The organism is Kocuria sp. CPCC 205263, assembly GCF_040981075.1.
GTDB lineage: Bacteria > Actinomycetota > Actinomycetes > Actinomycetales > Micrococcaceae > Kocuria > Kocuria rosea.
This window is the reverse complement of record NZ_JAVKPV010000013.1, coordinates 1-55,823: the sequence shown is the minus strand read 5'-3', so window position 1 is coordinate 55,823 and position 55,823 is coordinate 1. Positions and strand designations below refer to the sequence as shown.

The following is a 55,823-nucleotide window of genomic DNA, read 5'->3' as shown; positions in this document are numbered from 1 at the left end:
GCTCGTCCTGGCAGCGGGTGATCACGTCGATCGCGAAGTCGATGGCCCGGTCCCCGATCGCGTGGGCGGCCACCGACCAGCCCGCACGGTACGCCGCGTGGATCGCCTCGGCCATCTGCTCGGGGTTCTCCTGGAAGTAGCCCGTCGAGTGGCCTCCGCAGAACGCCTCGGTCACGGCGGCGGTCTCCCCGAGCAGCGAGCCGTCCACGAACACCTTGACCGGTCCGAGCCTGAGCTCGTCGTCGCCGAAGCCGGTGCGCAGCCCGAGGTCGAGCCCGCGCTCGGAGCCGTCCCCGAGCCCTCCGATCCCGTGCAGGACGTCCAGCACGGGCATCACCTGGGCCCGGGCGTGCAGGACGCCGGCGTCCCTGGCCAGCTGATAGGCCTGCAGCTCGGAGGGGTTGTGCCCGATCCACCCGGCGCCCACCCCCGCCTCGGCGAACGTGGTGATGCCCTCGGCGGCGTAGCGGGCGGTGGCGCGGTCGAGCGCCGCCACGATCCGGTCCACCGGGTAGGGGCGGAACAGCTCCTGCACCACGGCCTGCGCGGTCTCCTCGACGAGGCCCGTGGCACGGCCGGTGTCGTCCCGCACCACCCGTCCGCCCACCGGGTCCGGGGTCCCCGGGGTGAAGATCTCCGCCCGCCGCAGCGCCTCGGAGTTCACCACCGCCGCGTGGCCGGACGTGTGCCGGACGAACAGCGGCGTGCTGCCCGTGATGCGGTCGAGGACGTCGATGTCGGGCAGCGTCCCGCCCACGGTGGCCGGCAGGAAGCCGGTGGCCATGAGCCACTCCTCGTCCCGCGGCTTCGCGGCCATGCCGCGCTCCAGGGCCGCGTACAGCTCGTCCAGGGACGTGCAGCCGGAGAGGTCCACCTCCGCCAGGCCGAGCCCGAACCACGCGGTGTGGCAGTGCGCGTCCACGAACCCCGGCAGCACGGTGGCGCCGCCGAGGTCCACGGTCTCGGCCGCCGGCACGTCCGGGTCGTCGAGGACCACGATCCGCCCGCCGTGCACGCCGAGGCTCGACGCCGTCGGGCGGTCCGGGTCCATGGTCAGGACCGTGGCGTTGACGAGCAGGAGGTCGAGCTGCATGGGGATCCTTTCCGCGGGAGTGACCCCATCGTGGCACCCGGGGCCCGGCCCCGCACATCGCCGCACGGCGCGGGCCGCACCCGGCCCGGCCCCGCCCGGGCCGGTCCCGCGGGGACGTGCCCGGGGCCGGGGGTCAGCCGAGGGCGGCGACGAGCTCCGTGGCCTGCCGGATCGCCCGCTTGGCGTCCAGCTCGGCCGCCACGTCCGCCCCGCCGATGAGGTGCACCGGCACGGCGCCGGTGTCGTGGCCGGTCCCCAGCAGCGTGTCGTGCAGCCGCCGCAGCGGCTCCTGGCCCGTGCACAGCACCACGGTGTCGACCGGCAGCACCTGCTCGACCGGCTCCGTGCCGTCGGGTCCCGGCGCGGTGAGGTGCAGCCCGTCGTCGTCGATCCGCCGGTACGTGACCCCGCTCAGGGTGCGGACGCCGCCGGCCCGGAGCGAGGTCCGGTGGATCCAGCCGGTCGTGCGGCCCAGGCCGGCCCCGAGCTTGCCGGGGGAGCGCTGCAGCAGCGTCACCTCGCGCGCCGGGCGCCCGGGCCGGGGCGGGACCAGCCCGCCCCGGGCGGACAGCGTCGTGTCGACGCCCCACGCGCGGTAGAAGTCCGTGCCGGCGCAGTGCAGGAGGAACTCGCCGACGTCGAAGCCGATGCCCCCGGCGCCCAGCACCGCGACCCGGCGGCCCACGGGCGCCCCGTGCTGCAGGACGTCCCGGTAGCCCACGACCGACGGGTGCTCCACCCCCTCGATCGCGGGCGCGCGCGGTTCCACGCCCGTGGCGAGCACGAGCCGGTCGAAGCCGCGCAGGTGCCCGGGCCCGGCCTCCGTCCCGAGCCGCACGTCCACCCCCAGTTCGGCGAGCCGCACGCCGTAGTAGCGCAGCGTCTCCGCGTACTCCTCCTTGCCGGGGATGCGCAGCGCCATCAGGAACTGCCCGCCGATCCGGTCCGCCGCCTCGAAGAGGGTGACGGCGTGCCCGGCCTCCGCGGCGCCGACGGCGAAGGCCAGCCCCGCGGGGCCCGCGCCGACCACGCCGATCCGCTCGGCCCGGCGGGTGGGGCCGAGGCGCAGCAGGGTCTCGTGCCCGGCCCGCGGGTTGACCAGGCAGGACGCGGTGCGGCCCGCGAAGGTGTGGTCCAGGCACGCCTGGTTGCACGCGATGCACGTGTTGATGGTGTCCGCCCGGCCGCGCGCGGCCTTGACCACGAAGTCCGGGTCCGCGAGCAGGGGCCGGGCCAGGGACACCATGTCGGCGTCCCCGTCCGCCAGGATCCGCTCCGCCGTCTCCGGGGTGTTGATCCGGTTCACGGCGACCAGCGGGATCCCGACCTCGCCCTTGAGCCGGCGCGTCACCCAGGAGAAGCCCCCGCGGGGGACGACCGTGGCGATCGTGGGGATGCGCGCCTCGTGCCAGCCGATGCCGGTGTTGAGCAGAGTGGCGCCGGCGGCCTCGACCGCCCGGGCCAGCGCCACGACCTCCTCGAGCGTGGAGCCGCCCGGGACCAGGTCCAGCATGGAGAGGCGGTAGATGAGGACGAAGTCCGGGCCGGTGCGCTCGCGGACGCGGCGGACGATCTCCACGGGCAGGCGCATCCGGTTCGGGTAGCACCCTCCCCACTCGTCGGTGCGGTGGTTGGTCTCGGCGGCGACGAACTCGTTGATGAGGTAGCCCTCGGAGCCCATGATCTCCACGCCGTCGTAGCCGGCCTCCCGGGCGAGCGCGGCGGTGCGGGCGAAGTCCTCGATGGTCCGCTCGATCTCCTCCGCGGTGAGCTCGTGCGGCACCACGGGGCTGATGGGGGCACGCAGGGCGCTCGGTGCCACGGCGGCCGGGGCCTTGGCGTAGCGGCCGGAGTGCAGGATCTGCAGGGCGATCCTGCCGCCCTCGGCGTGCACGGCGCCGGTCACCAGGCGGTGCCGTGCCACCTCCTCGAGGGTGCGCAGGAGGGCGCCCCCGGCCCGGGTGGCGCCCTCGGGGCTCGGCCCCACGCCGCCCGTGACGATGAGCCCCACCCCGCCCCGCACGCGCTCCGCGTAGAACTCCGCGAGCCGCTCGAACCCTCCGGGCAACTCCTCGAGACCGGTGTGCATCGATCCCATGAGCACCCGGTTGGGCAGGGTGGTGAAGCCCAGGTCCAGGGGTGCGAGCAGGCGCGGATAGGGCACGGTCATGTGATACTCCTCGTCTCAGGTACTTGGTCACCGTAGGCGAGGAGTGAGCCGCCTCACAAGCGCGGCGCGGGCTCAGAGCGCGGCCAGCAGGTCCTTCCAGGCCGCGCGCCACCGCAGGACGTCCTCCGCGGAGGCCAGTCCGGTGTGCGCGAGGGCCACCGTGGCGCGGCCGCCCGCCTTGGCGCCGATGTTCGCGGAGACCCTGGTCCCGTCGGCGAGGCGAACGCGCCAGTAGCGCCACTTCTCGGTGGCGGCGGTGGTGGGCGGCTGCTGGAACGGGACGCCGCCGACCTCCGTGCGGCCGGCCATGAGCGCCGCCCACCGGGCGAGCGCCTCGTCCGGGGTGCCGGCCACCGTGCGGCTCGCGCTCGCCCCGAAGGTGCCGTCCCCGGCCTGACCGGGCCGGCGGGCTCCCGTGTGCTGCTCGTAGGCCACCGCGACGGACTGCGCCCACCACTCGTGGTTCTCGACGACGCCCTCGAGCTGCTCGGCCACCCGGCGGGCGATCTCGGCGTGGCCCATCGTCCGGGCGCCGAGCTCGTCGAGCCGCGCCGTCCAGGTCTCCCACGGGACGCCGGTGGCCCGCGCGATCCCGGCGGTGCTGGTGCTGCGGGTGCTCATGGGACCCAGGGCAGCGGCGGCGCGCCGGGTCAGTCCCCGGCCGTGGGGCCGGGACCGCCCGCGCCCTCGCCCGCGCCGAAGTCCGGGTCGGCGGGGGCCGCGGCGTCCCCCGCGCTCGGCACGCGCTGGCCGGCGTTGGTCTGGCCCAGGGGGTCCGGGGCCGTCTCGAGGTCGCGCGCCGGGGTGTCGGGGACGCCGACGTCGTCGGCCAGGTGCGGGTCGTCGGGAAGCTGGTCGCCGGAGGCGGGAGTCGTGTCCATGGGCCCAGCCAATCAGTGGCTCCGCGTCCTGGCAAGGACCTGCTCGGGCGTCCGGCGGCGGGCGCGCACCGCCCGGATATCGCGGACAGCGAAGCGAATGGACAGGGTGCTGACAGTGGGTGGGGGGCGTGCCATAGTGGGGGCAGAGGCCCGTCCCGCGGGCCGCCCGCAGTTGTCGAGCCAGGCCGCCGCCCCGCGGCGGCCGGAAACACGGAGACGAACTCATGGCCACCCCGAACCAGCGCACCGCCCCCTACACCGTGCCCGGTCTGTCCACCGAGAACGGTCACGAGGTCGCCCAGACGCTCCAGCAGCGCCTGCACGCCCTCAACGACCTCCAGCTCACGCTCAAGCACGCCCACTGGAACGTGGTGGGCCCCAACTTCATCTCGGTCCACGAGATGCTGGACCCGCAGATCGAGCTCGTGCGCGGCTTCGTCGACGAGCTCGCCGAGCGCATGGCCACCATGGGCGTGGGCCCCTCCGGTCTGCCGGGCGATCTCGTCCAGGCCCGCACCTGGGACGACTACTCGGTCCACCGCGCCACCGGCGTGGAGCACCTCGCCGCCCTCGACATCGTCTACAACGGCGTGATCGAGGACCACCGCGACGCGATCCAGAAGGTCGGCGAGCTCGACCCCGTCACCGAGGACATGCTCATCGGCCAGGTCAAGGAGCTCGAGCTCTTCCAGTGGTTCATGCGCGCCCACCTCGAGAACAGCGGCGGCGACCTCCAGCACGGCGGCGCCCGCACGGAGCAGGGCGCGGCGGAGTCCGCCGCCCAGTAGTCCGTCCCGCGACCGTGGCAGCCCACGCCCGCCCCGGCCCCGCCGACCCCCGTGGTCCGCGGGGCCGGGGCGCGTTCACGGCCATGACCTTCAACGTCCGGCGTCCCCTGCCGAAGTACGGCCGGACGGCGCCGGACGCGTGGTTCACCCGGGCCCCCGCCGTGCAGGCCGTGCTCCGGGCCCACCGGCCGGAGCTGGCCGCCCTCCAGGAGGTCCTCCCGGAGCAACTGCACCACGTCCGGCAGGCCCTGGGCCCGGACCACGTCCTCCTGGGCGGGGGCCGGGACGCCGACGGCGGCGGCGAGCGGTGCCTGCTGGCCGTGGACACCGCCCGCTTCCGGATCGAGCACTGGCAGCAGCGGTGGCTGTCCGCGCTGCCGGAGGTCCCGGGGTCGAAGGTGCCGGGGGACCTCTTCCCCCGCACCCTGGTGCTGGCCGACCTCACGGACCGGCGCACGGGAGTGGCCTGGCGGGTGGGTGCCACCCACCTCGACCCGTGGCCGGAGCGGGCGCGGCTGCGCCAGCTGGCCGCGCTCCAGGGCCTCATCCTCGGGTGGGACGGCCCCCTGGTGCTCCTCGGGGACATGAACGCGGCCGCCGGCCGCTCCCGCACCTGGGACGCCGCGCTCGCCGGAGGGCTGCGGGACACCCTGCCCCCGGACGCCGCGGGGACCTTCCCCCGCTACCGGGAGCCCGGTGGCAGGACGCCGCGCCTGGACTGGATCCTGTACGGCGGCCCGGTCCGCGTGCTCGACGCCCGGGTCCTGGCCGAGCGCCCGCGCGGGGTGTGGGCCTCGGACCACTTCCCGGTGCTGGCCGAGCTCGAGCACGACGGCGGCCCCGCCTCCTGAGGCCGGGGCCGCCGTGCGCCCGCCCGGTGGGGCGGGCCGGTCAGTACACGATGCTGAACACCCAGACGCCCAGCGTCATGGTCAGGAGGGTGATCAGGACGATCCCGACGAGGTTCAGCCACAGCCCGCCCTTGATCATCTGCCCGATGGTCACGTAGCCGGAGCCGAACGCGATGGCGTTGGGCGGGGTGGCCACCGGCAGCATGAACGCGCACGTGGCCGCGAGGGCCACCGGGATGGCCAGCAGCACGGGGTCCAGTCCCAGGCCGAGGGCCACGCCCCCGGAGACGGGCAGGAACGTGGCCGCCGTGGCGGTGTTGCTCGTCAGCTCCGTGAGGAAGAGGATGCCGGCGGCGAAGATCGCCACGACCAGGACGACCGGCACCGCGCCCAGTGCCGCGGCGCCCTGCCCGATCCAGTCGGTCAGGCCGGAGGAGGTGAACTGCGCGGACAGGGCCAGCCCCCCGCCGAAGAGCAGCAGCACGCCCCACGGCAGCTTCACCGCGGACTCCCAGTCCAGCAGCCGCACCCCCCGCCGGGCCCCGGCGGGGAGCAGGAACAGCAGCAGCCCCACGACCATGGCGATGCCGGCGTCGCTGATGGGCGGGGAGTCGAAGACGATGGGGACGAACACCCAGCTGAGCGCGGCCAGCGCGAAGATCGCGAGCACCAGCTTCTCCCCGGTGGACATGGGGCCGAGCTTCTCCAGCTCCTGGTCGATGAGCTTCCGGCCGCCGGGGATCTCGTCGATCTCCGGTCTGAACAGCACCTTGGTGAGCAGGAACCAGGCGACGACGAGCATGACGGCGGACAGCGGCACGCCCACGAGCATCCACTGGCCGAAGCCGACGTCGATGCCGTGCGCCTCCTGGAGGTAGCCGACCATCAGGGTGTTCGGCGGGGTGCCGATGATCGTGCTGAGGGACCCGATCGAGGCGGCGTAGGCGATGCCCAGCATCAGCGCGGTGCCGAAGTTGGAGGCGATGACCGCCTCCTTCACCTCGGCGCTCTGCGGGTCGGCGCCCTCCAGGTTGGCGTCCTCCAGCGCGCCGCCGTCCGTGCCGCCGGCCGACGCACCGGAGTCCTCGAGCAGCTTGGGCAGCAGCAGCAGCACGGACACCCCGATGGGCAGCATCATCACGGCGGTGGCCGTGTTGGAGACCCACATGCTGAGGAACGCGGTGGCCAGCATGAACCCGGCCACCATCTGGGCCGGCTTGGTGCCCATCACGCGCACGGTCCGCAGGGCGATCCGGCGGTGCAGGTTCCAGCGCTGCATCGCCAGCGCCAGCAGGAACCCGCCCATGAACAGGAAGATGATGTTGCTGCCGTAGGAGGCGCCGACGTCGTCCACGGCGACGTCCTCCCCGAGCACGGGGAAGACGATCAGCGGGAGCAGGGCGGTGGCCGGGATCGGGATCGCCTCCGTCATCCACCACACGCCCATCAGCACGGCGGTGGCGGCGGTGAGCTTGGCGGGGTGGGCCAGGTCGGCGGGCATGACGACATAGACCAGCAAGGCCAGGACCAGGCCGACCACGAGCCCGGCCCACCTGATCCGGTGCGTCTTGGCGTGCACCGGGGGCGCCTCCTCCCCGGGGGAGCGGTGCTCGGCGTCCTCCCCGCCGCTCGGCCGGGGACTGCTGCGCTGCGTCGACGGGGCTCCGGGGACGGACGGTGTGCTGGCCATGTCTGCTCCACGTCCTCTCGTGGTGGCGGGTCGGGATGCCTCCCAGTCTAGGGGGGGCCGGCGCGCACGGTGTGATCCGGGACACTCAGCCGGGCCGCCCGGCCGGACGGTCCGGCGGGGCCCGGCAGGCCCCGGATCCGGCTGGTAGGGTCGGGATCGACCCTCCGTCCCGAGGAGCACGATGCGCTACGACGCCCGTCGCCGATCCGGGAACGGAGCCGCCCACGGCAGGCCGGCCGTCCGGTCACCGGTCGTCCGCGCCGCCCGTCCGCGAGGCGCCCCGCCATGATCGGGCCGGTCCTCGACGGGGTCGCCGTGGTGCTCGGCGCCAACCTCCTGCTCTGCCTGGTCCGGGTCCTGCGCGGCCCGACCGACCGCGACCGCCTCCTGGGCGTCCTCCTCTCGGGCACCACGGGGGCAGGGCTCCTCGCCGTGCTGTCCGTGCGCACGGGCGTGTCGGCCCTGCGCGACGCCGCCCTGGTCATGATGGCGCTGGCCGCGGTGGTGGCGGTGTCCCGGCTGCGCGCGGAGGCGGAGGAGCCGTGACCGCGGACCTGGCCCTGGACCTGCTCTCGACCGTCCTCGTCGTGGCCGGCACGGCCTTCTTCACCATCGGCACCCTCGGTCTGCTGCGGCTGCCGGACCTGCGCACCCGGCTGCACGCGCTCACGAAGGCCGACAACCTGGGCCTGGGCCTGGTGATCGCCGGGCTGGCCGTCCAGGCGGGCTCGGTGGGCGCCGCCGCCAAGCTGCTCGTGATCTGGTCACTGGCCATGCTCGCCTCTCCGGTGGTCGCCTCCTTGCTGGCCCGGCGCGAGGGGCTGCGCCCGGCGGGGGAGGCCGTCGATGAATGACGAGCCGCTCCGGGCCCTGGACGTCCTGCTCGGCCTGGCCGTGCTGGCGGGGGCGGTCGCGGCGGTGACGCCGCGGCGCCGGATGAGCGCCACCGTGTCCTTCCTGGTCCTCGGGGTGCTCCTGGTCGTGCTGTGGACCCGCCTCGGCGCCCCGGACGTCGCCCTGGCGGAGGCCGCGATCGGCACGGGGGTGACCGGAGCGCTGTTCGTGGACATCGTGACCCGCGGGCGCGGCGCCCCGGACAGGGACCGCCCGGTCTCCCGGCGGCCGGTGGCGACGGCCGTGCTCGGGGTGACGGCCGGTGTGCTCCTCGGCGCCGGTCTGGCGGTGGCGCTCGTGCGGGCCGTCAGGAGCGGGCGCACGGGGCTCACCGAGCAGGTGCTCGGGCGGACGGGCGAGTCGGGGGTCGACCACCCCGTGACGGCCGTGCTGCTGAACTTCCGCTCCTACGACACGCTCCTGGAGATCGCCGTGCTGTTCGTCGCGGTCCTGGCCGTCGCCGTGACCCTGGGGACCGGGTCCGGCCGACCGGTCGCCGCGGCCCGCCGGACCCGTTCCGTCGCCGCGGCCGGGCAGCCGGAGACCCTCGTCTGGTTCTGCCGGGTGATCTCCCCGGCGCTGCTCCTGATCGCGGCCTGGGTGCTGTTCGCGGGCTCGGACCGGCCCGGCGGGGCCTTCCAGGCGGGCGCGGTGCTGGCCGGCGCCCTGATCCTCATGGACACGGCCGGGCTGGGCCCGTCGCCGCGGCACGGCGGGCTGCTGCGCGCGGCCCTGGTGGCCGGTCTCCTGGTCTTCCTCGCCGTGGCGGCCTGGGGACCGGCGACGGGCGGCGCGTGGCTGGCCCTGGACCCGGCGTGGGCCGGATGGGCGATCGTGGCCGTGGAGACGACGCTGGCCCTGAGCATCGGCACGGCGCTGACCGTGGTCTTCCTGGCGCTGGGCCGGGAGCGGGTGGACCCCCCGTGAGCGTCCTCGAGTGGTACCTGTGCGTCGCCGCGGCCCTGACCGTCCTGGGGTGCGTGCGCCTGCTGCTGGCACGCGACCCGCTCGTGCGCCTCATCTGCCTCAACGTGGCCGGCAGCGGGGCCCTGCTGTCCCTGGTGGTTCTGGCGGCCCGCTCCGACCCGCCCGACCCGGTGCCGCACGCCCTGGTGCTCACGGGCATCGTGATCACCGTGGCGTTCACCGGGGTGGGGCTGGTCCTGCTGCGGCGCACCGAGGAGGCACCGGCGGACCCTGGTGAGGCTCCGCCGGACCCCTGGGGGCCGGCCGGGGAGGAGGACGGCCGATGAGCGACCCCTCCGCGCTGCTCGGCCTGGTGGTCCTCGCCCCGCTGGCCCTCGCGGTGCTCACGGCCGTCCTGCCGGGCCGGTGGCTGCCTCCGGTGGGCCTGCTGGGCGCGGCCGCCGTGGCCGCGGCAGCGCTGGCGCTCGTGGTGCACGTGGCCGGCTCCGGCACGGCGGCGCACGACCTCGCCGGGTGGGGCTCGCCCCTGGGCATCGCCCTGCACGCCGACGGGCTCAGCGCGGTCTTCCTCCTGCTGACCGCGCTCGTGGGCGCGGGCGTGACCGTGTACGCGGCCTCCGACCGCGCGGCCACCGGGGACGACGCCCGCTTCTGGCCCCTCTGGTTCGCCACCTGGGCGGGCCTCGACGCGGTCTACGTGGCGGGGGACCTCTTCAACACGTACGTGGCCCTCGAGGTCGTGGGGATCGCCGCCGTGGGGCTCGTGGCCCTGGGCGGGCGGCAGGCGTGGGGCCCGGCCCTGCGCTACCTGCTGGTCGCGGTGCTGGGCTCGACGCTGCTCCTGGTGGTGGTCGCCCTCGTGTACGCGCAGGCCGGCACCCTGGACCTCCTCGCGGCCGGCGACCGGCTGGCGGGCGCCGGGTGGGACAACCGCTGGGCCGCGGTGCTGCTGGTCGCCGGGCTGGGCCTCAAGGCCGCCCTCGTGCCGATGCACGCGTGGCTGCCGCCGGCGCACGGGTCCGCGCCGACCGCCGTGAGCGCGATCCTCTCCGGGCTGGTGGTCAAGGCGGCGTTCTTCGTGCTGGTCCGGATGTGGTTCTGGGTCCTGGGGCCCGAGCCCACGGTGGCGGTGCTGCTCGGTCTGCTCGGCTCCCTCGCCGTGCTCTGGGGCGGCACGATGGCCCTGGCCCAGCAGCGGCTCAAGCAGGTCGTGGCCTACTCCACCGTGGTGCAGATGGGCTACCTGTTCCTGCTCTTCCCGCTCTCCACGGCCTCGGCGCACGATCCCGAGGCCCTGCGGGCGCTGTGGGGCGGGACGGCGGCCCTGGCCGTGGGCCACGGCTTCGCGAAGGCCTCGCTGTTCCTCTCGGCCGGGACGCTCAGGAGCGTCTACGGCACCGACTCGCTGCCGGCCCTGGCGCGCGTCGCGCGGCCCCTTCCCTCCGTGGTCATGGCGATGGGCGTCGCCTCGGTGACGCTGGCCGGCCTGCCGCCGAGCCTCGGCTTCGCGGGCAAGTGGCAGCTCGTCCTGACGTCCGTGGGCAGCGGGCAGTGGGGCTGGGCCGCGGTGGTGGTCGGCGGCGGGCTGCTCTCGGCCGCGTACCTGCTCAAGCCCCTGACGGTGATGCTGCGCGAGCCGCAGGCCGGGGCGCTGCCGCTGCCGGCGTCCCGCTCGGCGTCCCTGCCGGTCCGCTGGGTTCCGCTCGCGCTGGCGCTCGTCCCGCTGCTCGCCGGCCTCGGCGGCCCGGTCCTCACCGAGCTCGTGAGCCCGGCGGTCCCACCGGGGGGTGGGCCATGAGCACCGGCGGCTTCGCCGCCACCGGGCCCAGCGTGGTCCCGCTGGTCATGGTGCTGATCTCCCTTGTCCCCGGCACCGTCATCTTCTTCCTCCGCGAGGACCAGGTCCGGTCGCGCTCGGCGCTCAACCTCGCCGCCGCCGTGGCCAAGCTCGGGCTGGTAGCCGCGCTCGTGCCGGTCGTGGTCGCCGGGGCCCGGCCGGAGTGGCGCACGCGCCTGTTCCCCGGGACCGACCTCGTCCTCCGGGCGGAGCCGCTCTCCCTGCTGTTCGCGGGCCTCTCCGCGGTGCTGTGGCTGCTGACCACCGTGTACGCCATCGGCTACCTCGAGCAGTACTCCCACCGGAGCCGGTTCTTCGGGTTCTTCAGCCTGTGCGTGGCCGCCACGGTGGGCATCTCCTTCTCGGGCAATCTCGTGACCTTCCTGGTCTTCTTCGAGCTGCTCACCATCACCACCTATCCGCTCGTGGCCCACTGGGGGACCGCCGGGGCGGTCCGTGCCGCGCGGCTGTACCTCTTCTACACGCTGTCCGGCGGGCTCAGCCTGCTCGCCGGGGTGGCGCTGCTGAGCGTCCGCGCCGGGCCGGTGGACTTCACGGCGGGTGGGGCCGCCGCGGTCCGGGTGTTCGCCGCGGAGGACCCGGCCGGCGCCGTGCTCGCCTTCGTGCTCATGGTGGCCGGGCTCGGGGTCAAGGCCGCCCTGTTCCCGCTGCACGGCTGGCTGCCCCGGGCCATGGTGGCGCCGGCCCCGGTCAGCGCCCTGCTGCACGCCGTGGCCGTGGTCAAGGCCGGGGTCTTCGGGATCGTCCGGGTGGTCGACGACGTCTACGGCGTGGAGCTGGCCCACGCGCTCGGGCTCCTCGGCCCGCTGCTGGCCCTGGCCGCCTTCACGGTGATCTTCGGCTCCGTCCTCGCCCTGCGCCAGCAGGACCTCAAACGACGCCTGGCCTACTCGACCGTCAGCCAGGTGTCCTACGTGACCATGGGCATCGCCATGTTCAGCGAGGCCGCGACCGCGGGGGGCCTGGTCCACCTGGTCCACCAGGGGCTGATGAAGATCACCCTGTTCTTCTGCGCCGGGATCTTCGCGGAGGTCCTGGGCGTGAAGACCGTGGCCGGGCTGGCCGGGGTGGGGCGCCGGATGCCGCTGACCGCGGCCGCCTTCACGGTGGGCGCGTTCGGGATGATCGGCCTCCCGCCGGTCGCGGGCTTCATCTCCAAGTGGCAGCTCGGGCGCGGCGCCCTGGACGCGGGGCACCCCGAGATCGTCGGGGTGCTGCTGCTCAGCGCCCTGCTCAACGCCGCCTACTTCCTGCCGGCCGTCTACGCCCTGTGGTTCCGGGAGCCGGAGGGCGCGGGGAGCGGCGGGGCCGGGCCCCCGGCGCACGGCCGCGGCGGTCCCCTGCGGGAGGCGCCGGGCGCCCTGCTCGTCCCCGTCCTGACGACGGCGGCCCTGTCGCTCGCCGCCGGCGTGCTCGCGGGCGTCCCGTACTCGCCCCTGTGGCTGTCCCTGCTGATCGCGGAAGGAGCGCACCCGGGATGACCGTCGCGCTGTGGTCCCTCGCCCTGCTCTATCCGCTCGTGCTCACCGCGGCCCTGGCCGTGAGCGGGCTCGCGGCCCCGGAGCGCGCCGCCCGCACCCGGCGGCGCCTGATCCGCTGCGCCCCGCCGGCGGTGGTCCCGTTCGTGCTCCTGACGCTGCTGCCGCAGGACGGGCCCGCCGGGCGCCCGGTGCTCGAGGTGCCCTGGATGCTGTTCGGGGTGTCCTGGGAGCTGGACCCGGTGGCACGGCCCCTGGTGCTCACGGGCGCGCTGCTCTATGGGGCGGCGCTCGCGGCGACCACGTGGCTGCGGCCCGCACCGGCGGAGGGGATCGGCTCCGCCGGGCTGACGGGCTTCCTGCTCGTGAGCCTGGTGGGGAACCTGGGCGTCGTCGCGGCCGCGGACGCCGTGTCCTTCTACCTGTGCTTCGCGCTCATGAGCTTCGCGGCCTACGGGCTCGTGGTGCACCACCGCACCCGGGAGGCGCGGCGCGCGGGACGCGTCTACCTCGTGCTGACCGTGCTGAGCGAGTCCGCGATCCTCGGCGCCCTGCTGCTCGTCGTCTCCGCGGGCGGGATGCGCCTCGCGGACGCCCCGGCGGCCGCGGCCGGCTCCGAGCACCTGCACTGGATCGTGGGGCTGCTGCTGGTGGGCTTCGGTGTGAAGGCCGGCGCCCTCCCGCTGCACGTGTGGCTGCCCCTCGCCCACCCGGCCGCCCCGCCGGCGGCCAGCGCGGTGCTCTCGGGCGCCATGGTCAAGGCCGGCCTGGTGGGCTGGCTCCGGTTCCTGCCCCTCGGCGAGGTCGCCCTCGAGCGCTGGGGCACGGCCCTGGTGCTGCTCGCCCTGCTCGGCGCGTTCCTCGCCGTGCCCGCGGGGGACCTGCAGGCGGACCCGAAGGTCGTGCTCGCGTACTCCACGATCAGCCAGATGGGGTTCCTCACCGCCCTGGTCGGGGTGGCCCTGGCCGTCCCGGAGCTGGCCGAGGCGTGCATCGGGGCCGCGGTGGTGTACAGCGTGCACCACGGCCTCGCCAAGGGCGCGCTGTTCCTGGGGGTGCCGGTGTGGAAGCACTTCGGGGCCGCCCGCACCGCCCCGCTGGCCGTGCTGGGGCTGTGCGGGGCCGCGCTCGCCGTGGCCGGGGCGCCGTTCAGCTCCGGGGCGGTGGGCAAGTACGCCGCCAAGAACGCCGTCGAGGGCGTCACCGTCGCGGGCCTGGACCTCACGCAGCTCCTGCCGCTCGTGGCCACGGGCTCCACCCTGCTGCTGCTGCGCTTCGGGCTGCTCCTGGTGCGGAGCGAGCGCGGGCCCCGGCACCGGCCGGACGCCGAGCTGTGGGCGTGGCTGTTCATCGTGCTGACCGGGATCACGCTGCCGTGGACCCTCACGCGGCAGTGGGTGCCGATCGCGGCCTACCCGGGGATCGAGCCCGTCACCCTCTGGGGCGCCTCGTGGCCGATCCTGCTCGGCCTGGCGATCGGTGCCTCGTGGTGGCGGCTGTCGGCACGGGACGCCGTCCCCGCGTGGGCGGCGCACCCCGACGGGCGGACCGTGCCCCCCGGGGACCTGCTGGTGCCGGAGGAGCGCGTGCTGCGGCGGATCGGCCGCTCGGCGGTCCGCGCCGAGCAGGGCGCCGCACGGACCCGGGCCGCGGTGCGGGCTGCCGCCGGCCGGCTCCGGCCGGGGCCCCGGAGGATCGCCGCCGTCGGGTCGGCGGTGCGCGCGGTGCACTCCTGGTCCGGCAGCGGGGTGGCGCTGCTCCTGCTGGTGACCGGCACGGCCGTGGCACTGGCGGTGGTCCCGTGAGGTGGGCCCGGGCGGTGGTGGTCCGCGGGGCGCTGCTCGGCCTGCTGTGGTGGGTGCTCACCGAGGGCGACTCGCCCGGCTGGTACTACGGGGTGGTGGCCGGCGCGGTGGCGCTCGCGCTCAGCCTGCGGCTCTCCCCGCCGGCGGCACCGCGAGGACGCTGGGTCTCCCGGGCCTGGCCCACGGTCCGGCTGGTCGTCTGGTTCCTCGTCCACTCCGTGCTGGGCGGCCTCGACGTCAGCCGCCGCATCCTGGCCCGGCGCGTGGACGTGCTCCCCGAGGTGCAGCGCCACCCCCTCCTCCTGGAGCCGGGGCACCAGCGGCAGGTCGCCCTGGCCATGGTGAGCCTGATGCCCGGAACGCTCATGGTGGGCATGGAGGAGGACACCGCGCTGATCCACGTCCTGGACTCCCGGATCCAGGTGGCCGAGAACTGGGCCGCGCTGCAGCGCGGGATCGCGGCGGCCGCCGGGACATCCCTCCTGGGCGAGGACCCGCCCCAGGAGGACGGGCCTCCGGCACCGCCCGACCAGCCGGGCGTATGACCCGCCGCGGCCTCCCGTCCCGGCCGACCGCCGTGTGCCGCACGGGGGCAGGACGCCCCGCCCGGACGGCGCCCCGGGCGGGACCCGGCTCAGGAACCGGGACCCGCCCAGGGCGCCCGCCGGGACGAGGACGGCGGTGCCGTGATCCCGGGCCCGTCGGGGGTGGCGGAGTCCTCCGGCCGCGAGACCCCGCGCGTGGACGCCTGCACCTCCGGCAGCCGGATGCAGGCGGCGAGGTGTGCCCGGCTGGCACGCCGCGGGCCGGTGGGCGGGGTCCCCGGGGCGCCCGGCGGCGGGACGGGCGCGGGCACCGTCCGCGCGCACTCCTCGGCCGCCCACGGGCACCTCGTGCGGAACACGCAGCCGGACGGCGGGTCGAGGGGGGAGGGCACCTCGCCCTCGAGCGGGGCGGTCCTGCGGCGGCGCTCCGCCACCGGGTCCGCGGACGGGGCCGAGGCGAGCAGCGCCCTGGTGTACGGGTGGGCGGGGGCGTCGAAGACGTCCCGCACGCCGCCGTCCTCCATGAGCCGGCCGAGGTACATCACGAGGACGTGGTCGCTCATGTGCTCCACGACCGCGAGGTCGTGGGCGATGAACAGGTAGGTGAGCCCCAGCTCGTCCTGCAGCCGGTTGAGCAGGTTCATGATCTGCGCCTGGACGGAGACGTCCAGGGACGCGGTTGCCTCGTCGAGGACGATGAGGTCCGGCTCGCCCGCGAGCGCCCGGGCGATGGACACGCGCTGGCGCTGCCCGCCCGAGAGCTCGTGCGGGTACCGGTCGAGGAAGCGGCGCGAGAGGCCCACCTGCTCGAACAGCTCCGCCACCCGGCGGCGGCGCCCGTCCCGGTCCCCGCCGAGGCCGTGCACCTCGAGGGGCTCCGCCACGGCGCGGGAGACGTGCTGGCGGGGGTCCAGGGACGCGAAGGGGTCCTGGAAGACCATGGCCATCCGCCGGCGCAGGGCCTTGAGCTCCCGGCCCCGCACCGAGGTGACGTCCCGGCCGTCGAGCAGCACGGTCCCCGCGCTGGGCTCCACCAGGTGCATCAGCGCGTTGGCCACCGTGGACTTCCCGGAGCCGGACTCGCCGACCAGGGACACCGTCTGCCCCCGGTGGATGTCGAAGTCGATCCCGGCCACGGCCTGCACCACGCCCTTGCCGCGGTCGGTGCGGACGGGGAAGCGGACCTGGAGGTCCCGCACGCTCAGCAGCGGCCGGTGGTCGCCGGTCATCGGGAGCCTCCTCGCCGGCCGGCGCCGGCCGCGCCGGTGCTCGCCACGCCGGTGCTCGCCGCGTCGGCGCCGGCTGCGCCCCCGCCGTAGAAGGTGCGGGCGACGTGGTCCGGTCCCACCACGGTCTCCGGCGGGCGCTCGGTCTCGCAGCGGGGGTCGCCGCGGACGGGGCAGCGGTCCCAGAACAGGCAGCCCGGGGGCAGGTGCTTCGGGTCCGGCGGGCTGCCGGGGATCACGGCGAGCTCGCCCTTGCCGCGGGCCGTCTGCGGCCGGGCGGCCATGAGCCCCCGGGTGTAGGGGTGGCGGGGGTCGGTGAAGAGCTCCTCGAGGGGAGCGGACTCGACGATCTGCCCGCCGTAGAGCACGGCCACCCGGTCCGCGATCCCCGAGACCACGCCGAGGTCGTGGCTGATCCAGATCACGCTCATGCCCCGGGAGGCCTGCAGTTCCTTGACCCGCTCGAGGATCTGGGCCTGCGTCGTGACGTCGAGCGCGGTGGTGGGCTCGTCCGCCACGAGCAGCTCGGGGTCGCAGGCCAGGGCCACGGCGATCATCACGCGCTGCTTCATCCCGCCCGAGAGCTGGTGGGGGTAGGAGGAGAGGCGGGACGGCGGGTCGGGGATGCCGACCGCCTCGAGCAGCTCGAGCGCCCGGCGCCGGGCGTCGCGGCGGGTGAGGCCGAGGTGGAAGCGCGGTGCCTCCGTGAGCTGCTGCTCGACGGTCAGCACCGGGTTCAGGGACGTGGAGGGGTCCTGGAAGATGAAGCCGACCCGCCTGCCGTGGACGCCGCGCAGCCGCCGGGGGCTCATCGTCACGATGTCCTGACCGTCCAGCAGGGACTGCCCGCTGACCCGGGCGGGCGGGGAGTCGATCAGCCCGGTGGCCGCGAGCACCGTCATGGACTTGCCGGACCCGGACTCGCCCACGATGCCCAGGGTCCCGCCCCGGGGGACGGTGAAGGACACGCCGTTGACGATCTCCGCGGGGCCGATCCGGACGGCGAGGTCCCGCACGTCGAGCAGCACGTCCCGGTCGGCGGGCGCCGGGGCGGCGGGTCGGTGGGGCTCGGTCGTGCGCATCAGGCGCTCCTCCGGATCTCGTCGGCGGTCCGCTGCCGCGGGTCGAGGACGTCGCGCATGCCGTCGCCCACGAGGTTGAACGCCAGCACGGTGCAGAAGATGGCCAGGCCCGGGAACACGCTCATCCACCAGGCGTCGTAGATGAAGGCCTGGGCGTCGTAGAGCATCCGTCCCCACGAGGGCTCGGGCGGCTGGACGCCGAGCCCCAGGAAGGACAGCGCCGCCTCGGAGAGGATCGCGAAGGCCAGCGAGAGGGAGGTCTGCACGGTGATGGGCCCCATGATGTTCGGCAGCACGTGGCGGCGCAGGATGAGGCCGTCGGACGCGCCGATGGACCGGGAAGCCGTGACGTAGAGCTCCTCGCGCACGGCCAGGGTGGAGGCCCGCGTGATGCGGGCGAAGATGGGGGTGTAGACCACCCCGATCGCGATCATCGCGGTGGTCAGCCCGGGGCCCAGGACGGCCACGATCGCCATGGCCAGCAGCAGGATGGGGAACGCGAAGAGCACGTCCGCGCTGCGCATGACGACGGTGTCGAGCCAGCCGCCGAAGAAGCCGGCCACGAGCCCCAGGGCCACGCCGACCACCAGGGCGATGCCCACGGCCACGAGCCCTACGGTCAGCGAGATCCGGGCGGAGAGCACCACGCGGGAGAACACGTCCCGGCCCAGCTCGTCGGTGCCGAACAGGTGCGCGCCCGAGGGCGGCTGCAGGGCGTTGACCACGTCGATGTCGTTCGCCCCGAAGGGGGCGATCCAGCGTCCGAGCACGGCGAGCAGGAGGACGACGACGAGGATGACCAGCCCGGCGGCCGTGACCCGGTTCGAGACCAGCATCCGCAGGGTGCCGGTGCGGGCGGCCTCCTCCGGGGTCTCCGCCGGCTCGGCGGGCCGCGGGACGGGCCCGGTGCGGCCGTCGTCGGAGCCCGGGGCGCGGCGGTCGGGCGAGGGCGTCTCGGGGCTGCTCATGACACACGGATCCTCGGGTCGACGACGGCGTACAGGATGTCCACCAGCAGGTTGATCAGCAGGAAGATCAGGGCGATCAGCAGCACGGTACCCTGGACCACCGGGTAGTCGCGGGCCGCGACGGCGTCGAAGACCAGCCGGCCCAGGCCCGGCCACGCGAAGACCACCTCGATGACGATGAGACCGCCCAGCATCGTGGCGGCCTGGACGCCGGCCACCGTGAGGATCGGGACGAGCGCGTTGCGCATCACGTGCCGGCCGATGACCGTGCGGCGGGGCAGGCCCTTGGACCGGGCGGTGCGCACGTAGTTGGAGCCGGCGACGTCGAGCACCGCGGCGCGGACGTAGCGGGTCATGATCGACCCGGAGACCACGCCCACGGCGAGACCCGGCAGGATCACCCGCTGGAGCCAGCCCCACGGGTCCTCCGTGAAGGGCACGTACCCGGACGGCGGCAGCAGCCCGAGCATCGTCGAGAAGACGATGATCAGCATCAGGCCGAGCCAGAAGTCGGGGATCGACACGCCGAACTGGCTCACGGCGCGGATCCCGCCGTCCGCCGCGGAGCCGCGGCGCAGGGCGGCCCAGGTGCCGAGCGGGAACGCGATGAGCAGCGCGATCGTGATGCCGGCGAGGCCGAGGGACACCGTGGCCGGCAGCCGGTCCAGCAGGATGAGGGTGACCGGCTCGCCGCTGCGGAAGCTCACGCCGAGGTTCCCGGTGAGGGCGTTGCCGACGTAGGCGGAGAACTGCACGAGCAGGGGCCGGTCCAGGCCGGAGGCCTCGCGCAGGGCGTCGTAGGACTCCTGGGTGAAGCGCGTGCCGAGGGCCACCCGCACGGGGTCCCCGGGGACGAGCTGGAGCAGGGCGAAGACCACGACCAGCACGCCGAAGAGCACCACCACGGTGTGCAGCAGGCGCTTGACGAGGAATCTCAGGAGCGGGCTGCTCATTCGGTGTCCTCCTCGAGCCGGACGTCCTTGAACCGGACGGCGCGGTCCGGGCGGGCCTCGTAGCCCTGCAGGTCGGGGGTCCACGCCTGGACCACGTCGGGGTTGTACAGGTAGACGTAGCTGGCGTCGTCCACGATCTGCTCCGCCGCCCGGCCGTAGAGCTCCTTGCGGGCGTCCTGGTCGGTCTCGGTGCGCCCTGCGTCCAGGAGCCGGTCGACCTCGGGGTTGCTGTAGCCCTGGGCGTTGTTCGAGCCCTCGGAGTGGTGCTGGTTGTAGTAGTAGTCGTTGACGTCCACGTTGCCGAGCCAGCCCAGCAGGAGCATGTCGAAGTTCCCCTGGGCCTGCTCGTCGAGCCAGGTGGCGAAGTCGAGGGTCCGGATGTCGGTGGCCACCCCGATGTCGGCGAGGTTCGCGGCGATCACCTGGGCGGCCGTGACCGTCTCGGGGTACTCGTTGGTGACCATGAGCTCGACGGTCTCCCCGGTCAGCCCGGAGCTCTCCGCGAGCTCTCGGGCCCGCTCGGGGTCCTGCTCGAAGGGCGCGTACTCGTGGTGCCACACGGACGTCTCGGGGACCGCGGTCTGGTTCAGGGTCGCGTTGCCGTACCAGGTGACCTGGGCGATCGCCTCCCGGTCGATGGCCCGGGCCACGGCCAGGCGCGCGTCGAGGGAGTCGAAGGGCGGGCGGGCCTGGTTCATGGCCACGTACCAGTAGTCGGTCGAGGGGACCCCGGCGACCTCGAGGTCGGGGTTCCGCCGCAGCGAGTTCACCCGCTGCGGCGGGATGGAGTCGGTCCAGTGCACCTCGCCCGCGGTGAGGTCCGCGAGCGCCGTGGTGCCCTCCGAGATGAACCGGTAGACGACCCCCGGGACGTGGGGGCCGTCACCCCAGTACTCGTCGTTGGCCCGCAGCGTCACGGCCGTGCTCGCGGAGTTGCCCACCACCTCGAACGGGCCGGTGCCCACCGGGTCGAGCTGGACGTCCCCGCTCTCCACGTTCTGCCGCTCGACGACGGCCATGCCCTTGTACCCGCCGATCGCGGCGAGCAGGGCGGGCGTGGGCTGGGACACGTCGATGCGCACGGTGTGCTCGTCGACCGCCACCACGTCCTCGACGGCGGCCAGGCGGTAGGCGTTGGCCAGCTGCTCGTCGATGATCCGGTCGTAGGAGTACACGACGTCCTCGGCGGTGAACGCGGAGCCGTCGTGGAACGTGACGCCCTCCCGCAGGTGGAACGTCCAGGAGAGCTGGTCCTCGCTGACCTCCCAGGACTCGGCGAGGGCGGGCTGCATCTCGAGGTTCTCGTCGGGCTCCACCAGGGTGTCGTAGACGTTCTCGAGGATCTGGAAGGAGAAGTAGGCGCTCGTGTTGTGGGGGTCGAGCTGATCGGGCTCCCCGGCGATGGCCACCTCGAGGTAGCCGTCGGTGTCGACGTCCCCCGCCCCGGCCAGGTCCACGCCCTCGCCCGCCGAGCAGGCGCCCAGGGCGAGGCACACGGCGCTCCCCAGGGCGACGATCCGTGCTCCGCGTGCCATCCGCCGCCTCCCGGTGGTAGGAATGAGCCGTCCGCCCGGGAGCACCCGGCAGGTGCTCCGTGCGGCCGCCCTGCCGGTGCGCACCCGGTCGTGGGTGTCGTCCCACCCTATGCACCCGGGACGGCCCGCCACCAGCACCGCGGGCCCGGCGTGCCGGGGCGGAGGACGTCCCGCCCCGGTCCGCGCGGGGCATCCATCGACAACGAACCGGCCGGCACGGACGTGCCGGCCAGGAGGTGCTCGTGACCTACACCGTGATCGCCCGGAGCGCGGACTCCCGCCTGCTCGGCGCCGCCACGGCGAGCTGCTCGCTCGCCGTGGGCAACGCCGTGCCGGCCCTCGTGCCCACCGCCGGGGTGGTCGCCTCCCAGGCGTGGACCAACCGGCGGCTGCGCTTCGAGATGCTCCGCACCCTGCACCACGGGGGCACGGCCGAGGAGGCGATCGCGGCCCTGACCGACGCCGACCCGGAACTGGCGCTGCGACAGGTGGCCGTCCTGCCCGTGGCGGGGCCCGGCGCCCACCTCACCGGCAGCCTGTGCACGCCCTGGGCGGGGGGCGTGGCCGGGGCCGACTTCGTGGTGATCGGCAACTACCTGACCGGCCCGGAGGTCGTCGAGTCGATGCGCGCCGCGATGGACGAGGCGCTCACGGGGTCCGGGCCGACCAGCACCGAGATGGCCGGCGCGCTCCTGGCCTGCCTGCGCGCGGGCCGGGACGCGGGCGGGGACAGCCGGGGGCAGCAGAGCGCCGCGGTGCTCGTGGCCGACACGCTCGCGGGCTTCCAGTACCCCGTGCTGCTCGACGTCGACCTGCGGGCCGACAACTCGCCCACCCCGCTGGAGGACCTGGAGGAGATGCTCGCGCTGAAGGGCAGGGCCCACCCGGCGCCGGCCGAGGTGGTGCCCAGCACCGAGGTCCCGCACCGTCCCGAGGACGAGGGGCTCTGGTCGACGGTCCTGTCCTGACCTCCCGCGGGTGGGCGGCCCCCGCCGGGGTGGCCTACCCTCGGTCCATGAGCTCTCGTCGTGTCCTCCCGCCGGTGCGCCGCGGCCCCGCGGCGGGCCTGACAGCGGTCCTCCTGGCGGGAGCGACGGTCCTCGCCGGCTGCTCCCCGGAGCCGGCCGGGCCGCCGGCGAGCGCTCCGGACGGGACCGGGGCGCCGTCGTCGGCCCCCGCGGCGCCGGAGCCGGCCCCGGACCGGCTGGAGGTCGTGGTCACCGGCGACGTCCTGCTCCACCCGGGGCTGTGGGCGCAGGCCGAGGCGGACGGGGACGGGGAGCTGGACTTCGGCCCGCTCGTGGAGGGCCTGCGCCCGTTCACGGAGGGCGCCGGCCTCGCCGTCTGCAACATGGAGACCCCGCTCGCCGCGGCCGAGGGCCCCTTCTCCGGGTACCCCTCGTTCGAGGTGCCGCCGCAGATCGTCCCGGCGCTGGCGGACCTCGGCTACGACGCGTGCACCACGGCCTCGAACCATGCGGTGGACGCCGGCCCGGAGGGCCTCGAGCGGACCCTCGACGTCCTGGCGGACGCCGGGATCGCGACCACCGGCACGTACCGCGCCGCCGAGGACGCGCGGGAGCCGCTGGTCCTGGACGCGGACGGCGTGCGGGTGGGCCTGGTGACCGGCACCTACGGGCTCAACGGCAACGTCCCGGACGCCGCGTGGCGCGTGGACCTGCTGGACGTCCCCGAGATGGTCCGCAAGGCGCGCGCGGCCCGGGCGGCGGGGGCGGAGATCGTGCTGGCCGCCGTGCACGCCGGCGAGGAGTACTCCTCGGCGCCCGACCGGCAGCAGCTCGAGGTCACGCACGCGCTCGCCGACAGCGGGGAGTTCGACTTCGTCTACGGCCACCACACGCACTCGGTGCTGCCGATCGAGAAGCGCGGGGACACCTGGATCGTGCACGGCCTGGGCAACAGCGTCTCGGAGCACGCCACCCGGGTGCCGGTCAACAACGAGGGCCTGACGGTCAGCATGTCCTTCGCGCGCGAGGACGGGGAATGGGTGGCCGGGGACCCGGTGTGGACCCCGCACATCCTCACCCTGGACCCGATCCGGTGGTGCGCGCTGCCGGCCGAGGACGTCTGCCGCTCCCGCGAGGAGGACGCGGCGTCCCTGGCGCGCACCGCGCGGACCGTGGGGTCGATGGGGGCGGAGGCCGACGGCGCCCGCCCGTGGCGCCCGCTCACCCTCGGTCCCGCGGGACCGTAGCGCTCAGTCCTGGTCGAGAGTGACGAGCGCCTGCACCGGGGCGTGGTCGCTGGGGTGGCCCCCCGCGAAGCGGGCGGTGTTGATCGCGGCGCGGCGCACCCGGACGTCGGGGCCGGCCAGCACCCAGTCGATGCGCTCCTCGCCCTCCACGGCCTCGCCGTAGTCCGGGAAGGTGCCCCACGCGGGGGTGAGCCGTTCCTCGGCGGCCGTCCAGGTGTCGGCGAGCAGCCCGGAGCCCACGAGGGTCTCGTACGCCCCGGAGTCCCCCGCCTCCGCGTTGAAGTCCCCGGTGACCAGGGTGGGGGTGTTCGGGTGGAAGCTGTGCACGAGCTCGACCAGGGCCTCCGCGCTGCGGTCCCGGGCGGTCTCGGAGTCGTGGTCGAAGTGGGTGTTGACGAGCACGAGGTCGGTGCCGGTGCCGCGGTCCAGGAAGCGGCCCCAGGTGACGATGCGCGGGATGTCGTTGCCCCAGGTGGTGGAGCCGATGAGCTCCGGGGTGCCGGAGAGCCAGAACTGGTCCCACTCCACCAGCTCCAGGCGCCGGGCGTCGTAGAAGATCGCGGAGTACTCGCCCTTGCTGCCACCGGCGCGCCCGTAGCCGACCATCCGGTAGCCGGCGGGCAGCGCCCGCTCCACCGCCGGCAGCTGGTGGTGGAGGGCCTCCTGCACCCCGAGCAGCGTGGGCTGCTCGAGCTGCAGCAGCCGCGCCAGCCGGGGCGCGCGGTCGGGCCAGTGGTCCGGGTTCCCGGCGTGCGTGCCGCCGTGGTGGAAGCGGATGTTGTAACTCATCACGTGCAGGGCGCGGCCCGTGGCGGGACCGATGAGCGGCACCGCGGGATCGGCGACGCCGGGGGTCGTGGAACGGTCGAGAAGGACGGTGTCTGAGGACATCACTGCTCCAGGGTGGGGGAGTGCGGGGGCGTCGTCGTCCCATGGTGGACCGGGCGGCCCGACCACGGTGCCACCGAGGGGGAACCCCCGGTGATCATCCGGTGAACTCGTGGGGTCCTCCACGGGGACCGCGGCCCCGTGGCCGGCGGTGCACGGCTCAGGCATCGGGCACCGCCACGGGGAAGTGCCGGATCTGCCCGGCGGCGAGCTCGTGGACCTCGCCGTCGACGTTCACGCGCACGGGCTCGGCGGGGCCGGGGGCGAGGTAGAGCCGCAGCCCGGCGCGGGTGACCTCGACCTGGATGGGCTGGTCCCGGTAGCTGATCGAGAAGGACACCTTGGGCAGCTGCGGGGGGATCGCCGGGTGCAGCCACAGCATGTCGTCCCGGACCTCCAGGCCCGTGTAGCAGCGGGTGAGGATGTCCACGGAGCCGGCCATGGCCCCCAGGTGCACCCCTTCGCGGACCGTGTCCCCCTGGGCGTCCACGAGGTCGCTGTTGAGCGCCCGGGTGAGGAAGGACCAGGAGCTGGGGCGGTCCCGGCGGGCCTCGACCCAGGAGTGCACCACGTTGGAGAGCGTGGACCCGTGCGAGGAGCGGTCGCAGTAGAAGGCGACGGTGGCCCGGACCGCCTCCGCCGGGAAGTCGTAGCCCATCTGCCCCAGCAGCTCCCGCAGCTCCTCCGCGGAGAACAGGTACAGCAGCATCAGGACGTCGGCCTGCTTGGCCAGCCGGTAGTCGTTCGTGGAGCGCCCCTCGGCGTTGAGGATGAGGTCGAGGCGTCCGATGTAGCCGTAGCGGGCCCGGTAGTCCTCCCAGGCGAGCTCCGGCAGCTCCTCGTAGCCCTCGAACTGGGCGAGGACGCCGCCGGCCAGGAACGGCACCCGCAGCCGGGTGCGGACCCGCTCCCAGCGGGCCACCTCGTCCTCCCACAGGCCCAGGCGCCGCCACAGGGGCCCGCCGTAGTCCTGGCCGAGACGCTCGACCATCTCGACCGCCCGCGCGAGCAGCCACGCCGTCATGACATTGGTGTAGGCGTTGTTGCGCAGCCCCGAGCCCGGCGCGCCCGGGGCGCCGTCGTGGAACTCGTCCGGGCCCATCACCCCGGTGATCACGTACCGGTCGTCCTCGGGGTCGTGCACCGCGAGGCTCGAGAAGAACCGGGCGATCTCCACCACGAGCTCCGCGCCCTGCTCGATCAGGAAGCGGGTGTCGCCCGTGGCCTGGTAGTACTGCCACACGCTGTGCGCGACCGCCAGCCCCACGTGGCGCTGCAGCCGCGAGTGGTCCGGGATCCACCGGCCGGTGCGGGGGTTGAACAGCGCCCGCGGGGTCTCCTCGCGGCCGTCGCTGCCGCTCTGCCACGGGAACATGGCCCCCTCGTGGCCGGCCGCGCGGGCCGCCGCCCGCGCCTCGGGCAGGCGCCGGTACCGGTAGGCCAGCAGCGCCCGGGTCCACTCGGGCCGGCGGAGGGTGAGCATGGGGTAGACGAACATCTCGTCCCAGAACACGTGGCCGCGGTAGCCCTCGCCGTGCAGCCCGCGGGGCGGGACGCCGGCGTCCAGGTCCGGGTGCGCGGCCGCCACCGACTGCAGGACGTGGAAGGTGTTGAGGTTCACGGCCAGGCCCTGCTGGCCGCCGGCGTCGGTGGCCACGGCGAAGGCGGACCACAGGGCCTGCCACGCGACCACGTGGGCGGAGAGCAGCTCGTCGAAGCCGCCCGCCCGCTCCAGCAGCGCGGACGCGGCGTGCGCGGGCGTGGCGATCGCCCGGTCCTGCGAGGTCACGAGGGCCACCACCTTCTCGACCCGCACGGCCCGCCCCGGGTCCATCCGCAGCCGCAGCTCGTGGCCCACCACGCCGGGCGCGGGCCGGGACGGGACCCGGGAGAGCAGCCGGTCCTCCGCGCCGCTGCGGAGCACCCGGGTGCGGGCGGCCACGGCGATCCGGACGCCGGACCAGGACGTGGCCACCTCGACCCGTGCGGTCCCGTGGCCCAGGTCCTCGAGCCGGGCGTCGGCCAGGTGCCGGCCGGCCAGGGCGGCGTGCTCCGCGACGTTGCGGTTGCGGACGTCGGCGTCCACGAGGCTGCGCACGGTCAGGGTCCCGCTCCAGTCCTCGGCCTCGAAGACCGTCTCCTGCCCCGCCAGGTGGCGCTGGTCCTGGGAGACGAACCGGCGGGTGGTCACGCGGGTGGTGCGCCCGGCCTCGTCCCGGAAGCGCAGGGTGCGGGTCAGCACCCCGGTGCGCAGGTCGAGGTCCTGGTGGTTCTCCAGCACGTTGTCCGGGGTGGGCTCGAACCAGTAGCCGTCCTGGACGCGGTACTGCACCAGCAGCCAGTTGGGGGCGTTCACGAGGTCCTCGTGCTCCAGGACGAGACCGGCGGCCTCGGAGCGCAGCCGGTTGTAGACGCCCGCGAGGTAGGTGCCGGGGTAGTGCGTGCCGTCGGCCCGGGACTCGCTCGCGGCGCCGCGCACGGCCATGTACCCGTTGCCGAGGGTGCACAGCGACTCCCGCATCCCCTCGCGCGGCCGGTCGAGGCTGGCGTAGGTCAGGTTCCACGGGCTGCCCCCGCCGCAGCCGCCGGCCCAGTCGGAGTCCTCCAGGGCGGTGGCGACCGGGATGTCGAGGTCCGTGAGGTCGTCCACCACGAGGTGGGCGCCGGCGGCGAGCAGCCGCCCCCGCCGGCCCGCGCCGTCGAGCCCCACGACGAGCCCGAAGCCATGGGTCACGGCGGTCCGCACCAGGCGGTCGCTGTCGCTGACCACCACGATGTGCTCGGGCTCCACCGCCAGCCGGCGGGAGGCGAGCAGCAGAGAGGCGGCTGGCGGGTGCCGGTCCGGCCCGTCCCGCCCCGCGGCGCCGTCCCGCGGCGGATCGGCCGCCACCACGATGTCCGCCGGCGGTCCCGCGCCCAGCTCCGGGTGGGTGGTGACCAGGGCGGTGAGCACGCCCTCGGCGCGCAGGCGGGCGAAGAGCTCCGTGGCCCCCGCCTCGTGGCGCGGGTGCAGGACTGCCCCGCCGGGGCGTATCGGGATCGGGGCGGCGTCGTCGCCGGCGCGGGCGGTGTCGTCGGGGCCCGGTGCGGCCCCCGCCGGTGCGATGGCGAGCACCACCGCTCCGTAGGTGCTCCTGCCGTGGACGGCAGGCTGCTCCAGGACGCCGCTCATGCGGTCATTGTGCCACCTGCCTCCGTCAGGTGCTGGAGGCGGGCGGGGCGTCAGTTGATGGTGCTGAGGCGGATGGTCTCGGGCAGCCCCAGGATCTGCTCGATGACCTCCCGGGTCACGCCGTTGCCGGCGTCCGTGACGAGGTAGCCGGTGTCCCCGCGGGTGGACAGCTGCTGGCGGTCGATGTTGATGCCGTGGTCGCCGAGCACGCTGTTGACGGTCGCCAGCACGCCCGGGACGTTGCGGTGCAGGTGCAGGATGCGGGTGCCGTTGACGGCGGTGTCCAGCTGGACCTGCGGCATGTTCACCGACAGGGTCGTGGAGCCCGAGGTCGCGAAGGACGAGAGCTTCCCGGCCACGAACCGCCCGATGTCCACCTGCGCCTCCTGCGTGGAGCCGCCGATGTGCGGGGTGAGGATCACGTTGGGCAGGCCCTGCAGCACAGAGGTGAACGGGTCCCCGGCCACCTTGGGCTCGTTGGGGAAGACGTCCACCGAGGCGCCGGCGATGTGCCCGCTGACCAGGGCGTCGCGCAGCGCGTTGTAGTCGACCACCATGCCGCGGCAAAGGTTCAGGAACAGGGACCGGGGACGCATCCGCTCGAACTGCTCCCGGCCGAAGAGGTTGTTGTTGCTGGTGCGCCCGTCCACGTGCAGCGAGACGGTCTCGACCCGTTCCAGCAGCTCCTCCAGCGTGTCGCAGCGCTGGGCGTTGCCCAGGGGCAGGCGGTCCACCACGTCGTAGAAGTAGACTCGCATGCCGAGGGTCTCGGCGAGCACGGACAGCTGGGAGCCGATGTTGCCGTAGCCCACGATGCCGATGGTGCGGCCGCGCACCTCGTGGGCGCCCTCGGCGGACTTGTCCCACACGCCCTCGTGCATGCCCCTGTTCTTGTCCGTGAGGTGCCGGGCCATCGAGATGATCTCGGCGATCGCGAGCTCCACCACGGACCGGGTGTTGGAGTAGGGGGCGTTGAAGCACGTCACGGCGTGCTCGGTGGCGGCCGCCAGGTCGATCTGGTTCGTGCCGATGCAGAAGGCGCCCACGGACAGCAGCTGCGGGTGGGCCTCGAACACCTCCCGGGTCACCTGGGTCTTCGACCGGATACCGAGCAGCTCGACGCCCTCGAGGGCGTCGACGAGCTCTCCGGTGTCGAGGGCGCCCTTGCGGGTCTCGACCTCGATGCCCTTCTCGGACAGGATACGTTCGGCCTCGGGGTGGACGTTCTCCAGGAGCAGTGCTTTCACAGTCGCCCAGTCTATGGCCACGGCGCAGGGGGCCGCGACGCCGGGCGTCACCCCGCGGCCGATGTGGCCCGGATCACCAGGCTCCGTGGGGGGCCGGCCTGCGCGGAGCCCGTGGACGTTCCGCCGGCGGACGCAGGTCTGCCGAGCAGTACTTCCACTGTTGCGGGCCGGCCGATGACGGACGTGGGCCATCGCGAATAGCATCGCGAGCACCCCCTCAGGCGCGCCCCCCCGGGCCGCACCGGCAACCCCCACCCCCCCAGGGGGACAGCACATGATCCCTCAGCACCGCGGCCCCGCGACCGCACGCCCCTCGGACCGCCCGCGCTGCCGGCGCCGGACCGCGGCGGCGCTCGCGCTCGCCGTCGCCCTTCCCCTCGGTGCCGCCGCACCTGCCGCCGCGGACGCGAACTTCCCCGCCACGGAGGGGAGGACCAGCATCTCGAGCAACCTGACCCCCGACGACGTGGTGCGGGAGCTGCAGAAGCTGGAGCGGACCAGCCGCCACGGTGTCGACGCCTTCATCCTCGCCGAGGCCGGCATGGAGGTGAGCACCTCCGAGCAGAGCCGGGACCTGTAGGTCGCGACCGTCGGCTCGGGGCCGGAGCACGTGTGGCTCCAGGGCCGGATCCATGGCAACGAGCCCTACGGCACCGACGCCCTGCTGAGCCTGCTCAAGGAGCTCGGCACCAACGGCTCGTCCGAGTACGACCTGCTGCGCTCGACGTTCACCTTCCACATCATCCCCATGTACAACCCGGACGGCGCCGAGGCCAACATCCGGCACACCGTCCTGTGGGACGAGGTCCCCGGCGCGCCGGAGGGCGGGACGCCGCAGCGCATCGACCTCAACCGCGACTGGACGGCCGAGGGCTTCACGGCCGACGAGTCCCGCGCCTTCTCCGAGTACTGGACGACGGTCGACCCGGCCTGGGGCGTGGACATCCACCACCGGGGCCTCAAGACGCAGTACGGGACCGGCGACGACGTCACCCTGTCCTTGGGCATCTTCCTCGCTCCCGGCGGACCGACCCTGCCGGGGCTCGAGGGCGGGGCCTACGACCGGCTCACCCGGCAGTTGAATGTGCACGTCTACGACGAGCTCTCGAAGTATGGCTCCATCAACATCGACCGCTACCAGGTCCGGGGGCATCACAAAAGGCGAAGCGGGACATCCGTCGGATGTCCCGCTTCGCCTGTGTGGTGCGCGAGGGGGGAGTTGAACCCCCACGCCCTTTCGGGCACACGGACCTGAACCGTGCGCGTCTGCCTATTCCGCCACTCGCGCTCGTGGATCACAGCGGCGGACCGCTGTGGGCAACGACGACAATCCTACCCACAGTCGCCCCCGTTGGCCAATCGTGGTCTCCGGCCTGCCGTCAGTAGGCTTGCCGTATCCCGGACAGGGATCGACGAGGGCACACAGGGGGCACGGATGGAACCCGACAGGGAGAATCTCGAGGAGAAGCGCAAGGAGCTGGGCAGGACGGACGAGCCGCTCGAGGACGAGCTGGTCGAGGAGTTCGAGAACACGGTCACCGAGGGCGCGGAACGCCTGACCCGCACGTGGCGGGCGATGACCATCACCGGGCTCTTCGGGGGCATCGACGTGGGGGTGGGCATCCTCGCCTACCTGGCGGTCAAGGAGGCCACCGGATCGGACCTGCTGGCCGGCGCGGCGTTCGGCTTCGGGCTGCTCGCGCTCCAGCTCGCCCACTCGGAGCTGTTCACGGAGAACTTCCTGGTGCCCATCTACGCCGTCGTCTCCCGGCACAGCACCTGGTGGCAGCTGGTGCGCTTCTGGACGGTGACCCTGCTGACCAACCTCCTGGGCGGATGGCTGTTCACCTGGTTGATCGTGGCGGGGTTCCCGCAGTTCCACGACGTCCTGGAGGAGTCGGCGACCAAGTACCTCGAGGGGGGCTTGACGGTGGAGTCGGCCGCTCTGGCGCTGCTGGCCGGCAGCACCATCACGCTCGGGACGCGGATGAGCCAGGGATCCAGCAACGAGGTGGTGCACACCGCCATCGCGCTCATCGACGGCCTGCTGGTCGTCGGGCTGGGCATGCTGCACGGAGCGCTGAACTCGGCGGTCATCTTCGGGGCGATGCACGCGGGCGCCGACATCTCCTACACGGAGTGGCTGGTGTGGATGCTGTGGGTCATCCCGCTGAACATGGCGGGCGGGCTCGTCATCATCACGATGCCGCGGCTCATCCGCACGCTCGAGCTGATCAAGAAGGAGCGCGGGCAGCAGGACCGCGAGCACGCCGCCGACGGGCGGGTGGTCTGAGGCTCAGGCGACCACGAGCCCGGTGGTCAGGGCGAAGGCCCCCCACAGGCCCGTCAGGGCGAAGAGGGTGATCGGGGCGAGCAGCGCGATCTCCGCGGCCGAGCCGGCGTTGCCGATCAGCGGCACCGTGAGGAAGGACCGGTTCTTGTACACCGATCGGGGCAGCGGCAGCGGCATCCGCAGCGGGTAGAGCAGGTGGATACCGCGCGTGGTCACCAGGTCCCCTGCCAGGTGGGCGACCACCCCCGTGGCCACGGCCGCGGCGAACCACCACTCGTGGGCGGGCGGGTGCAGCCCCACCAGGACGCCCAGCCCGATCCCCACGACCCAGTTGAGCTTCGCGACCCGGTCCGGCACGAAGGCGAGCACCTGCACCGCGAAGGCGATGAGGAGCACGGACATCACCGCGGCGAGCGGCCACACCCAGCCGAGGCCCTCGACCGGGATCCCGATCTTCTGCGCCGCGGCGGCCAGGCCGGTGAACACCGCCACGCCCAGCACGGAGTGGGTGCCGCGCCGGTGCCCGCCCGAGAGCCGGCAGATCCCGCGGGCCAACCAGGTGGACAGCGGGCGCAGGGACCGGGCCACGGTCCCGTCCGGGTGGTCGAGGTCCGGCAGCAGCGCCGCCCCGGCGGTGACGAGCGCCCCGGTGAGCACACCGGTGTCGCCGACGTCCAGGACGCCCCAGCCGATCGGGACGGTGAGGTCCTGGAGGTGCAGCTGGTAGTCGGCGGTCAGCGCCACCCACGCGGCCGCCCCGCAGGCCGCATGACTCGGTCCCATCATGAGAGTGACGTCCTCCTCGGATTCCCGGTTGCGGCGGGCCGGTCGGCCCCACCAGCGGAAACACTAGGGTCCGGGCCGGACAGCACAACGGGACGCCCGTGCGGCGGGCCTCCTCCGGCGGCACCGGCCCCGCCGCGGGCCCTGCTCGGGGCCGTCCGCGGCGCCCGTCCCGTGCGGTGGCGGGGCCGGTCTCAGGGGGCGGGCACGGACCGCCACCCCGCGGAGTCCACCTCGACGACGACGGGCGCCCGCCCGCCCACGCCCCGCCGCCGCAGCGCCGCCTCGATGGCACCGGCGGGGGCGGTGACCACGAAGGTCTCCCCGCGGAACAGGTCGGCGGAGTCCTCGACGAGCGACGTCAGCTCCTCGGGGCCGCCGGCCGTGAACCGCTCGGCCACGCGCAGGCGCGCGGTCCACGGCGGGGGAGGGCCGGCCTCGTCGAGGAGGACGGCGGTGGCCGGGCACTGCAGGTCGGTCATGGCCCCAGTCTTTCCCCCGGCCCCCGCCGGGGGAAGGCGGGGGCCGCAGGGCACGGTCCCCGGTCCCGGCCGCCCGCTCAGTCCAAGGACTTGGGCCGCCACGGCAGCTGCTGGTCGCAGCCGGGGGTGAGCCAGGCCTTCACGAAGCCGCCGGACTGGTAGACGAACTCCCGCAGGTGACCCCGCGGCACCGCCGGGTAGTCGAAGGAGAGCACGTCCAGCTCCCCGGCGTAGCAGCGTTCCAGCAGCAGGCGGGAGCGGGCGACGTGCTGACGGTAGGTGAGCGCGCTGACGTGCTCCCACCCCCGCTGCTCGCTGAGCGCGCGCAGCTCCATGGCCTCGCCCTGGGTGGTCGAGGGGTCGGGGCGGAAGCAGATCACCTCGTAGTCCTGCGCGCCGCCCCCCGCGCAGGTCTGCGCAGCCCGCGCGTAGTACACCTGGCCCGAGGCGTCGCCGAGGTCGCCGGTGCCGGGGTTCGCCACGACCAGCACGGGCGCCACCCCGGCGTCCATGAGCCGCAGCGCCTCGGCCATGCGGGTCCGGTCCGGCGGGCCCAGCACGAGGAGGGCGTCCGAGCGCGCCGGGACGTCGGTCCGGGGGTGCTGGAACGCCGTCCAGCCGGCGACCAGCCAGATCAGGAGCAGTGCGAGCACCGGGACGAGCACCCGGGTCGGCCGGGCAGAGCGGTGGGCGGAGCGGCGGGTGGTGCGGGCACTGCGGGGCATCGGGGCCGCTCCTCGCCGGTCGTGGGGACGGAGTCCGGATCAGCCGACATTGTCGCACCCGCCGCTGGGCGCGGCCGCCGTGTGACGGGCCGAGGCCGCCCGGGCGGGCCGGTGCGGGCCTACGATGTAGCACGCCGGTGCGGTGCGCGCGGGCGTGCCGCGCGGACGTGCCGTGCGCACCGCAGGTCGAGGACCCAGGAGGACGGACCGCATGACGGTGGAGGACGAGGCCGGGGTGCTGTGCCGGGTGCCCATTCGCTGGGGCGACATGGACCCGTACGGGCACGTGAACAACGTGGAGGTCGTGCGGCTGCTCGAGGAGTCGCGGATCGCGGCCCTGGGCGTGCCCGTGGGAACCGGCGACCAGGTGGAGCCCCCGCTGATCCCGTTCTTCTCCGCGCTGCCGGAGGGCACCCAGGCGCTGATCACCGAGAACCGGATCAGGTACCTCCGCCCCCTCGAGTACCGCAACACGCCGGTGGAGGTCCGGGTGTGGGTCGTCTCCGCCCGCGGCGGGGCGCTGACGCTGGGCTTCGAGATTACCGACGTGGTCTCGCGCCGGGCGTGCGTGCGGGCCGAGACCCAGCTCGCGTTCTTCGTGCCCGCCACGGGGACGGTGCTGCGCATCTCGGCGGAGCAGCAGGAGCTCCTCGCCCCGCACGCGGGCCCGCGCGTCTTCCGCTGACCCGCGCGCCCCGCGGCGGGGTGCTCAGGCCTCCGTGCGCGCCCGGTGGGCCGCCTGCGAGCGCCGGTACTGCGCCGCGAGCCGGACCGGGGCGTTGGGCGCGCCGAAGCCGGAGTACCCGTTGCGGCGTTCGACCACCTCGAAGAACACCGTGCCCAGGGTCTCCGTGTAGAAGTGCAGGAACTCGCCCTCGGCGTCCCGGTCGTAGAGCAGGTGCAGCTCCTGCAGGGAGGCCACGAACCCGGCGTCGAGGTCGAAGCGGGCGTCGAGGTCCTCGTAGTAGTTCTGCGGCACGGGCAGGAACCGCAGCCCGCGCCGGCGGGCCCGCCGGGCCACGGCGAAGACGTCCGTGCAGGACAGCGCCACGTGCTCGGGGTAGGCCGCGCCCACGAAGGAGCCCTGCTCGGCGGCGGTCGGGGCCACGTTGAGCGGCATCCGCACCGCCCCGTTGGCCGAGCGCATCACCTGGCTGCGCACCAGCCCCGAGGGGCCGGGGACGTCCTGTACCGGCTGGGCGGCCAGGGCGAGCACCGAGGTGTAGAACAGGACGGCCTCGTCGTAGTGCTGCCACGGCTGGGCCATGTTGATGTGGTCCACCCCGGTGACCAGGGCCCCGGTGTCGAGCTCGTCGTCCGCGCCGAACTCGCCCAGCCACGCGGGCACGCCGTTGCCGGGCCGTTGGCAGAAGAAGATCTCCGTGCCGTCCGGGGCGAACACGCCGCGCAGCACCTGCTCGTCCTCGCGCTGGGAGCGGTGCACAGGCCGGGCGGACAGCCGGGTGGCGCGCTCGAGCGCGGTGTCCGGGTCCGGAACCTCGAAACCGAGGGCGGCGATCTCGGTGGGGGCGTCCTCGGGGACGGCGTTGTTGACGACGACCCGCACCGGTCCCTGCACCCACACCTGCACGTTCTCCTTGGACTGGTGGTGCCCGCCCAGGGCGAAGCCGAGCTGGTGCAGGAGCCGGGTGGTCTCGCCGAGCCGCCCGGCGCGGATCTCCACGAAGTCGTATCCGTCCGGTTCCTCCACCGGTGGCAGAGGTTGCAGTTGCAGCCGGCCTCGCGCCGATTGACCGTCGAGTGCTCTCTGGGTCTGGTCCTCGAGCCAGCGCAGGGAGCGCAGCCCGTCCACCGCCGTGCGGTTGACGTCGGCCTGGCGGAAGGCGTCGTTGAAGATCTCCAGGGACACGGGGCCGTCGTAGCCGGCGCGGACCAGGTGGGACATGAAGCCGACCATGTCGAAGTCGCCCTCCCCGGGGAACACCCGGTGGTGGCGGGACCAGGACAGGACGTCCAGGCTCAGCAGCGGGGCGTCGGCCAGCTGCACGAAGAAGATCTTCTCCGCCGCGATGTCCTCGATCGGGGCCGGGTCCCAGGCGCGGGAGAGGATGTGGAAACTGTCCAGACAGGTCCCCACACTCGGGTGGTCGGCGAGGTCCACGATCCGCTGGGCGCGCTCGAAGTCGTTGACGAACCTCCCCCAGGCCAGCGACTCGTAGGCGAGTCGGACCTCGTAGCCGGAAGCGAGGTTGCCGAGCTGGCGCAACTGGTCGGCCATGACGTTGTCGTCGTCGATTTCGGCGGTCGCGACGTTGGAGCACACGAGCATGGTGGTGATGCCCAGTCGGTTCATCAACCGGAACTTCGCCTCGGCGCGCTTGAGGTTGGCGGCGAACTGCTCGGGGCCCACGGCCTCGAAGTCCCGGAAGGGCTGGTAGAGGTCCAGGGTCAAGCCCAGTTCCGCTGCGAGGTCTCGGATCTGCTCGGGGGAGGAGGGGGAGACGACCAGGTCCTGCTCGAAAACCTCGATCCCGTCGAACCCGGCGGCCGCGGCGGCGTGCATCTTCTCCTCGAGGGTGCCCGAGAGGCAGACCGTGGCGATCGAGGTGCGCATCAGCGCGCCGCCCCGGCGGCGGCCGGCTTCGCGGCGCCCTCCTCCGCGGCGTCCCGGCCCCGGGACTCGAGGGCGCGCAGCTCGGCGGCCTCGGTGCGCGAGGTGTGCAGCGCGTCGATCTCGTCGAGGGACTTCCGCGCCGTCTCCTTCGCGGTGAGCGCGGCGCCTCCGGAGATCAGGCACGCGACCGTGACGAACACGGCCACGCCCAGCCAGTTGTCGCCGGCGGGACCGGCCACGGCGGAGGCGAGGACGGGCGCGAAGCCGCCCGAGACGGCGAAGCCGATCTGGGTGCCCAGGGCCAGGCCGGTGACCCGGACCCGCAGCGGCAGCATCTCGGCGTAGAACGAGGGCCAGATGCTGTTGGCCATCGAGTAGAAGCACCCGGACATGACGGCGCCGAGCACGAAGATGAGCGGCCAGTTCCCGGCGTGGACCGCCGAGAGGTAGGGGTACATCAGCACGGCGGGGCCGACGACCCCCGCGAGGAAGACGGGCTTGCGGCCGATGCGGTCGGCGAGCACGGCCACGACCGGGATCACGAACAGGGCGACGGCGTTGGCCAGCACGGAGACCCACAGCATGGAGGAGCGCTCGAGGCCGACCACGGAGGTGGCGAAGGAGAGCGACCACACCGTGAACACCACGTTGACGGTGTTGATCATGGCGGCGGCGGCGATCCGGACCACGGCGGCCCGGTGGTGCTGCAGGAGCACGCGCAGCGGGGACTCCGGCTGCTCGTCGGGGGTCTCGGCTCGGGCCTCCCGGAAGGCCGGGGGCTCTTCCAGGTGGCGGCGGATCAGGTAGGCCACCACCACGACGACGGCGGAGAGCCAGAACGGCACGCGCCAGCCCCAGCTGAACAGCGCCTCCTCCGGCAGGAGGGTGAACGGGATGAACACGGCGGTGGCCAGCAGGGTCCCGAACTGGGTGCCCTGCAGGGTCCAGCTGGTGGTGTACGCGCGGCGGTCCTCGTCGGAGTGCTCGAGCGACATGGAGATGGCGCTGGCCTGCTCGCCCGCGGCGGACAGGCCCTGGACCACGCGGCACAGCACGAGCAGCACCGGGGCCAGCATCCCCGCCTGGTCGTAGGTCGGGAGGCAGCCGACGGCGAAGGTCGCCCCGCCGATCATGAACAGGGTCAGCATGAGCACGAACTTGCGGCCGAACCGGTCGGCCAGCGGACCCATGACCAGGGCCCCCAGGGGGCGGACGACGTACGCCACGCCCACGGTGCCCATGGCGAAGAGGATGGCCACGCCGGGGGACGTCTCGGCGGGGAAGAAGAGGTGGTTGAGCACCAGGGCGGCGGCGGTGCCGTAGACCGCGAAGTCGTAGTACTCGAGGGCGCTGCCGATCCAGCTGGCCAGCGCGGCCTTGCGGGGCGTCCGGCCGGAGGGCGGCGGGGCCGTGGTCTCGGCGGTCGTCGCTGCTGAGCTCATGGAGGTCCTTCGGGTCGATCCACAACGCGATATAGTTCTCATATTGTGGAAATTATTTCTACTGTGTGATCATGATCTCTGTGAGCTGGTCCACATGTCAACCGCAGGACGAACGGAGCGCTGCTGTGCGAACGCCGATCAGGACCGCCCTCCCCGGCGCCGGGTGCCCCCGGTGACGGCCCCTGGGCCGGCGGGGGCCGCCCGCCAGGACATGGTGGGCAAGGCCCTCCGGCTGCTCGAGCTGCTGGGGGAGCACCCGGACGGGCTGACCGCGGCCGAGGCCACCAAGATCTGCGGCTACCCCTTCAGCACCACCTACCGGCTGCTCAACGCGCTCGTCCGGGACGGCTTCGCCGAGCTGCAGGAGGACAGGCGCTACGTCCTGGGGCTGAAGATCTTCCACGCCGCCCACAGCGTGGCCCAGCGCCTCGGGATCACGGGGACGGTCGTGCCCGTGCTCCGGCGGATGGTCGAGCGCACGGGCGAGTCCTGCCTCTTCGCCGTCCTGGACGGCGACCGCTTCCACACCCTCGCCAAGGAGGACGGGCCGGACTTCCGGGTCACCTCCGACCCCGGCTACCGCGGCGCGCTGCACTCCTCGGCCCTCGGGCTGTGCCTGCTCGCCTTCGCCCCGGAGGACGTGCGCGAGCACCTGCTCGGCACCATCGAGCTCGAGGCCCGCACCCCGGCCACGCTCACGGACCGGGACGAGCTGCGCCGGCGGGTCGAGCGGATCCGGCGGGAGGGCTGGGCCACCCAGGACCAGGAGCACGACGTGGGGATGGTAGCCGTCGCGGTGCCCGTCCTGCGGCCGGGCGGGGGCTGCATCGGCTCGCTCGCGCTGTCCGCGCCGGTGTTCCGGCACCGGCTGGAGGACCTCGTGGACATGGTGCCCGCCCTCCGGGAGGCGGCCGGCGAGCTGGGCGCGCGGCTCACGGGCTGAGCGGCCGGCGCAGGCTCAGGGGACGGACTGGCCCCGCGCCGCCGTGAGCAGCGCGTACCAGTCCTCGTGGCCGAGCCGGGACGCGAGCTCCTCCGCCGCGGCGCACGCGGCGATCCGCTCCGGGTCGGTGGTCCCCAGCACCGGGCGGATCCCGCCGGGGTGCTTCATGAGCCACGCGAGGACCACCGCCTCGCCGGGGACGCCGTGCGCCGAGGCGATCCGGTGGACCGTCTCGGCGGTGGCTGCGGCGTGCTGGTCCTCCGGCGGGATCGGCGCACCGGTGTACAGGCCGCGGGCCAGGGCGCCCCACGCCTGCACCTCGATGCCGTCGGCCGCGCAGTACTCCAGGAGCCCCTCCGGGAAGGAGTGCTCCGCGCCCTCGGGGTGGTTGGCCAGGATCTGCTGCTCCACGAAGCCCCGGTGCCGCAGGCTCAGCTCGAGCTGCACCGCGGTGACGGGCGTGCTGAGCACCTGCTGGTAGCGGGACACCTGGCGGGTCGACATGTTGGACAGGCCCACGGAGCGGATCAGCCCCTCCTTGCGCAGCTCGTCCAGGGTCCCCGCGACCTCCCGGGGATCGGCCAGGGGGTCCGGCCGGTGCAGCATGAAGCGCTCCACGGAGTCCACGCGGAGCCGGCGGAGGGACCCCTCGAGGCCGCTCCGGATCGTGTCCCGGTCCAGCCGGTAGTGGGTCGGCGCGCCGGGCGCCGCGGTGTTGCCCGGCAGGCGCACCCCGCACTTGGTCTGGAGGCTCACCCTCCGGCGCAGCTCCGGGTCCTCCGCGAGGAGCTCGCCGAAGACCTCCTCGGACTTGCCGTGGGCGTAGATGTCGGCGTGGTCGAAGTCGGTGATGCCGGCGTCCAGCGCGGCGTGCACCGCGGCCCGGGCGCGGTCCACGGTCCCTGCGCTCGGCGGGGCGTCGTCCCACGAACCCCCGATGGTCATGCAGCCGTAGAGCAGGCGCGAGCTCATGAACGGTCCTCTCCGTCGGGCACCCCGGCGTCCCGGGTGGGGCTCTGCTGCTCCAGTCGCTGCTGCTCGGCGGACCAGCGCAGGCGGGCGGCCGCCGCGTAGGCGGCCCCGGACTCCTTCATCCGGCCCGCGCGCTCGTAGAGCCGGCCCAGGGCGGTGAAGCACTCCGCCTGGTCCGTGGCCGTGGCCTCGGTCTCCTGGTAGAAGTCCAGCGCCCGGTTGTAGGCCGTGATGGCCTGGGTGTGGCGCTCGCCCAGCTCGTACACCCGTCCCAGGTTGACGTGGCACTGCGCCTGGTCCTGCGCCTCGTGCGGGGCGTCGAGGTACTGGCCCAGGGCGTCGAGGAGGTGCTCCTCGGCGTCGTGGGCGCGGTCCAGCTCGAGCAGCAGGCTGCCCAGGATCAGGTGCGTGCGGGCCAGGTGCTTGCCGCTGCCGGGGATGCGGCAGAACAGCCCGAGGGCGTTCTCGTAGGCGGTGACGGCCCGGCCGGGGCGGTTCATCCCGAGGTAGAGATGACCCAGGTTGTAGTGGCAGGCGGCCTGTTCCTGGAGGGAGTCGCCCTCCTCCTCGAAGAGCACGATGGCCTGCTGGTAGGCGGTCTCGGCCTCGTCGAGCCGTCCGCGGTCCTCGGCGTCCAGGGCCCGGGTGAAGAACCCGTGCCCGTCCTGGGTGTAGCTCATGCGGAGTCCTTTCTCGGCCGGGTCCTGCGGGGGTGTCGGCGGGCTACGCGGGGTGCGGGTCCTGCGGGCGCGGGGCCCGGCGGCCCAGCGCGAACCACAGTCCCGCGCCGGCGACGGGGAACGCGAGGATCACGAGCAGCCACAGCAGGCGCAGCACGGGATCCAGGGCCGGGCTGCGCAGCAGGGAGACCGAGGCGGCCACCATCAGCACGACGACGACCGCTCCGGCCACCGTCGCACCGCTCTCCCACGCCCCCGTCCGCACGGCCTCGGCGCCGCCGGCCGCGAGGGCGGTCCAGGTGCTCATGCATCGATCCTCGCACCGTGGGCCCGGGCGGACAAGGGCGGGCGACCCGCCGCGCCGGACCCCGGTCCCCCGTAGAGTGGAATGCGACACAGCTCAGCACGCTGATAAAATGTGGCTGTCGACTGCAACCCCGAGGAGAGTCCACGATGTCCACCTCCGACGACCGTCCGTACGACCAGGAGTCCGCCCACGAGGAGCCCGCCGCCGGGCGCGCCGGCGGGCGGGACGCGGACGAGACCGGGGTGGAGCGCCACGCGCCCAGCTCGGCGACCGAGCTCTGGGACCACAACGCCTACGGGCGGGAGGACGGCGACATCGGCGGCTCCGCGACCTCGGGCGCCACCGACACGCGCGACCCGCGCGGCGGGGCTCCCGCCTACAACATCGACGCCGGGGACGACGACGCCGTCCGTCACGGTGACGACTCCGGCCGCGACGACGGCTCGCCCGTGCGCGGGACCGGCGAGTCGCTGACCGGGGCGGACGCCACGGCCGGCCACGGCCGCGAGAGCGTGGGCGACGAGCGGGCTGACGATCGGCGCGACCACGGCCGGCGCGACGAGCCGTCCGGCGCCGGCGGAGGGGCCTTCGACCAGGAGGCGGCCGGCCGGGACGCCACAGGCCGGGACGTCACCGGCCCGGACACCGCCGACCTGGACACCGTGGAGCGGGACGCCACGGACCAGGACGCCACCGGCCCGGACGCCACGACCCGGGTCGAGGCGGAGCGCGGTGCCGGCCGCCACGCCGCCGGGGACGCTGCCGAGGACGTGACCGGTGACCTCGGAGGCGGTGGGCGCCCCGGCGAGACCCCCTTTGTGGTCCGGCACGAGGAGCGGCTGCAGGTCGGAACCGAGCGCGTCGAGTCCGGGCGGGCCCGGCTGCGCAAGTACGTGGTGGAGGAGCCGGTGCGCGCGGAGCAGACCCTGGCGTCCGAGGACGTCGAGGAGGTCCGCACCCCCGTCACCGAGGAGGAGCGCGAGGCGTTCCTCGCCGGCCGGGAGCTGCCGGTGGGGGAGGACGAGGTCATCCTCTACCGGGAGGTGCCCGTGGTGCAGACGGTGCGCGTGCCCTACGAGCGGGTGCGCCTGGTGGTGCGCCGCACGGAGCGCACGGAGGTGGTCGAGGAGACCGTGCGCCAGGAGCGGGTCGACGTCGAGGAGGACTGAGCCCCTCCGTCCCGGACCCCCTCGGCCACGGCGCCGAGGGGGTCCGTTCCGCTCCGTCCGGGGAGTCCGTCCGGGGCGTCCGTCTGGGGCGTCCGTCCGGGGCGCGGTCGGCTGTTCACCCAGCGCGGAGCCGGGCCCGGCGACTTGTGCCCTGTCTCACGGGAGTGCACTAATGGTAAGCGAGCTGGTCGTTCCGGTCCGTGCGGACCGGGACCGGCCGGTGTCGACCGCACTTCGACGACCGGGAGGTCCATCATGCGCAAGAGGCTGAACAGGATGAGGCAGAAGGCCGGGGGCCAGGCGTCGACGGCCCCCGGCGTCCCCGGCAGCGAGACCGCCCCGCTCGCGGAGCCCACCACGCCCCGCCCGCCGCTGCCGCCCAAGCCGGACCAGGGCACGCCGGAGCCGGTGAGCCCCACGGGCCAGGACACCGGGATCGACCCGACCCTCAACGCCCAGGGCGGCGAGCACCTGACCACCGCCCACGGCTCCCGGCGCGCCGACACCGACCACTCCCTGAAGGCGGGCCGGCGCGGTCCCGTGCTCCTGCAGGACCACCACTTCCGGGAGAAGATCAGCCACTTCGACCACGAGCGCATCCCGGAGCGCGTGGTCCACGCTCGCGGCGCCGGCGCCCACGGCGTGTTCCGCTCCTACGGCACCGCGAGCAGGATCTCCTCCGCCGCCGTGTTCGGCAAGGACGTCGAGACCCCGGTCTTCGTGCGCTTCTCCACCGTCCTCGGCTCGCGCGGGTCCGCCGACCTCGCCCGGGACACCCGCGGCTTCGCCACGAAGTTCTACACCTCCGAGGGCACCTGGGACCTCGTGGGCAACAACATCCCCGTGTTCTTCATCCAGGACGCCATCAAGTTCCCGGACGTCATCCACGCGGGCAAGCCCCACCCCGACCGGGAGATCCCGCAGGCGCAGTCCGCCCACGACACCTTCTGGGACTTCGTCTCCCTGCACACCGAGGCGCAGCACCACACGATCTGGAACATGTCGGACCGCGGCATCCCCCGGTCCTACCGCACCATGGAGGGCTTCGGCGTCCACACGTTCCGGCTCGTCGACGACGCCGGCCGCAGCGTGCTCGTGAAGTTCCACTGGAAGCCGAAGCTCGGCGTGCACTCGGTGCTGTGGGAGGAGGCGCAGATCGCGATGGGCATGGACCCGGACGTGCACCGCCGGGACCTCGCGGACGCCATCGAGGCCGGCGCCCACCCCGAGTGGGAGCTCGGGGTGCAGGTCTTCGAGGACAACGAGGAGCAGGTCTTCGAGGGCATCGACCTGCTCGACCCCACGAAGATCGTCCCGGAGGAGCTCGCGCCCGTGGAGCCGGTCGGGCTGATGACGCTCAACCGCAACCCGTCCAACTACTTCGCCGAGACCGAGCAGGTCGCCTTCAACCCGAACAACCTGGTCCGCGGCATCGACGTCACCAACGACCCCTTGCTGCAGGGCCGGCTGTTCTCCTACCTGGACACCCAGCTCAGCCGGCTCGGCGGGCCCAACTGGACCCAGCTGCCGATCAACCGCCCGCACGCCCCGGTCAACGACATGCTCCGGGACGGGATGCACCAGACGGCCGTGCACAGCGGGGTGGCGCCCTACCACCCGAACTCGCTGGACGGGAACAACCCCTTCCCCGCCGACGAGCCGGCCCGCCCCTTCATCGACCACCCGGCCCCGGTCGCGGAGTCGGTCAAGGAGCGCGGCAACCCCGTGACCTTCGAGGACCACTACACCCAGACCCGCCTGTTCTGGCTGTCGATGAGCGACGTCGAGAAGGAGCACATCGCGCAGGCCTACACCTTCGAACTCGGCAAGTGCTGGGAGCAGGCGGTCAAGGAGCGCCAGCTGCAGGCCCTGGCCAACATCGACGAGAAGCTGTGCGCCGTGGTCGCCCAGGACCTGGGCCTTCCGGCGCCGAAGCCGACCGTCAAGCACGGGAGGATCAAGCCCAGCCCCGCGCTGTCCCAGGTCGGCGGGCAGTGGCCCCTCGACGGTCGGCAGGTGGGGATCGTGGTGGGCCCCGACCCCGACGAGAACGACCTCCTGGCCGTGGTCTCCGCGATCGACGACGCCGGGATGGTGCCACTGGTCATCGCCCCGCACGGCGGGCCGGTCGGGCGCGGCGGGAAGGTCGTGGCCCACCGGACCTACCTCACGGCGCGTTCCGTCGAGTTCGACTCGGTGCTCGTGGCCGGCGCCGTCCCGCCGGCCCCGGACGCCCGGCAGGGCCTCGACGCGAAGGCCGGAGCCGTCGCCCCCGGCGGCGTGGACCCGCGCGTGCACCTGCTGCTCGGCGAGGTGTTCCGCCAGGCCAAGGCCATCGGCACCTGGGGCGCCAAGGGCCAGGTGCTCGCCGCGGCCGGCCTGCCCGAGGGTGCGCCCGGCGTGGTCTCCGGCAAGGACGCCGCCGCCGTGGTCGAGCAGGTGGTCACGCTCATGAAGAGCCACCGCGCCTGGGAGCGGTTCCCGGTCTCCGGCCGCCTCTGACGGCCGTCCTGCCGCTGACCCACCACGTCGGCCCGGGCACACCGCGGATCCGCGGGGTGCCCGGGCCGACGTGGTGGTCTCGGCGGTGGTGGCGGGCGGTCGGCGGGGCCGGGGCGGGTCAGAAGCGGCCCAGCTCCTCCCGCAGCGCCGAGCCGAGGTCGGGGTGGCGGAACCGGTAGCCGCGGTCGATGGCCCGGTCCGCCGAGACCCGCTGGTCCGCGAGCGCCATCAGCTCGGCGCCCTCGGAGCCGAGCACGAGCTTCGGCCCGAACCCCGGGGTGGGCAGCAGAGCCGGCCGGCCGAGGACCTTGCCGAGGGTCCGGGCGTAGTCGCGGCCCGTCACCGGCATCGGGGCCACGGCGTTGACGGGCCCGTGCAGGCCGGGGGAGAGCACCGCGTGGGCGAACAGGCCCACCGTGTCGTCCAGCGAGATCCAGCTGAGCCACTGGTCCCCGGAGCCGAGCCGCCCGCCCAGCCCCGCGAGGAACAGGGGCAGCTGGGCCTTGAGGGCGCCGCCGGCGGGGCTCTGCACCACCCCGGTGCGCACCGTGACCACGCGGGTGCCGATGGCCTCGGCCTCCTGGGCGGCCTGCTCCCAGGCCGTGCAGACCTCGGCGAGGAAGTCGTCGCCCGGCGGGGACTTCTCCGTGACGCTCTCCCCGTGGGTGTCCGCCCCGTAGTAGCCGATCGCGGAGCCGTTGATCAGCGCGGCGGGGGCCTCGTCGCCGAGCGCGACGAAGGCGCGGACGAGCAGCCGGGTGCCGAGCACCCGCGAGTCGTGGATCTGCTCCTTCGCGGCGTCCGTGAGCCGCCCCCCGATGCTGCGCCCGGCCAGGTTCACCACGACGTCCACCCCCCGCAGCGCGGCGGGGTCCAGCTCCCCGGTCGCCGGGTCCCACGAGATCTCGAGGGGGGTGCGCGCCTCGCGGCGCACGAAGCGCAGGACCGTGTGGCCTCCGGTGCTCAGCAGCGCGGCCAGCTGCACGCCGATGGTGCCCGAGGCCCCCGTGACGGCGACGGTCAGGGGCCGGCCGGGATAGCGGCTGTGGAGGTCGAGGTCGGCGGCCAGCCGCCGGGCGCGGGCCTCGAACTGGCGGCCCAGCGCCGGGCTCATCAGCCGGTCCCCGAACGCCCTGCTGCCCGGCAGCGCCGCGTACTCCACGGTGTCGGTGACCACGGTACCGCCGTGCCCGTCGTCGTCGAACCGGTGGTGGTGCTCCCACGAGGCGAGCGGGCCCTTCACCATCCGGTCCCGGAACTCCCGCCCGGGGACGAAGCCGTGGTGCTCCGCGGTCCAGGGCACCGAGGCCAGCCCGTAGGAGCCCGGCACAGCCACCCGCAGCCGGGACCGCGTCCCGTCCTGCAGCGGGGGCGAGGACTCCTCCACCACGGAGCCCGTCCACGCGGGCGTGAGCCGGGTGAGCGCCCCCGGGCGGGCGTGCCAGGCGAAGACGTCCTCGACGGGGTGGGGCACGCGGGAGCTGAACGTGAAGGTGGTCATGCGTGCCACTCAACCCGCATTGCCCCGGTTCGTCCAGGACCTCGGGCCGCGGGCCGTCCGTGTCCTGGCCCGGTGGGCCGGCGGCGGCCGGGTGCGGTGCGGTGCCCGGGCCCCCGCGGACCGCGATTCCCGCCGTCCCGCTTGCCCCCCCGGCAGGCCGTCGCCCAGAGTGGGGGACGTGAACACCCCCGGACGCATCGTGCTCATCCGCCACGGCCAGACCGACTGGAACCTCGAGGAGAGGCTCCAGGGCGCCACGGACGTCCCGCTCAACGACGCCGGGCGGGAGCAGGCCCGGGTCGTCGCCCGCCACCTGCACGCCCAGGCCCTCGGCTGGGACGTCCTGGTGTCCTCGCCGCTCGGCCGGGCCGTGGAGACCGCCCGGATCATCGGCGAGGCCCTGGGCCTCGAGCTCGCGGCGACCTACGACGAGCTCGTGGAGCGCAGCTTCGGCCCGCTCGAGGGCTCGCGCCTGGCGGGCCTCGAGGGCGCCGCGCGGGAGCAGCTGCTCTCCGCCGGGGAGCCGGCGGAGGCGGTCGTCCGCCGCGGTCTGGCGGCGCTGCGCCGGATCCGTGCCGACCACCCCGGGCGCAGCGTGCTGGTGGTGGCGCACGGCTCGCTCATCCGCCTGACGGTCTCCGAGCTCAACGGGGAGGCCCATCCCCGGATCGGCAACTGCGAGGTGGTCCCCGTGCGGACGGAGGCCCTCGGTGCGGCGCGCCTGCGAGATGACGCGGCGGAGTCCACCGCACCCTGACAGCCCCGGCTTCGTTCAATAAGCTGGGACCCACCAGGGACGGTCCCACGAGGTGCCGTCCACCCCCTGGGGCGGCGAGGGCGGCGCACGGACCGTGCCCCCTGCTGTCCACGGCGACGAAGGCGTGATGCGGCTGTGGCCTCTGACCAGTACACGATCCCCGACGAGGACCGGACCGAGGCGCTGCAGGTGATCCCGCGGGCCCCCGAGTGGTCCGGGGAACGGGCGTGGATCAACGAGTACTACCGCCACGTGCCCCAGGAGGACCTGCTCGCGCACACCGAGGACCAGCTGCGCGAGCGGGCCGACCACCACCACGAGGTGGGACGGGTCCGCGCGCCCCGGGAGATCGCCGTGGGCGTGCGCCAGGAGGACTCGACCTCCGTGGTCTTCGTGGTCACCGAGGACGTCCCCTACCTCGTGAGCACCGTGTCCGCGGAGATCGCCGCCAAGTGGGGCGGTGCCCGCCTGCTCATCCACCCCGTGCTCGTCGCCGCCCGGGACGCCGGGACCCACGAGCTGCGCGAGCTCCAGCAGGTCCCGGACTTCTCGGCCACCTCCAGCGGCGACACCACCGCGCTGCCCAGCCTGGCCGGGTTCCGCTCGGACGGGGGCACCACGCACGTAGTGGAGTCCTGGATCTCCGTGGAGCTCTCCCGGCAGATCTCGGACGAGACCGCCCAGGAGCTCGTGGCCCGGCTCTCGAGCCTGCTCGAGGACGTCCAGCGGGTCGACGACGACCAGGTGGAGCTCAAGGAGCGCGTCGGACGGCTCGCGGACGAGCTCGACCGGCTGCGGCAGCTGGACCTGCCCGAGGGCGGGCACCCGCCGCTGATCGGACCGTCCCAGGAGTTCCTGCGCTGGCTGGTCCGGGGCAACTTCATCCTCATGGGCTTCAAGGAGTACGACCTCGAGGACTCCGGCGGCGGCCTCTCCCTGGTCAGCCGTCCCGGGACCGGCCTGGGCCTGCTCGTGGAGCACGACCGCAAGCCGCACCGGCAGGTCCTGACCGGGCTGGGCCGGGAGCACGCGCGCGAGGCCGGCACGCTGTTCATCACGAAGGCCAACCGCCGCTCCTCGATCCACCGCCGGGAGTACCTCGACTACATCGGCGTCGCGAAGTACGACGACGAGGGCCGGATCGTGGGCGAGTACCTCGTGCTGGGGCTGTTCACCCGCCGCGCCTACAACACGCCGGCCCGCGAGACGCCGCTGATCAAGGACAAGATGGCCGAGGTCGCCGAGCGGTTCGGCTTCCTCGAGGACTCGCACTCGGCCCGGGACCTCATGGGCAACATCGAGGACTACCCGCGCGACGAGCTGTTCCACATGACCGCGGACGAGCTCTACGACATCATGCGCGGCGTCATGGGCCTGGACGAGCGGCGGCAGACCCGGCTGTTCCTGCGCCAGGACCACTTCGGGCGGTTCATGTCCGCGGTCGTCTTCCTGCCCCGCGACCGGTACAACACGTCGGTGCGCGGGCGGATCGAGGCCGAGCTCAAGCGCACCTTCGACGCCGAGTCCATCGACTTCGACGCCCGGCTCACCTCCTCGACCCTCGCCCGCCTGTTCTTCCGCATCCGGCTGCCCTACACCGGTCAGGTGCAGTCCTTCGACCGCTCGGGCCTGGAGGCGCGGCTGCGGGCCGCGGTGCGGTCCTGGTCCGAGGCGCTGGTGCGCGCGATCCACCGGGACTTCTCGGAGGAGCTCGCGCGGACGCACGCCGAGAACTGGGCGGAGGCGTTCCCGGACGCCTACCGGGCGGACTACGAGATCGAGGAGGCGGTCGAGGACCTCCAGCGCTGCGAGGAGCTGTGGGGACGGGACCCGGACCTGCCCGCGGAGGTGCGCGTCGTCGACGACCCCGGGGGCGTGCGGCTGAACATCTACCTCACCCGCTCCCTGTCCCTGACCGAGCTGCTGCCGATGCTGCAGAACCTCGGCCTGACGGTCCTGGACCAGAAGCCGTACGAGGTCACCCCCGCCGACGGCCGCCACTTCCAGCTCTACGACTTCGGGGTGCGGCTGCCGGAGGGCGTGGACGCGACGGGTCCGGAGGACGCCAAGACCGAGGACCTCATCGAGGACACCCTGTGCGCGGTGCTGTCCGGGCGCTCCGAGTCGGACTCCCTGAACCGGCTGGTCCTGACGGAGCGCATGACGTGGCGGACCGTGGCCGTGCTGCGCTCCTACGTCCGGTACCTCCTGCAGCTGGGGCACCCGAACTCCTTCGACTACATCGCGGACACGCTCCTGGGCTTCCCGCGGGTCACCCGGGCGCTGGTCGACTTCTTCGACGCGAGCTTCAACCCGGCGCTCGACGACGTCGTGCGCGGCTCCCAGCGCGACGCCGCGCAGGGGCGGCTCACCGAGGCCCTGGACGAGGTGCCCACCCTGGACGCCGACAAGCTGCTGCGGGCGCTGGCCGAGTGCATGGCCGCCACGCTGCGCACCAACGTGTACCGGCACCGCCCCACCATGGCGTTCAAGCTGGACCCCCGGCGGATCAGCACGGCCCCGCTGCCGCACCCCATGTTCGAGGTCTGGGTGTGGTCCCCGCGGGTCGAGGGCACGCACCTGCGCTTCGGGCCCGTGGCCCGCGGCGGCCTGCGCTGGTCGGACCGCCGGGAGGACTTCCGCACCGAGGTCCTGGGCCTGGTGAAGGCGCAGATGGTCAAGAACTCGGTGATCGTCCCCAACGGGGCGAAGGGCGGGTTCTACCCCAAGCAGCTGCCCGAGCCGGCCGCGGACCGGGACGCCTGGGTGGCGGAGGGCCGGGAGGCGTACAAGCTGTTCATCGCCTCCCTGCTGGACATCACCGACAACCTCGTCCGGGACGGGTCCGGCCAGGACGTCGTCGTGCACCCCGAGAACGTGGTGCGCCGCGACGGCCAGGACTCCTACCTGGTGGTGGCCGCGGACAAGGGGACGGCGTCCTTCTCGGACACCGCCAACGCGATCTCCGCGGAGTACGGGTTCTGGCTCGGGGACGCCTTCGCCTCGGGCGGCTCGGTGGGCTACGACCACAAGGCCATGGGCATCACGGCCCGGGGGGCGTGGGAGTCGGTGAAGCGGCACTTCTTCGCGCTGGGCGTCGACACCCAGGCGGAGGACTTCACCGTGGTGGGCGTGGGGGACATGTCCGGTGACGTGTTCGGCAACGGCATGCTGCTGTCCGAGCACATCCGGCTGCTGGCCGCGTTCGACCACCGCGACATCTTCCTCGACCCCGACCCGGACCCGGCCGTCTCCTACGCCGAGCGCGAGCGGCTGTTCGGCCGCCCGCGGTCCTCGTGGCAGGACTACGACCCGGAGAAGATCTCGGCCGGCGGCGGCGTGTACTCGCGCACCGCGAAGTCCGTGCCGATCTCCCCGCAGGTCCGCGAGGCCCTCGACCTCGACGACGGCGTCGAGGAGCTCTCCCCGATCGAGCTGATGCGGGCGATCCTGACGGCGCCGGCCGACCTCCTGTACAACGGCGGGATCGGCACGTACGTGAAGTCGGCGCAGGAGACCTCCACGGACGTGGGGGACAAGGCCAACGACCCGATCCGCGTCGACGGCCGGGACCTCCGGGCCAAGGTCGTCGGCGAGGGCGGCAACCTGGGCTGCACCCAGCTCGGCCGCGTGGAGGCCGCGCTGAACGGGGTGCTGATCAACACGGACGCGATCGACAACTCCGGCGGCGTGGAGTCCTCCGACCGCGAGGTCAACATCAAGATCCTCGTGGACCGCATGGTCGTGGCGGGGGAGCTCTCCGCGGAGGAGCGCGCCGGCTTCATCGAGGCCATGACCGACGAGGTCGCCGGGCTGGTGCTCGAGACGAACGTGGCGCAGAACGTGCTGCTCACCACGGAGCGCTCGCGCGTGCGGGCCCTCAACGAGGCCTACATCCGGTTCCTGCACTGGCTCGAGGACGAGGCCGACCTCGACCGGGACATCGAGTTCCTGCCCTCCGACGAGCAGCTGCGCGAGCGGGTCCGCACCGGCCACGGGCTCACGTCCCCGGAGCTGTCCGTGCTGGCGGCCTACGCCAAGATCCAGCTCTCGGAGGCGCTGGTCGAGGGCGGTCTCGCCGAGGACCCGTGGTTCGAGGAGGTCCTGGAGGCCTACTTCCCGGAGCAGATCACCCAGCGCTTCGGCGAGCTCGTCGGCACCCACCCCCTGCGCGCCGAGATCATCTGCACCGTGGTGGCCAACCAGATGGTCAACTACGGCGGCATCCCGTTCGTCTACCGCGTGATGGAGGAGACCGGGTGCGGGCCCGTGGAGGTGGCCCGGGCCTTCGTGGCGGCCGTGCAGATCTACGAGATCGACCGCTACGCCCACCAGCACCGGGAGCTGCCCGCGGAGGTGCCCACCGAGGTGTGGGACCGGATGTTCCTGGACATGCGGCGCCTGCTGGACCGCGTGGTGCGCTGGCTCATCAACCGGGAGGAGACCGCCAACCCGGTGGCCGAGGTCATCGACCGCTACAAGCCCACCGTGGACATCCGGTTCCTCGAGGACCGGCTGCTCGGGGAGGACTCCCGGCAGCGGGTCGACTCGCGGGCGGAGGCAGCCGAGCGCCAGGGCGTCCCCGGGGCGCTGGCCACGGAGTGGTCCCAGCTGCTGGACGCGTTCGCGCTGCTCGACGTCGCCCGCCTCGCCCACGCCTCCGGCGAGGCGATCGCCGAGGACGGCGGCCTCGACGAGGAGCAGATCAAGACCATCGCCAAGGTCTACTTCCGGCTCTACGACCGCTACCGCATCGAGAGCCTGCTCAACCGCATCACCGGCCTGCCGCAGAGCACCCGCTGGGAGAACCTCGCGCGGATGTCCATGCGGGAGGACGTGTACGCGACCCTGGTGGCCCTCGCCGACCAGGCGCTCGAGGCCCCCGGCCGGGACGCGCGGGAGAAGGTGGAGTCCTGGGAGTCCAGCAACGAGTCCCGCCTGGGCCGGTTGCGCGAGGTGCTGGGGGAGATCGAGGCCGAGGACACGGGCGAGGCCTCCGCGGAGCTCGCGTCCCTGTCCGTGGCGCTGCGGACCATGCGCAGCGCCCTGGTCGGGTAGGACGGCCCGTGCAGGGGACGGCCGCGGTCGTCGGCTCGGGGCCCAACGGGCTCGCCGCGGCCGTGGTGCTGGCCCGCGCGGGGCTCGACGTCACGGTCCACGAGGCGGCGGGCTCGGCCGGCGGCGCGGCCCGCTCCGCGGCCGTGCTCGGCCCCGGCACCGTGGTGGACCTCGGCTCCGCCGTCCACCCCTTCGGCGTGGCCAGCCCGCTGTTCGCGCAGCTGGGCCTGCACCGGCACGGCCTGGAGTGGCTGCACCCGCCGGTCGTGGCCGCGCACCCGCTCGACGACGGCCCGCCGGGCCTGCTGCACCGCTCGCTCGAGCGCACGGCGGCGGGGCTGGGCCCGGACGGCCGGGCGTGGTCCCTGCTGCACCGCGGCGTGGTGGAGCGCTGGGAGGAGACGGTCGAGTCGGTGCTGGGCCCGCTCGTGCGCGTGCCCGAGCACCCGCGGGCCCTGGCGTCCTTCGGCCTGCGCGCGCCGTGGCCCGCCGCGGCCACGGCGCGGGTGCTGTTCCGCACCGAGCAGGCCCGGGGGCTCTTCGCCGGGTCCGCCGCCCACGCGGTGCTGCCCCCGCGGCACGCGCTGACCTCCGCCTTCGGGACGCTGTTCGGCGCTGCAGCCCACGCCACGGGGTGGCCGGTGGCCCGTGGCGGCACCCAGGCCGTCGTCGACGCCCTGGTGGCCGATCTCGAGGAGCACGGCGGGCGGGTGCTCGTCCACTCCCGGGTGACGGACCTCGCCCAGGTGCGGCCGGCCGACGTCGTCCTGCTGGACCTCACGCCCCGGCAGGTGCTGGGCCTGCGCGGGCTCGAGCTGCCGGACCGGTACCGGCGGGCGCTCGCCCGGTGGCGCTACGGCACGGCCTCCTACAAGGTGGACCTGCTGCTGGACGGCCCCGTGCCGTGGCGGGACCCGCGCGTGGCGGAGGCCGGGACCGTGCACGTGGGCGGGACGCTCGCCGAGATCGGCGCCGCGGAGCAGCAGGCCCGGGCCGGCCGGCTGCCGGAGCGCCCGTTCGTGCTCGTGGCCCAGCAGGGGGCCGCCGACCCCTCCCGGGCGCCCGCGGGCCGGGAGGTGCTGTGGGCCTACGCCCACGTCCCCCACGGGTGCGACGACCCCCGGGCGGGGGAGCGGGTGCTCCGGCAGCTCGAGCGCTTCGCCCCCGGGGTCCGCGACCGGATCCGCGAGCGCGTGGACACCTCCCCGGCCGAGCTGGAGGCGTGGAACGCGAACCTCGTGGGCGGGGACATCGGCGGCGGCTCCCTGGACGGGCTGCAGCAGGTGTTCCGGCCGGCCGTGCAGGCCGACCCCTACGCCACCGGCGTGCCGGGGGTCTGGCTGTGCTCGTCCTCGACGCCCCCGGGCGGGGGGGTGCACGGCATGGCCGGGTACCACGCGGCCCGCAGGGCGCTGCGGGGCCTCGCGAGGAGCTGGCGGCCCGCCGGCTGACGAGCACTCAGGCGCCGACCCCGGCGTACGTCGTGGCCGCGAGCTCGCGGATCTGCGCCACGTAGCCGCGGGTCTCCGCGAACGGGGGGATCCCGCCGTGCCGCAGGACCGCCGTGGGCCCGGCGTTGTAGGCGGCGAGCACCAGGTCGATCTCCTCCCGGGCCGAGGCGGGCGCCAGTCCCCGCACCATGCGCCGCAGGTCCTTGAGGTAGAGGCCCTGGGCCCGGATGGCGGCCCGCGGATCGAAGGGGTCGCCCCGGCCGTAGCGCTTCCACGTGTCCGGCATGAACTGGGCGAGGCCCTGCGCCCCGGCCGGGCTGACGGCCCGGGGGTCCCAGCGGCTCTCGACGTCCAGCTGGGCGGCGACGATCTCGGGCGGGAGCCCCGAGAGCTCGGCGGCGGCCAGGACGTCATCGCCCCACGGCTCCGGGACGGGCGCGGTGCGGATCGGCTCCTCGCCGAGGGACGCCCCGCAGCACCCGGGGGCGTTGGCGTGGAAGAGCCCGCCGGCGCCGATCAGGAGCAGCACCACGGAGGCCAGCAGGAACCACCGGGAACCGCGCGGGGCGAGTTCATCGGTGCCGGGGCGCGCGGGATCCAGGACGGTGGTGGCCATTTGTTCCAGGCTAGGGCGGCTTGCCCGCCCCGGTCTGCGGCCTCTTGGGGGGACAGCCCGCCCCAGCGCCTACGATGAGGGCGTGACTGCCGAGATCATCGCGACCCTCATCACCGCCGCCCTGCTCGTCGTCGGGTGCCTCGGCATCATCGTGCCGGTGCTGCCGGGCTCGATCCTGATCGTGGTCGGCCTGCTCGTCTGGGCCCTCACGGTCCAGGCGGTCGAGGGCTGGGCCGTGCTGGGGATCGGCTCCGCGCTGGCGATCGCCGGGATGGCCGCGAGCGCCGTGCTCACCGGGACCCGGCTCAAGCGCCGGCAGATCCCCAACCGCTCCCTCCTCTACGCCGCGGCCGGCGCCGTGGTGGGCCTGTTCGTGATCCCGGTGGTCGGGATCTTCGTGGGGTTCTTCGTGGGCCTGCTGCTGAGCGAGACCGCTCGCCAGCGGGACCTCCGGGCGGCGCTGGACTCCAGCTGGGCGGGTCTCAAGGCGGCGGGCCTGGGGATCGTCGTGGAGTTCGCGTGCGCACTCGCCGCCTCCACGGTGTTCGTGCTGGGCGCGCTGGTCCTCTTCACGACCGCCTGAGCCCGCGAAGCCCGGGACGCCGAGGGCCCGGACACCACTGGTGTCCGGGCCCTCGGCGTGCCGCGGCGCGTCAGCGCCAGGGCAGGGGGACCACCTCGACGTCCTGCCCGGCGGTCACGCCGCCCGGCGGGACCACGGCGATGACGTCCGCGTGGGCGAGCCCGCGGAGCATGTTCGCGCCGACCCGGTCCCGGGGCGCGACCGTCCCGTCCCGGAGGTAGGCGGGCACCAGGGCGGTGACCTTCTGGCCCGGCAGGTCCTCGGCCGCGGGCAGGGTGCGCGTGGCCGGGGGCCGGTCGCTGTGCAGCTTGGCGAGCAGGGGCTGGGCCACCGTGAAGATGCTGGTCATCGCGGCCAGCGGATTGCCGGGCAGGCCCACCACGAAGGGGCCGTCCTCGGGCAGCCGCGCCAGGAACGTGGGGTGGCCCGGGCGCTGGGCGAGGCCGTCGAGCAGGAAGACCGCCCCGAGCTCCTGGAGCGCCGACCGGACGTGGTCGGCGTCGGAGTGCCCGGTCCCGCCGGTGGTGATGACCACCTCGGTGCGGGCGTCGAGCACCGACGCCATGCCGGAGGGCGCCTCGGTCAGGGCGGAGAGCATCGCCTTCGCGGTGTCCTCGACGCGCCGGAGCTGGTCCACGGACCCGCCCAGCATCTCCACGAACGTGGGCAGCTGGGGGCCGAAGGCGTCCCGGACCTGGCCGGGCTCGGGGATCCCGTCCTCGACCACCTCGCTGCCGGTGAGCAGGATCGTCACGCGCGGACGGCGGCGGACCGGGAGCATGTCGTGGCCGCTGACGGCGGCGAAGGCGATGTGCGCCGGGTTGAGCAGGCAGTCGGCGTGCAGGATGACGTCCCCGGCCGCGACCTCCTCGCCGGTGCGGCGGATGTTCTGCCCGTAGGGGATGTCCTCGGCCGAGGGGGCGTGGGCCGCGATCGTGAGCACGGTGCCCTCCTCGGACAGGTGCGCGTACTCGTCGCGCAGCACGGCCCGGGCCCCGGCGGGGACGAGTCCGCCGGTGACGATGCGGGTGGCCTCGCCCGGCTCGAGGTTGAGCACCGGGCGGTAGAGCTCCCGCGGCGGGATGGTCAGCATCTTGCGGGGGTCGGTCTCCACGGGCTCGGGGAAGACCACCGTCCACGGCTGGGGGCCGGCCACGGCGTAACCGTCCATGGCGGAGGAGGCGTAGTGCGGGACCGGGATCGGGGCGGTGACGTCCTCGGCCAGGACCTCGCCGAGCGCCTCCTGCAGGGGCAGCCAGTGGCTGGGCAGCGCGGTGGCGATGTCGTAGGAGAACTGCCGGGCCCGGTGCCAGTCGGCGTCGTGGACGGTCTCGACCTCCTCGGGGGCGCTCTCGGGCGTGCCGCTGTCGTCCTCGATGACGGGCAGCGCGTGCGTGTAGGGGCTGTTGGTGTCGTGGGGCAGGGGCAGTCCGGACATCAGTTCTCCTCGGGGGTTCGGCGGGCGGCGGGGACGAGACCGTCGACGGTCTGCAGCGCGCGGTCCAGGACGCGGTGCTCGTCCTCGCCCGCGGCCGCGGCGCGGCCCACGTGGTAGCCGAGCAGGTAGGCGGTGGGCGGGACGGCGGGGCGCACGGTGCCGTGGGCGATCCTGCCGGTGAGGCCCAGCACGGCGTCCAGGGGGAGGTCGGCGTCGGGCACGTCCAGGGCCGCGCGCACGGCCTCGACCCACCGCTCCAGGATCTCGTGCTCGGACGGGCTCAGGTCCTTGGGCATGCGCCGCTCCTCCCGGGCGGTGGGGCCGCCCGCTCGTGGTCAGGTCAGGTGGTGCCTGTGCACATCGTCCCACGTATCGACGTCCGCGGTGGCGTCCTCGGGCACGGTGACGTCCCGGATCTGGAGCTGGCGCACGAACGAGAACACGGACCGGTCCGCGGCGTCCTGCCCCGCGAAGGCCCGGCGCAGCGCGTCGCTGCGGTAGAGGGCGGCGAGGGGCTGGCGGTGGCCGTCGGGCGGGACCGACACGTAGCCGGCGGCGCCGTCGCCGGTCCGGGCCGCCTCCAGCAGGAGGGGCACGGCCCGCGACACCCCGGGCATGTCGCACGCCAGGGTCAGGGTCCACTGCGCGGCGGGCAGGGCGTCGAGGGCGCGCAGCCCGGCGGCGATGCCCGCGGCCGGGCCGGAGAACGGCGGGTCCTCCCGGGTGCGCAGCACGTGCCCGGGGACGGCCGGGTCCGCCGGGCCGACGACGACGACGCCCGCCGCCTCCCGGACCGCCTCCAGCGTGAGCTCCAGCAGGGTGCGCCCGGCCCGCCGCAGACCGGCCTTGGGCCGGCCACCCAGGCGGGCGGAGCGGCCGCCCGCCAGGACCACGGCGTGGAAGACCGGGGCCGGTCCCGGCTCGCTCACGCGCTCACCCGCCGGAGAAGGGCGGCAGGACGTCGAGCACCGCCCCGGACGGGACCGGGGTGTCGGGATCGGGGCAGGCCACGCCGTCGAGCAGGAAGCTGGACCGGGCCAGCACCTGCGCCAGCGGCGGCTGCCCCGGCGGCGGCTCGGGGTGGGCCCGGGCCAGCAGGTTCTCCACGTCCCGGCGCGTGCAGGGCCGGTCGTCGGGGACCTCCAGGGTCTCGGCGTCGGTGCCGGCAGCGGCGCGGGCGGCCGCGAAGTAGCGGATCAGCATCCCGGCTCAGCCCCCGATCGCGCTCATGGGGCGTTCCGGTTGGACGTAGTCGGGGGAGTCCAGGCCGGTGTGGTCCA

49 protein-coding genes, 1 tRNA gene and 1 pseudogene (1 of these 51 running past the window's edge) are annotated in these 55,823 nt (G+C 74.2%); 23 read left to right on the top strand and 28 right to left on the bottom strand.

Annotated elements, in window-relative coordinates:
- From RF647_RS16505 to RF647_RS16490, 4 genes are all read right to left on the bottom strand, one after another.
- Positions 1-1,093, bottom strand: partial view of an amidohydrolase gene (locus RF647_RS16505; protein ID WP_368812689.1) — the 5' portion only. Its footprint begins 536 nt before the window's first position; the window shows 1,093 of its 1,629 coding nt (coding positions 1-1,093); the start codon lies at positions 1,091-1,093; its stop codon lies beyond the left edge, outside the window.
- A 133-nt stretch (positions 1,094-1,226) separates the two neighbouring features.
- Positions 1,227-3,263 carry an FAD-dependent oxidoreductase gene (locus RF647_RS16500; RefSeq protein WP_368812688.1) on the bottom strand — a complete coding sequence of 679 codons (2,037 nt, stop codon included), beginning with the start codon at positions 3,261-3,263 and terminating at the stop codon, positions 1,227-1,229.
- Between the two features lie 72 nt (positions 3,264-3,335).
- A complete protein-coding gene (locus tag RF647_RS16495) occupies positions 3,336-3,884 on the bottom strand; it encodes a hypothetical protein (protein ID WP_368812687.1) in 549 nt (182 codons plus the stop codon).
- Between the two features lie 29 nt (positions 3,885-3,913).
- On the bottom strand, positions 3,914-4,144 hold the full coding sequence (locus tag RF647_RS16490) for a hypothetical protein (protein ID WP_368812686.1): 231 nt from the start codon (positions 4,142-4,144) through the stop codon (positions 3,914-3,916).
- Positions 4,145-4,368: 224 nt separating this feature from the next.
- Here RF647_RS16490 and RF647_RS16485 point away from each other — a divergent pair, with 224 nt between their 5' ends.
- A complete protein-coding gene (locus RF647_RS16485) occupies positions 4,369-4,932 on the top strand; it encodes a Dps family protein (protein ID WP_133411430.1) in 564 nt (187 codons plus the stop codon).
- Between the two features lie 14 nt (positions 4,933-4,946).
- On the top strand, positions 4,947-5,783 hold the full coding sequence (locus RF647_RS16480; RefSeq protein WP_368812685.1) for an endonuclease/exonuclease/phosphatase family protein: 837 nt from the start codon (positions 4,947-4,949) through the stop codon (positions 5,781-5,783).
- A gap of 40 nt (positions 5,784-5,823) precedes the next feature.
- Here RF647_RS16480 and RF647_RS16475 read toward each other — a convergent pair whose 3' ends face one another.
- Positions 5,824-7,473 carry a DASS family sodium-coupled anion symporter gene (locus RF647_RS16475; RefSeq protein WP_368812684.1) on the bottom strand — a complete coding sequence of 550 codons (1,650 nt, stop codon included), beginning with the start codon at positions 7,471-7,473 and terminating at the stop codon, positions 5,824-5,826.
- A 285-nt stretch (positions 7,474-7,758) separates the two neighbouring features.
- Between RF647_RS16475 and RF647_RS16470 the strand changes: the two genes are divergently transcribed.
- Genes RF647_RS16470 through RF647_RS16435 form a run of 8 tightly spaced genes read left to right on the top strand, consistent with a single transcriptional unit; the run spans position 7,759 to position 14,980 of the window.
- Positions 7,759-8,019 carry a monovalent cation/H+ antiporter complex subunit F gene (locus RF647_RS16470; RefSeq protein WP_368812683.1) on the top strand — a complete coding sequence of 87 codons (261 nt, stop codon included), beginning with the start codon at positions 7,759-7,761 and terminating at the stop codon, positions 8,017-8,019.
- Positions 8,016-8,327 carry a cation:proton antiporter gene (locus tag RF647_RS16465; protein WP_368812682.1) on the top strand — a complete coding sequence of 104 codons (312 nt, stop codon included), beginning with the start codon at positions 8,016-8,018 and terminating at the stop codon, positions 8,325-8,327. Before RF647_RS16470 ends, RF647_RS16465 begins: the two co-directional genes overlap by 4 nt.
- Positions 8,320-9,294: a hydrogenase subunit MbhD domain-containing protein gene (locus RF647_RS16460; protein ID WP_368812681.1), complete on the top strand. Its 975-nt coding sequence runs from the start codon at positions 8,320-8,322 to the stop codon at positions 9,292-9,294. Before RF647_RS16465 ends, RF647_RS16460 begins: the two co-directional genes overlap by 8 nt.
- On the top strand, positions 9,291-9,620 hold the full coding sequence (locus RF647_RS16455; protein WP_368812680.1) for an NADH-quinone oxidoreductase subunit K: 330 nt from the start codon (positions 9,291-9,293) through the stop codon (positions 9,618-9,620). Before RF647_RS16460 ends, RF647_RS16455 begins: the two co-directional genes overlap by 4 nt.
- The gene (locus tag RF647_RS16450) at positions 9,617-11,092 is read left to right on the top strand and encodes a complex I subunit 5 family protein (protein WP_368812679.1); all 1,476 of its coding nucleotides are present in this window, start codon (positions 9,617-9,619) and stop codon (positions 11,090-11,092) included. The genes RF647_RS16455 and RF647_RS16450 overlap by 4 nt, the downstream gene beginning before the upstream one ends.
- Positions 11,089-12,633 (top strand): complex I subunit 5 family protein, encoded by a 1,545-nt coding sequence (locus RF647_RS16445; RefSeq protein ID WP_368812678.1) that lies wholly within the window; start codon positions 11,089-11,091, stop codon positions 12,631-12,633. Before RF647_RS16450 ends, RF647_RS16445 begins: the two co-directional genes overlap by 4 nt.
- A complete protein-coding gene (locus RF647_RS16440) occupies positions 12,630-14,435 on the top strand; it encodes a proton-conducting transporter membrane subunit (RefSeq protein WP_368812677.1) in 1,806 nt (601 codons plus the stop codon). Before RF647_RS16445 ends, RF647_RS16440 begins: the two co-directional genes overlap by 4 nt.
- Positions 14,432-14,980, top strand: coding sequence for a Na+/H+ antiporter subunit E (locus RF647_RS16435; RefSeq protein WP_368812676.1), 549 nt, complete (start codon positions 14,432-14,434; stop codon positions 14,978-14,980). Before RF647_RS16440 ends, RF647_RS16435 begins: the two co-directional genes overlap by 4 nt.
- 89 nt (positions 14,981-15,069) lie before the next feature.
- Here the strand turns inward: RF647_RS16435 and RF647_RS16430 are convergent, their stop codons facing one another.
- Genes RF647_RS16430 through RF647_RS16410 form a run of 5 tightly spaced genes read right to left on the bottom strand, consistent with a single transcriptional unit; the run spans position 15,070 to position 20,744 of the window.
- Positions 15,070-16,209 (bottom strand): ABC transporter ATP-binding protein, encoded by a 1,140-nt coding sequence (locus tag RF647_RS16430; protein ID WP_368812675.1) that lies wholly within the window; start codon positions 16,207-16,209, stop codon positions 15,070-15,072.
- Complete coding sequence (locus RF647_RS16425; RefSeq protein WP_368812674.1) at positions 16,206-17,288, bottom strand: ABC transporter ATP-binding protein; 1,083 nt, start codon at positions 17,286-17,288, stop codon at positions 16,206-16,208. Before RF647_RS16425 ends, RF647_RS16430 begins: the two co-directional genes overlap by 4 nt.
- Positions 17,288-18,256: an ABC transporter permease gene (locus RF647_RS16420; RefSeq protein WP_368812673.1), complete on the bottom strand. Its 969-nt coding sequence runs from the start codon at positions 18,254-18,256 to the stop codon at positions 17,288-17,290. The genes RF647_RS16425 and RF647_RS16420 overlap by 1 nt, the downstream gene beginning before the upstream one ends.
- Positions 18,253-19,209 (bottom strand): ABC transporter permease, encoded by a 957-nt coding sequence (locus RF647_RS16415; RefSeq protein WP_368812672.1) that lies wholly within the window; start codon positions 19,207-19,209, stop codon positions 18,253-18,255. Before RF647_RS16415 ends, RF647_RS16420 begins: the two co-directional genes overlap by 4 nt.
- Positions 19,206-20,744 carry an ABC transporter substrate-binding protein gene (locus RF647_RS16410; protein WP_368812671.1) on the bottom strand — a complete coding sequence of 513 codons (1,539 nt, stop codon included), beginning with the start codon at positions 20,742-20,744 and terminating at the stop codon, positions 19,206-19,208. The genes RF647_RS16415 and RF647_RS16410 overlap by 4 nt, the downstream gene beginning before the upstream one ends.
- 242 nt (positions 20,745-20,986) lie before the next feature.
- Between RF647_RS16410 and RF647_RS16405 the strand changes: the two genes are divergently transcribed.
- On the top strand, positions 20,987-21,712 hold the full coding sequence (locus RF647_RS16405) for a DUF1028 domain-containing protein (RefSeq protein WP_368812670.1): 726 nt from the start codon (positions 20,987-20,989) through the stop codon (positions 21,710-21,712).
- A 47-nt stretch (positions 21,713-21,759) separates the two neighbouring features.
- The gene (locus RF647_RS16400; protein ID WP_368812669.1) at positions 21,760-22,959 is read left to right on the top strand and encodes a CapA family protein; all 1,200 of its coding nucleotides are present in this window, start codon (positions 21,760-21,762) and stop codon (positions 22,957-22,959) included.
- A 3-nt stretch (positions 22,960-22,962) separates the two neighbouring features.
- Here RF647_RS16400 and RF647_RS16395 read toward each other — a convergent pair whose 3' ends face one another.
- From RF647_RS16395 to serA, 3 genes are all read right to left on the bottom strand, one after another.
- Complete coding sequence (locus RF647_RS16395; protein WP_368812668.1) at positions 22,963-23,850, bottom strand: endonuclease/exonuclease/phosphatase family protein; 888 nt, start codon at positions 23,848-23,850, stop codon at positions 22,963-22,965.
- A gap of 157 nt (positions 23,851-24,007) precedes the next feature.
- A complete protein-coding gene (locus RF647_RS16390) occupies positions 24,008-27,019 on the bottom strand; it encodes a glycosyl hydrolase family 65 protein (RefSeq protein WP_368812667.1) in 3,012 nt (1,003 codons plus the stop codon).
- A gap of 50 nt (positions 27,020-27,069) precedes the next feature.
- Positions 27,070-28,266 carry a phosphoglycerate dehydrogenase gene (gene serA / locus RF647_RS16385; RefSeq protein WP_368812666.1) on the bottom strand — a complete coding sequence of 399 codons (1,197 nt, stop codon included), beginning with the start codon at positions 28,264-28,266 and terminating at the stop codon, positions 27,070-27,072.
- A gap of 274 nt (positions 28,267-28,540) precedes the next feature.
- Here serA and RF647_RS16380 point away from each other — a divergent pair, with 274 nt between their 5' ends.
- Positions 28,541-28,846, top strand: a complete 306-nt coding sequence (locus RF647_RS16380) for a hypothetical protein (RefSeq protein WP_368812665.1) — start codon at positions 28,541-28,543, stop codon at positions 28,844-28,846.
- 30 nt (positions 28,847-28,876) lie between these two features.
- Positions 28,877-29,125: pseudogene (locus tag RF647_RS16375) on the top strand (M14 family zinc carboxypeptidase); the annotation flags it as partial.
- 342 nt (positions 29,126-29,467) lie between these two features.
- Here the strand turns inward: RF647_RS16375 and RF647_RS16370 are convergent.
- Positions 29,468-29,554: transfer RNA gene (locus RF647_RS16370), tRNA-Leu, on the bottom strand.
- 147 nt (positions 29,555-29,701) lie between these two features.
- Between RF647_RS16370 and RF647_RS16365 the strand changes: the two genes are divergently transcribed.
- A complete protein-coding gene (locus RF647_RS16365; RefSeq protein WP_368812664.1) occupies positions 29,702-30,559 on the top strand; it encodes a formate/nitrite transporter family protein in 858 nt (285 codons plus the stop codon).
- A gap of 3 nt (positions 30,560-30,562) precedes the next feature.
- On the opposite strand, the gene RF647_RS16360 is transcribed toward RF647_RS16365, so the two are convergent.
- The 3 genes from RF647_RS16360 to RF647_RS16350 all read right to left on the bottom strand — a co-directional run bounded on the left by RF647_RS16360 (position 30,563) and on the right by RF647_RS16350 (position 32,549).
- Positions 30,563-31,345 carry a metal-dependent hydrolase gene (locus tag RF647_RS16360; RefSeq protein WP_109222273.1) on the bottom strand — a complete coding sequence of 261 codons (783 nt, stop codon included), beginning with the start codon at positions 31,343-31,345 and terminating at the stop codon, positions 30,563-30,565.
- Between the two features lie 191 nt (positions 31,346-31,536).
- On the bottom strand, positions 31,537-31,824 hold the full coding sequence (locus RF647_RS16355; RefSeq protein ID WP_368812663.1) for a hypothetical protein: 288 nt from the start codon (positions 31,822-31,824) through the stop codon (positions 31,537-31,539).
- A gap of 77 nt (positions 31,825-31,901) precedes the next feature.
- On the bottom strand, positions 31,902-32,549 hold the full coding sequence (locus RF647_RS16350) for a YdcF family protein (RefSeq protein WP_368812662.1): 648 nt from the start codon (positions 32,547-32,549) through the stop codon (positions 31,902-31,904).
- A gap of 211 nt (positions 32,550-32,760) precedes the next feature.
- On the opposite strand from RF647_RS16350, the gene RF647_RS16345 reads away from it, so the two are divergent.
- A complete protein-coding gene (locus RF647_RS16345) occupies positions 32,761-33,234 on the top strand; it encodes an acyl-CoA thioesterase (protein WP_368812661.1) in 474 nt (157 codons plus the stop codon).
- Between the two features lie 24 nt (positions 33,235-33,258).
- Here RF647_RS16345 and RF647_RS16340 read toward each other — a convergent pair whose 3' ends face one another.
- Positions 33,259-35,124 carry a bifunctional sugar phosphate isomerase/epimerase/4-hydroxyphenylpyruvate dioxygenase family protein gene (locus tag RF647_RS16340; protein ID WP_368812660.1) on the bottom strand — a complete coding sequence of 622 codons (1,866 nt, stop codon included), beginning with the start codon at positions 35,122-35,124 and terminating at the stop codon, positions 33,259-33,261.
- Complete coding sequence (locus RF647_RS16335; protein WP_368812659.1) at positions 35,124-36,566, bottom strand: MFS transporter; 1,443 nt, start codon at positions 36,564-36,566, stop codon at positions 35,124-35,126. The genes RF647_RS16340 and RF647_RS16335 overlap by 1 nt, the downstream gene beginning before the upstream one ends.
- Positions 36,567-36,738: 172 nt before the next feature.
- Here RF647_RS16335 and RF647_RS16330 point away from each other — a divergent pair, with 172 nt between their 5' ends.
- Entirely contained in the window at positions 36,739-37,509 is a 771-nt protein-coding gene (locus RF647_RS16330) for an IclR family transcriptional regulator (RefSeq protein WP_368812658.1), read from the top strand.
- A 15-nt stretch (positions 37,510-37,524) separates the two neighbouring features.
- On the opposite strand, the gene RF647_RS16325 is transcribed toward RF647_RS16330, so the two are convergent.
- Genes RF647_RS16325 through RF647_RS16315 form a run of 3 tightly spaced genes read right to left on the bottom strand, consistent with a single transcriptional unit; the run spans position 37,525 to position 39,468 of the window.
- Positions 37,525-38,481 carry an aldo/keto reductase family oxidoreductase gene (locus RF647_RS16325; RefSeq protein ID WP_368812657.1) on the bottom strand — a complete coding sequence of 319 codons (957 nt, stop codon included), beginning with the start codon at positions 38,479-38,481 and terminating at the stop codon, positions 37,525-37,527.
- A complete protein-coding gene (locus tag RF647_RS16320) occupies positions 38,478-39,161 on the bottom strand; it encodes a tetratricopeptide repeat protein (RefSeq protein WP_109268595.1) in 684 nt (227 codons plus the stop codon). Before RF647_RS16320 ends, RF647_RS16325 begins: the two co-directional genes overlap by 4 nt.
- A 43-nt stretch (positions 39,162-39,204) precedes the next feature.
- Complete coding sequence (locus RF647_RS16315; protein WP_133411402.1) at positions 39,205-39,468, bottom strand: PLDc N-terminal domain-containing protein; 264 nt, start codon at positions 39,466-39,468, stop codon at positions 39,205-39,207.
- 146 nt (positions 39,469-39,614) lie between these two features.
- Between RF647_RS16315 and RF647_RS16310 the strand changes: the two genes are divergently transcribed.
- Positions 39,615-40,637 carry a YsnF/AvaK domain-containing protein gene (locus RF647_RS16310; RefSeq protein ID WP_368812656.1) on the top strand — a complete coding sequence of 341 codons (1,023 nt, stop codon included), beginning with the start codon at positions 39,615-39,617 and terminating at the stop codon, positions 40,635-40,637.
- A 276-nt stretch (positions 40,638-40,913) separates the two neighbouring features.
- Positions 40,914-43,139 (top strand): catalase, encoded by a 2,226-nt coding sequence (locus RF647_RS16305; protein WP_368812655.1) that lies wholly within the window; start codon positions 40,914-40,916, stop codon positions 43,137-43,139.
- Between the two features lie 118 nt (positions 43,140-43,257).
- Here RF647_RS16305 and RF647_RS16300 read toward each other — a convergent pair whose 3' ends face one another.
- Positions 43,258-44,640: a TIGR01777 family oxidoreductase gene (locus RF647_RS16300; protein ID WP_368812654.1), complete on the bottom strand. Its 1,383-nt coding sequence runs from the start codon at positions 44,638-44,640 to the stop codon at positions 43,258-43,260.
- Positions 44,641-44,818: 178 nt separating this feature from the next.
- Between RF647_RS16300 and RF647_RS16295 the strand changes: the two genes are divergently transcribed.
- The 3 genes from RF647_RS16295 to RF647_RS16285 all read left to right on the top strand — a co-directional run bounded on the left by RF647_RS16295 (position 44,819) and on the right by RF647_RS16285 (position 51,906).
- On the top strand, positions 44,819-45,397 hold the full coding sequence (locus tag RF647_RS16295) for a histidine phosphatase family protein (protein ID WP_368812652.1): 579 nt from the start codon (positions 44,819-44,821) through the stop codon (positions 45,395-45,397).
- Between the two features lie 135 nt (positions 45,398-45,532).
- Entirely contained in the window at positions 45,533-50,455 is a 4,923-nt protein-coding gene (locus RF647_RS16290; protein WP_368812651.1) for an NAD-glutamate dehydrogenase, read from the top strand.
- An 8-nt stretch (positions 50,456-50,463) separates the two neighbouring features.
- Positions 50,464-51,906 carry a phytoene desaturase family protein gene (locus RF647_RS16285; protein WP_368812650.1) on the top strand — a complete coding sequence of 481 codons (1,443 nt, stop codon included), beginning with the start codon at positions 50,464-50,466 and terminating at the stop codon, positions 51,904-51,906.
- Between the two features lie 7 nt (positions 51,907-51,913).
- Here the strand turns inward: RF647_RS16285 and RF647_RS16280 are convergent, their stop codons facing one another.
- Positions 51,914-52,522 (bottom strand): lytic transglycosylase domain-containing protein, encoded by a 609-nt coding sequence (locus RF647_RS16280; RefSeq protein WP_368812649.1) that lies wholly within the window; start codon positions 52,520-52,522, stop codon positions 51,914-51,916.
- An 82-nt stretch (positions 52,523-52,604) separates the two neighbouring features.
- Between RF647_RS16280 and RF647_RS16275 the strand changes: the two genes are divergently transcribed.
- Entirely contained in the window at positions 52,605-53,105 is a 501-nt protein-coding gene (locus RF647_RS16275) for a DUF456 domain-containing protein (protein ID WP_368812648.1), read from the top strand.
- Between the two features lie 70 nt (positions 53,106-53,175).
- Here the strand turns inward: RF647_RS16275 and RF647_RS16270 are convergent, their stop codons facing one another.
- Genes RF647_RS16270 through RF647_RS16255 form a run of 4 tightly spaced genes read right to left on the bottom strand, consistent with a single transcriptional unit; the run spans position 53,176 to position 55,746 of the window.
- Positions 53,176-54,543, bottom strand: a complete 1,368-nt coding sequence (locus RF647_RS16270; RefSeq protein ID WP_368812645.1) for a molybdopterin molybdotransferase MoeA — start codon at positions 54,541-54,543, stop codon at positions 53,176-53,178.
- Positions 54,543-54,839 (bottom strand): DUF6457 domain-containing protein, encoded by a 297-nt coding sequence (locus RF647_RS16265; protein WP_206064074.1) that lies wholly within the window; start codon positions 54,837-54,839, stop codon positions 54,543-54,545. The genes RF647_RS16270 and RF647_RS16265 overlap by 1 nt, the downstream gene beginning before the upstream one ends.
- Before the next feature lie 39 nt (positions 54,840-54,878).
- Positions 54,879-55,472 (bottom strand): molybdenum cofactor guanylyltransferase, encoded by a 594-nt coding sequence (locus tag RF647_RS16260; RefSeq protein ID WP_368812643.1) that lies wholly within the window; start codon positions 55,470-55,472, stop codon positions 54,879-54,881.
- Positions 55,473-55,476: 4 nt separating this feature from the next.
- Entirely contained in the window at positions 55,477-55,746 is a 270-nt protein-coding gene (locus RF647_RS16255) for a MoaD/ThiS family protein (RefSeq protein WP_017834396.1), read from the bottom strand.
- Positions 55,747-55,823 lie beyond the last annotated feature (77 nt).

Bases quoted from the DNA above. Each gene is read 5' to 3' on its own strand.
- RF647_RS16345 (WP_368812661.1), top strand. From the start codon at position 32,761: ATGACGGTGGAGGACGAGGCCGGGGTGCTGTGCCGGGTGCCCATTCGC.
- RF647_RS16440 (WP_368812677.1), top strand. From the start codon at position 12,630: ATGACCGTCGCGCTGTGGTCCCTCGCCCTGCTCTATCCGCTCGTGCTC.
- RF647_RS16265 (WP_206064074.1), bottom strand. From the start codon at position 54,839: ATGCCCAAGGACCTGAGCCCGTCCGAGCACGAGATCCTGGAGCGGTGG.
- RF647_RS16445 (WP_368812678.1), top strand. From the start codon at position 11,089: ATGAGCACCGGCGGCTTCGCCGCCACCGGGCCCAGCGTGGTCCCGCTG.
- RF647_RS16495 (WP_368812687.1), bottom strand. From the start codon at position 3,884: ATGAGCACCCGCAGCACCAGCACCGCCGGGATCGCGCGGGCCACCGGC.
- RF647_RS16300 (WP_368812654.1), bottom strand. From the start codon at position 44,640: ATGACCACCTTCACGTTCAGCTCCCGCGTGCCCCACCCCGTCGAGGAC.
- RF647_RS16415 (WP_368812672.1), bottom strand. From the start codon at position 19,209: ATGAGCAGCCCGCTCCTGAGATTCCTCGTCAAGCGCCTGCTGCACACC.
- RF647_RS16355 (WP_368812663.1), bottom strand. From the start codon at position 31,824: ATGACCGACCTGCAGTGCCCGGCCACCGCCGTCCTCCTCGACGAGGCC.
- RF647_RS16450 (WP_368812679.1), top strand. From the start codon at position 9,617: ATGAGCGACCCCTCCGCGCTGCTCGGCCTGGTGGTCCTCGCCCCGCTG.
- RF647_RS16280 (WP_368812649.1), bottom strand. From the start codon at position 52,522: ATGGCCACCACCGTCCTGGATCCCGCGCGCCCCGGCACCGATGAACTC.
- RF647_RS16460 (WP_368812681.1), top strand. From the start codon at position 8,320: ATGAATGACGAGCCGCTCCGGGCCCTGGACGTCCTGCTCGGCCTGGCC.
- RF647_RS16410 (WP_368812671.1), bottom strand. From the start codon at position 20,744: ATGGCACGCGGAGCACGGATCGTCGCCCTGGGGAGCGCCGTGTGCCTC.
- RF647_RS16500 (WP_368812688.1), bottom strand. From the start codon at position 3,263: ATGACCGTGCCCTATCCGCGCCTGCTCGCACCCCTGGACCTGGGCTTC.
- RF647_RS16335 (WP_368812659.1), bottom strand. From the start codon at position 36,566: ATGAGCTCAGCAGCGACGACCGCCGAGACCACGGCCCCGCCGCCCTCC.
- RF647_RS16360 (WP_109222273.1), bottom strand. From the start codon at position 31,345: ATGATGGGACCGAGTCATGCGGCCTGCGGGGCGGCCGCGTGGGTGGCG.
- RF647_RS16400 (WP_368812669.1), top strand. From the start codon at position 21,760: ATGAGCTCTCGTCGTGTCCTCCCGCCGGTGCGCCGCGGCCCCGCGGCG.
- RF647_RS16490 (WP_368812686.1), bottom strand. From the start codon at position 4,144: ATGGACACGACTCCCGCCTCCGGCGACCAGCTTCCCGACGACCCGCAC.
- RF647_RS16430 (WP_368812675.1), bottom strand. From the start codon at position 16,209: ATGACCGGCGACCACCGGCCGCTGCTGAGCGTGCGGGACCTCCAGGTC.
- RF647_RS16485 (WP_133411430.1), top strand. From the start codon at position 4,369: ATGGCCACCCCGAACCAGCGCACCGCCCCCTACACCGTGCCCGGTCTG.
- RF647_RS16270 (WP_368812645.1), bottom strand. From the start codon at position 54,543: ATGTCCGGACTGCCCCTGCCCCACGACACCAACAGCCCCTACACGCAC.
- RF647_RS16255 (WP_017834396.1), bottom strand. From the start codon at position 55,746: ATGCTGATCCGCTACTTCGCGGCCGCCCGCGCCGCTGCCGGCACCGAC.
- RF647_RS16420 (WP_368812673.1), bottom strand. From the start codon at position 18,256: ATGAGCAGCCCCGAGACGCCCTCGCCCGACCGCCGCGCCCCGGGCTCC.
- RF647_RS16380 (WP_368812665.1), top strand. From the start codon at position 28,541: ATGATCCCTCAGCACCGCGGCCCCGCGACCGCACGCCCCTCGGACCGC.
- RF647_RS16310 (WP_368812656.1), top strand. From the start codon at position 39,615: ATGTCCACCTCCGACGACCGTCCGTACGACCAGGAGTCCGCCCACGAG.
- RF647_RS16325 (WP_368812657.1), bottom strand. From the start codon at position 38,481: ATGAGCTCGCGCCTGCTCTACGGCTGCATGACCATCGGGGGTTCGTGG.
- RF647_RS16350 (WP_368812662.1), bottom strand. From the start codon at position 32,549: ATGCCCCGCAGTGCCCGCACCACCCGCCGCTCCGCCCACCGCTCTGCC.
- RF647_RS16305 (WP_368812655.1), top strand. From the start codon at position 40,914: ATGAGGCAGAAGGCCGGGGGCCAGGCGTCGACGGCCCCCGGCGTCCCC.
- RF647_RS16390 (WP_368812667.1), bottom strand. From the start codon at position 27,019: ATGAGCGGCGTCCTGGAGCAGCCTGCCGTCCACGGCAGGAGCACCTAC.
- RF647_RS16340 (WP_368812660.1), bottom strand. From the start codon at position 35,124: ATGCGCACCTCGATCGCCACGGTCTGCCTCTCGGGCACCCTCGAGGAG.
- RF647_RS16320 (WP_109268595.1), bottom strand. From the start codon at position 39,161: ATGAGCTACACCCAGGACGGGCACGGGTTCTTCACCCGGGCCCTGGAC.
- RF647_RS16365 (WP_368812664.1), top strand. From the start codon at position 29,702: ATGGAACCCGACAGGGAGAATCTCGAGGAGAAGCGCAAGGAGCTGGGC.
- RF647_RS16395 (WP_368812668.1), bottom strand. From the start codon at position 23,850: ATGTCCTCAGACACCGTCCTTCTCGACCGTTCCACGACCCCCGGCGTC.
- RF647_RS16315 (WP_133411402.1), bottom strand. From the start codon at position 39,468: ATGAGCACCTGGACCGCCCTCGCGGCCGGCGGCGCCGAGGCCGTGCGG.
- RF647_RS16470 (WP_368812683.1), top strand. From the start codon at position 7,759: ATGATCGGGCCGGTCCTCGACGGGGTCGCCGTGGTGCTCGGCGCCAAC.
- RF647_RS16425 (WP_368812674.1), bottom strand. From the start codon at position 17,288: ATGCGCACGACCGAGCCCCACCGACCCGCCGCCCCGGCGCCCGCCGAC.
- RF647_RS16475 (WP_368812684.1), bottom strand. From the start codon at position 7,473: ATGGCCAGCACACCGTCCGTCCCCGGAGCCCCGTCGACGCAGCGCAGC.